Source organism: Bacillus sp. DE0042 (genome assembly GCF_007680225.1).
Classification (GTDB): domain Bacteria; phylum Bacillota; class Bacilli; order Bacillales; family Bacillaceae_G; genus Bacillus_A; species Bacillus_A wiedmannii.
The window spans coordinates 57,672-115,342 of the sequence record NZ_VEJP01000004.1 but is presented as its reverse complement, the minus strand read 5'-3'; the positions used below and the strand labels follow the sequence as shown (position 1 = coordinate 115,342).

General features: G+C 31.6%; 58 protein-coding genes and 12 pseudogenes (2 of these 70 cut by a window edge). 46 read left to right on the top strand and 24 right to left on the bottom strand.

All coding sequences use genetic code 11. The features are described from left to right. Positions 1 to 99: the 3' portion of a hypothetical protein gene (locus FS802_RS31610; protein ID WP_255291789.1), read on the top strand. Its footprint begins 30 nt before the window's first position; the window shows 99 of its 129 coding nt (coding positions 31-129); its start codon lies off the left edge, out of view; its stop codon occupies positions 97 to 99. A 114-nt stretch (positions 100 to 213) separates the two neighbouring features. Beyond that, the gene (locus FS802_RS31140; RefSeq protein ID WP_176542281.1) at positions 214 to 354 is read left to right on the top strand and encodes a hypothetical protein; all 141 of its coding nucleotides are present in this window, start codon (positions 214 to 216) and stop codon (positions 352 to 354) included. A 163-nt stretch (positions 355 to 517) separates the two neighbouring features. Here FS802_RS31140 and FS802_RS16990 read toward each other — a convergent pair whose 3' ends face one another. Both FS802_RS16990 and FS802_RS16985 read right to left on the bottom strand, forming a co-directional pair. After that, on the bottom strand, positions 518 to 1,030 hold the full coding sequence (locus FS802_RS16990) for a DUF6609 family protein (RefSeq protein WP_098654108.1): 513 nt from the start codon (positions 1,028 to 1,030) through the stop codon (positions 518 to 520). 502 nt (positions 1,031 to 1,532) lie between these two features. Beyond that, entirely contained in the window at positions 1,533 to 1,988 is a 456-nt protein-coding gene (locus FS802_RS16985; RefSeq protein WP_098375456.1) for a MarR family winged helix-turn-helix transcriptional regulator, read from the bottom strand. 152 nt (positions 1,989 to 2,140) lie between these two features. Here FS802_RS16985 and FS802_RS31605 point away from each other — a divergent pair. Together FS802_RS31605 and FS802_RS16975 are read left to right on the top strand one after the other, a co-directional pair. Further along, a pseudogene (locus FS802_RS31605) lies at positions 2,141 to 2,386 on the top strand (hypothetical protein); the annotation flags it as partial. 193 nt (positions 2,387 to 2,579) lie between these two features. Continuing rightward, a complete protein-coding gene (locus FS802_RS16975; RefSeq protein WP_016136195.1) occupies positions 2,580 to 2,804 on the top strand; it encodes an XpaF1 protein in 225 nt (74 codons plus the stop codon). 224 nt (positions 2,805 to 3,028) lie between these two features. Here the strand turns inward: FS802_RS16975 and FS802_RS31600 are convergent. The 6 genes and pseudogenes from FS802_RS31600 to FS802_RS16945 form a co-directional block, all read right to left on the bottom strand. Continuing rightward, positions 3,029 to 3,215, bottom strand: a pseudogene (locus tag FS802_RS31600) (hypothetical protein). A 664-nt stretch (positions 3,216 to 3,879) separates the two neighbouring features. Continuing rightward, positions 3,880 to 4,083: pseudogene (locus FS802_RS31885) on the bottom strand (HNH/endonuclease VII fold putative polymorphic toxin). A gap of 593 nt (positions 4,084 to 4,676) precedes the next feature. Next, complete coding sequence (locus FS802_RS16960) at positions 4,677 to 5,168, bottom strand: hypothetical protein (protein ID WP_098654107.1); 492 nt, start codon at positions 5,166 to 5,168, stop codon at positions 4,677 to 4,679. Positions 5,169 to 5,182: 14 nt separating this feature from the next. Next, a pseudogene (locus tag FS802_RS31130) lies at positions 5,183 to 6,744 on the bottom strand (T7SS effector LXG polymorphic toxin). Beyond that, positions 6,741 to 7,103 (bottom strand): DUF3958 family protein, encoded by a 363-nt coding sequence (locus FS802_RS16950; RefSeq protein ID WP_144525229.1) that lies wholly within the window; start codon positions 7,101 to 7,103, stop codon positions 6,741 to 6,743. Before FS802_RS16950 ends, FS802_RS31130 begins: the two are co-directional and overlap by 4 nt. 68 nt (positions 7,104 to 7,171) lie before the next feature. Continuing rightward, on the bottom strand, positions 7,172 to 7,444 hold the full coding sequence (locus FS802_RS16945) for a TIGR04197 family type VII secretion effector (protein WP_144525227.1): 273 nt from the start codon (positions 7,442 to 7,444) through the stop codon (positions 7,172 to 7,174). Between the two features lie 259 nt (positions 7,445 to 7,703). On the opposite strand from FS802_RS16945, the pseudogene FS802_RS16940 reads away from it, so the two are divergent. After that, positions 7,704 to 7,859, top strand: a pseudogene (locus FS802_RS16940) (cell division protein FtsN); the annotation flags it as partial. Between the two features lie 446 nt (positions 7,860 to 8,305). On the opposite strand, the gene FS802_RS16935 reads toward FS802_RS16940, so the two are convergent. After that, on the bottom strand, positions 8,306 to 8,875 hold the full coding sequence (locus tag FS802_RS16935) for a TetR/AcrR family transcriptional regulator (RefSeq protein ID WP_098654105.1): 570 nt from the start codon (positions 8,873 to 8,875) through the stop codon (positions 8,306 to 8,308). Between the two features lie 401 nt (positions 8,876 to 9,276). On the opposite strand from FS802_RS16935, the gene asnB reads away from it, so the two are divergent. From asnB to FS802_RS16910, 6 genes and pseudogenes are all read left to right on the top strand, one after another. After that, entirely contained in the window at positions 9,277 to 11,103 is a 1,827-nt protein-coding gene (asnB, locus tag FS802_RS16930; RefSeq protein WP_098654104.1) for an asparagine synthase (glutamine-hydrolyzing), read from the top strand. A gap of 628 nt (positions 11,104 to 11,731) precedes the next feature. Next, on the top strand, positions 11,732 to 12,292 hold the full coding sequence (satA, locus tag FS802_RS16925) for a streptothricin N-acetyltransferase SatA (protein ID WP_098654155.1): 561 nt from the start codon (positions 11,732 to 11,734) through the stop codon (positions 12,290 to 12,292). A gap of 214 nt (positions 12,293 to 12,506) precedes the next feature. Next, the gene (locus FS802_RS16920; RefSeq protein ID WP_087986071.1) at positions 12,507 to 12,686 is read left to right on the top strand and encodes a DUF4083 family protein; all 180 of its coding nucleotides are present in this window, start codon (positions 12,507 to 12,509) and stop codon (positions 12,684 to 12,686) included. A gap of 336 nt (positions 12,687 to 13,022) precedes the next feature. After that, positions 13,023 to 13,219 (top strand): annotated as a pseudogene (locus tag FS802_RS31590) (helix-turn-helix transcriptional regulator). Position 13,220: 1 nt separating this feature from the next. Beyond that, complete coding sequence (locus FS802_RS16915) at positions 13,221 to 13,691, top strand: DUF6773 family protein (RefSeq protein ID WP_260989072.1); 471 nt, start codon at positions 13,221 to 13,223, stop codon at positions 13,689 to 13,691. A 304-nt stretch (positions 13,692 to 13,995) separates the two neighbouring features. Further along, positions 13,996 to 14,730 carry a DUF874 domain-containing protein gene (locus FS802_RS16910; protein ID WP_098654103.1) on the top strand — a complete coding sequence of 245 codons (735 nt, stop codon included), beginning with the start codon at positions 13,996 to 13,998 and terminating at the stop codon, positions 14,728 to 14,730. Positions 14,731 to 14,809: 79 nt separating this feature from the next. On the opposite strand, the gene FS802_RS16905 is transcribed toward FS802_RS16910, so the two are convergent. Then, the gene (locus FS802_RS16905) at positions 14,810 to 14,902 is read right to left on the bottom strand and encodes a YjcZ family sporulation protein (RefSeq protein WP_080548958.1); all 93 of its coding nucleotides are present in this window, start codon (positions 14,900 to 14,902) and stop codon (positions 14,810 to 14,812) included. Between the two features lie 749 nt (positions 14,903 to 15,651). Here FS802_RS16905 and FS802_RS16900 point away from each other — a divergent pair. Then, positions 15,652 to 16,167: a hypothetical protein gene (locus FS802_RS16900; RefSeq protein ID WP_098654102.1), complete on the top strand. Its 516-nt coding sequence runs from the start codon at positions 15,652 to 15,654 to the stop codon at positions 16,165 to 16,167. A 489-nt stretch (positions 16,168 to 16,656) separates the two neighbouring features. On the opposite strand, the gene FS802_RS16895 is transcribed toward FS802_RS16900, so the two are convergent. Beyond that, on the bottom strand, positions 16,657 to 16,929 hold the full coding sequence (locus tag FS802_RS16895; protein WP_064475131.1) for an HU family DNA-binding protein: 273 nt from the start codon (positions 16,927 to 16,929) through the stop codon (positions 16,657 to 16,659). A gap of 138 nt (positions 16,930 to 17,067) precedes the next feature. After that, entirely contained in the window at positions 17,068 to 17,433 is a 366-nt protein-coding gene (locus FS802_RS16890) for a hypothetical protein (protein WP_064475132.1), read from the bottom strand. A gap of 1,020 nt (positions 17,434 to 18,453) precedes the next feature. Here FS802_RS16890 and FS802_RS16880 point away from each other — a divergent pair. The 10 genes and pseudogenes from FS802_RS16880 (at position 18,454) to FS802_RS16825 (ending at position 30,413) form a co-directional block, all read left to right on the top strand. Beyond that, complete coding sequence (locus tag FS802_RS16880) at positions 18,454 to 18,984, top strand: RNA polymerase sigma factor SigX (protein WP_098506070.1); 531 nt, start codon at positions 18,454 to 18,456, stop codon at positions 18,982 to 18,984. A 3-nt stretch (positions 18,985 to 18,987) separates the two neighbouring features. After that, complete coding sequence (locus FS802_RS16875) at positions 18,988 to 19,935, top strand: DUF4179 domain-containing protein (RefSeq protein ID WP_098646127.1); 948 nt, start codon at positions 18,988 to 18,990, stop codon at positions 19,933 to 19,935. Positions 19,936 to 20,260: 325 nt separating this feature from the next. After that, a pseudogene (locus FS802_RS16865) lies at positions 20,261 to 20,589 on the top strand (IS4 family transposase); the annotation flags it as partial. A 281-nt stretch (positions 20,590 to 20,870) separates the two neighbouring features. Then, positions 20,871 to 22,013, top strand: a complete 1,143-nt coding sequence (locus tag FS802_RS16860) for an acyltransferase family protein (RefSeq protein ID WP_098654101.1) — start codon at positions 20,871 to 20,873, stop codon at positions 22,011 to 22,013. Between the two features lie 125 nt (positions 22,014 to 22,138). Then, complete coding sequence (locus FS802_RS16855) at positions 22,139 to 22,795, top strand: lysozyme family protein (RefSeq protein WP_098654100.1); 657 nt, start codon at positions 22,139 to 22,141, stop codon at positions 22,793 to 22,795. Positions 22,796 to 23,206: 411 nt separating this feature from the next. Next, the gene (locus tag FS802_RS16850) at positions 23,207 to 24,391 is read left to right on the top strand and encodes an FtsW/RodA/SpoVE family cell cycle protein (RefSeq protein WP_016089907.1); all 1,185 of its coding nucleotides are present in this window, start codon (positions 23,207 to 23,209) and stop codon (positions 24,389 to 24,391) included. Between the two features lie 320 nt (positions 24,392 to 24,711). After that, a complete protein-coding gene (locus FS802_RS16845) occupies positions 24,712 to 25,620 on the top strand; it encodes a VanZ family protein (protein WP_016135801.1) in 909 nt (302 codons plus the stop codon). A gap of 464 nt (positions 25,621 to 26,084) precedes the next feature. Then, a pseudogene (locus tag FS802_RS16840) lies at positions 26,085 to 27,509 on the top strand (IS4 family transposase). A gap of 1,487 nt (positions 27,510 to 28,996) precedes the next feature. Further along, positions 28,997 to 29,338, top strand: a complete 342-nt coding sequence (locus tag FS802_RS16830; RefSeq protein WP_016089913.1) for an LCI fold-containing protein — start codon at positions 28,997 to 28,999, stop codon at positions 29,336 to 29,338. Between the two features lie 538 nt (positions 29,339 to 29,876). Next, positions 29,877 to 30,413, top strand: a complete 537-nt coding sequence (locus FS802_RS16825) for a hypothetical protein (protein ID WP_016089915.1) — start codon at positions 29,877 to 29,879, stop codon at positions 30,411 to 30,413. A 61-nt stretch (positions 30,414 to 30,474) separates the two neighbouring features. Here FS802_RS16825 and FS802_RS31950 read toward each other — a convergent pair. Then, a pseudogene (locus FS802_RS31950) lies at positions 30,475 to 30,591 on the bottom strand (IS3 family transposase); the annotation flags it as partial. Then, positions 30,570 to 30,698, bottom strand: a pseudogene (locus FS802_RS31945) (helix-turn-helix domain-containing protein); the annotation flags it as partial. The pseudogenes FS802_RS31950 and FS802_RS31945, both read right to left, overlap by 22 nt. A gap of 841 nt (positions 30,699 to 31,539) precedes the next feature. On the opposite strand from FS802_RS31945, the gene FS802_RS16815 reads away from it, so the two are divergent. Then, complete coding sequence (locus tag FS802_RS16815; protein WP_098720504.1) at positions 31,540 to 33,939, top strand: AAA family ATPase; 2,400 nt, start codon at positions 31,540 to 31,542, stop codon at positions 33,937 to 33,939. Positions 33,940 to 33,953: 14 nt separating this feature from the next. Then, positions 33,954 to 35,273, top strand: a complete 1,320-nt coding sequence (locus FS802_RS16810; protein ID WP_098720503.1) for an McrC family protein — start codon at positions 33,954 to 33,956, stop codon at positions 35,271 to 35,273. Between the two features lie 294 nt (positions 35,274 to 35,567). Here the strand turns inward: FS802_RS16810 and FS802_RS16805 are convergent, their stop codons facing one another. Continuing rightward, positions 35,568 to 36,038: a PDDEXK-like family protein gene (locus tag FS802_RS16805; protein ID WP_088107548.1), complete on the bottom strand. Its 471-nt coding sequence runs from the start codon at positions 36,036 to 36,038 to the stop codon at positions 35,568 to 35,570. A gap of 43 nt (positions 36,039 to 36,081) precedes the next feature. Beyond that, positions 36,082 to 37,779, bottom strand: a complete 1,698-nt coding sequence (locus FS802_RS16800; protein ID WP_144525225.1) for a DUF2075 domain-containing protein — start codon at positions 37,777 to 37,779, stop codon at positions 36,082 to 36,084. Between the two features lie 449 nt (positions 37,780 to 38,228). Between FS802_RS16800 and FS802_RS16795 the strand changes: the two genes are divergently transcribed. From FS802_RS16795 to FS802_RS31585, 5 genes and pseudogenes are all read left to right on the top strand, one after another. Continuing rightward, positions 38,229 to 38,744 (top strand): hypothetical protein, encoded by a 516-nt coding sequence (locus FS802_RS16795; RefSeq protein WP_144525223.1) that lies wholly within the window; start codon positions 38,229 to 38,231, stop codon positions 38,742 to 38,744. A gap of 483 nt (positions 38,745 to 39,227) precedes the next feature. Beyond that, a complete protein-coding gene (locus FS802_RS16790) occupies positions 39,228 to 39,809 on the top strand; it encodes a hypothetical protein (protein ID WP_098092565.1) in 582 nt (193 codons plus the stop codon). Between the two features lie 24 nt (positions 39,810 to 39,833). Next, positions 39,834 to 40,247, top strand: a complete 414-nt coding sequence (locus tag FS802_RS16785; protein WP_144525221.1) for a hypothetical protein — start codon at positions 39,834 to 39,836, stop codon at positions 40,245 to 40,247. A gap of 3 nt (positions 40,248 to 40,250) precedes the next feature. Further along, complete coding sequence (locus FS802_RS16780; RefSeq protein WP_098092561.1) at positions 40,251 to 40,673, top strand: protein-export chaperone SecB; 423 nt, start codon at positions 40,251 to 40,253, stop codon at positions 40,671 to 40,673. A gap of 460 nt (positions 40,674 to 41,133) precedes the next feature. Then, positions 41,134 to 41,241 (top strand): annotated as a pseudogene (locus FS802_RS31585) (N-acetylmuramoyl-L-alanine amidase); the annotation flags it as partial. A gap of 73 nt (positions 41,242 to 41,314) precedes the next feature. Here FS802_RS31585 and FS802_RS16770 read toward each other — a convergent pair. Both FS802_RS16770 and FS802_RS16765 read right to left on the bottom strand, forming a co-directional pair. After that, a complete protein-coding gene (locus FS802_RS16770) occupies positions 41,315 to 42,190 on the bottom strand; it encodes an AbiJ-NTD4 domain-containing protein (RefSeq protein WP_098092558.1) in 876 nt (291 codons plus the stop codon). Positions 42,191 to 42,398: 208 nt separating this feature from the next. Continuing rightward, the gene (locus FS802_RS16765) at positions 42,399 to 42,632 is read right to left on the bottom strand and encodes a helix-turn-helix domain-containing protein (protein ID WP_186367219.1); all 234 of its coding nucleotides are present in this window, start codon (positions 42,630 to 42,632) and stop codon (positions 42,399 to 42,401) included. A gap of 142 nt (positions 42,633 to 42,774) precedes the next feature. On the opposite strand from FS802_RS16765, the gene FS802_RS16760 reads away from it, so the two are divergent. From FS802_RS16760 to FS802_RS16735, 8 genes and pseudogenes are all read left to right on the top strand, one after another. Further along, a complete protein-coding gene (locus FS802_RS16760) occupies positions 42,775 to 43,080 on the top strand; it encodes a hypothetical protein (protein WP_144525219.1) in 306 nt (101 codons plus the stop codon). 13 nt (positions 43,081 to 43,093) lie between these two features. Further along, positions 43,094 to 43,219 (top strand): hypothetical protein, encoded by a 126-nt coding sequence (locus tag FS802_RS31580; protein WP_257143471.1) that lies wholly within the window; start codon positions 43,094 to 43,096, stop codon positions 43,217 to 43,219. Between the two features lie 101 nt (positions 43,220 to 43,320). After that, a complete protein-coding gene (locus tag FS802_RS16755) occupies positions 43,321 to 43,686 on the top strand; it encodes a hypothetical protein (protein WP_144525217.1) in 366 nt (121 codons plus the stop codon). Positions 43,687 to 43,892: 206 nt separating this feature from the next. Next, entirely contained in the window at positions 43,893 to 44,051 is a 159-nt protein-coding gene (locus FS802_RS31125) for a hypothetical protein (protein ID WP_179865879.1), read from the top strand. A 376-nt stretch (positions 44,052 to 44,427) separates the two neighbouring features. Next, the gene (locus tag FS802_RS31575; RefSeq protein WP_260989071.1) at positions 44,428 to 44,553 is read left to right on the top strand and encodes a hypothetical protein; all 126 of its coding nucleotides are present in this window, start codon (positions 44,428 to 44,430) and stop codon (positions 44,551 to 44,553) included. A gap of 561 nt (positions 44,554 to 45,114) precedes the next feature. Continuing rightward, on the top strand, positions 45,115 to 45,420 hold the full coding sequence (locus FS802_RS31570; protein WP_257143470.1) for a hypothetical protein: 306 nt from the start codon (positions 45,115 to 45,117) through the stop codon (positions 45,418 to 45,420). A gap of 552 nt (positions 45,421 to 45,972) precedes the next feature. Next, positions 45,973 to 46,656: a hypothetical protein gene (locus FS802_RS16740; protein ID WP_260989070.1), complete on the top strand. Its 684-nt coding sequence runs from the start codon at positions 45,973 to 45,975 to the stop codon at positions 46,654 to 46,656. A gap of 61 nt (positions 46,657 to 46,717) precedes the next feature. Then, positions 46,718 to 46,885 (top strand): annotated as a pseudogene (locus FS802_RS16735) (DNA-binding protein); the annotation flags it as partial. A 44-nt stretch (positions 46,886 to 46,929) separates the two neighbouring features. On the opposite strand, the gene FS802_RS16730 reads toward FS802_RS16735, so the two are convergent. Continuing rightward, positions 46,930 to 47,130, bottom strand: coding sequence for a hypothetical protein (locus FS802_RS16730; RefSeq protein WP_144525215.1), 201 nt, complete (start codon positions 47,128 to 47,130; stop codon positions 46,930 to 46,932). A 639-nt stretch (positions 47,131 to 47,769) separates the two neighbouring features. On the opposite strand from FS802_RS16730, the gene FS802_RS16725 reads away from it, so the two are divergent. The 4 genes from FS802_RS16725 to FS802_RS16715 all read left to right on the top strand — a co-directional run bounded on the left by FS802_RS16725 (position 47,770) and on the right by FS802_RS16715 (position 50,797). Next, complete coding sequence (locus FS802_RS16725; protein WP_142314312.1) at positions 47,770 to 49,011, top strand: HEPN domain-containing protein; 1,242 nt, start codon at positions 47,770 to 47,772, stop codon at positions 49,009 to 49,011. A gap of 607 nt (positions 49,012 to 49,618) precedes the next feature. Continuing rightward, entirely contained in the window at positions 49,619 to 49,780 is a 162-nt protein-coding gene (locus FS802_RS31120) for a hypothetical protein (RefSeq protein WP_186367218.1), read from the top strand. Between the two features lie 49 nt (positions 49,781 to 49,829). Next, the gene (locus FS802_RS31565) at positions 49,830 to 49,979 is read left to right on the top strand and encodes a hypothetical protein (RefSeq protein ID WP_260989069.1); all 150 of its coding nucleotides are present in this window, start codon (positions 49,830 to 49,832) and stop codon (positions 49,977 to 49,979) included. A 632-nt stretch (positions 49,980 to 50,611) separates the two neighbouring features. Beyond that, a complete protein-coding gene (locus tag FS802_RS16715; protein ID WP_186367226.1) occupies positions 50,612 to 50,797 on the top strand; it encodes a hypothetical protein in 186 nt (61 codons plus the stop codon). On the opposite strand, the gene FS802_RS16710 is transcribed toward FS802_RS16715, so the two are convergent. Beyond that, entirely contained in the window at positions 50,736 to 51,101 is a 366-nt protein-coding gene (locus FS802_RS16710; RefSeq protein WP_260989068.1) for a phage integrase SAM-like domain-containing protein, read from the bottom strand. The genes FS802_RS16715 and FS802_RS16710 overlap by 62 nt on opposite strands. Positions 51,102 to 51,513: 412 nt before the next feature. Between FS802_RS16710 and FS802_RS16705 the strand changes: the two genes are divergently transcribed. Beyond that, on the top strand, positions 51,514 to 52,788 hold the full coding sequence (locus tag FS802_RS16705; protein WP_144525211.1) for a HEPN domain-containing protein: 1,275 nt from the start codon (positions 51,514 to 51,516) through the stop codon (positions 52,786 to 52,788). Positions 52,789 to 52,913: 125 nt separating this feature from the next. Continuing rightward, a complete protein-coding gene (locus FS802_RS16700; protein ID WP_186367217.1) occupies positions 52,914 to 53,921 on the top strand; it encodes a DUF4238 domain-containing protein in 1,008 nt (335 codons plus the stop codon). 127 nt (positions 53,922 to 54,048) lie between these two features. On the opposite strand, the gene FS802_RS16695 is transcribed toward FS802_RS16700, so the two are convergent. From FS802_RS16695 to FS802_RS16685, 3 genes are all read right to left on the bottom strand, one after another. Then, on the bottom strand, positions 54,049 to 54,321 hold the full coding sequence (locus FS802_RS16695; protein WP_144525207.1) for a hypothetical protein: 273 nt from the start codon (positions 54,319 to 54,321) through the stop codon (positions 54,049 to 54,051). Between the two features lie 809 nt (positions 54,322 to 55,130). Further along, positions 55,131 to 55,280 (bottom strand): hypothetical protein, encoded by a 150-nt coding sequence (locus tag FS802_RS31345; RefSeq protein WP_222129165.1) that lies wholly within the window; start codon positions 55,278 to 55,280, stop codon positions 55,131 to 55,133. A gap of 225 nt (positions 55,281 to 55,505) precedes the next feature. Continuing rightward, positions 55,506 to 55,745 carry a hypothetical protein gene (locus tag FS802_RS16685; RefSeq protein ID WP_144525205.1) on the bottom strand — a complete coding sequence of 80 codons (240 nt, stop codon included), beginning with the start codon at positions 55,743 to 55,745 and terminating at the stop codon, positions 55,506 to 55,508. 282 nt (positions 55,746 to 56,027) lie between these two features. On the opposite strand from FS802_RS16685, the gene FS802_RS31115 reads away from it, so the two are divergent. Then, complete coding sequence (locus FS802_RS31115; RefSeq protein WP_179865877.1) at positions 56,028 to 56,198, top strand: hypothetical protein; 171 nt, start codon at positions 56,028 to 56,030, stop codon at positions 56,196 to 56,198. A gap of 473 nt (positions 56,199 to 56,671) precedes the next feature. Here the strand turns inward: FS802_RS31115 and FS802_RS16680 are convergent, their stop codons facing one another. Then, positions 56,672 to 56,995 carry a helix-turn-helix domain-containing protein gene (locus FS802_RS16680; RefSeq protein ID WP_144525203.1) on the bottom strand — a complete coding sequence of 108 codons (324 nt, stop codon included), beginning with the start codon at positions 56,993 to 56,995 and terminating at the stop codon, positions 56,672 to 56,674. 160 nt (positions 56,996 to 57,155) lie between these two features. Here FS802_RS16680 and FS802_RS16675 point away from each other — a divergent pair, with 160 nt between their 5' ends. Both FS802_RS16675 and FS802_RS16670 read left to right on the top strand, forming a co-directional pair. Further along, positions 57,156 to 57,344: a helix-turn-helix transcriptional regulator gene (locus tag FS802_RS16675; RefSeq protein ID WP_144525201.1), complete on the top strand. Its 189-nt coding sequence runs from the start codon at positions 57,156 to 57,158 to the stop codon at positions 57,342 to 57,344. Positions 57,345 to 57,458: 114 nt separating this feature from the next. After that, positions 57,459 to 57,671, top strand: the 5' portion of a protein-coding gene (locus tag FS802_RS16670; RefSeq protein ID WP_144525199.1) for a hypothetical protein. Its footprint extends 198 nt past the window's final position; the window shows 213 of its 411 coding nt (coding positions 1-213); it begins with the start codon at positions 57,459 to 57,461; its stop codon lies off the right edge, out of view.

Below are 57,671 nucleotides of genomic sequence, written 5' to 3'. Positions count from 1 at the left end.
GATTGTAGCTTTACTTATGTTGGAAAGCTTAAAAAGAAGTGGGAAAGTGAGGAGAAATGGAAAGGACCGACTGATATGAGAGAAATAAAAAAATACTAGGATTTCTCCTAGCATTCAATGTAATTAGTTTTTACTATGATTTGAATTTGAAGAGAATGAGTATAAAAAAGATATGTATTTCATAGAAAAACAGCAGGATAACACCCCTTTTAATTGCTTGTAGTTGGTGCAGATGAAAATGTAGTAAAAGAATATTATTTTTATGATTATGGGATAGATATTGATGAAGAAGATTTAGAACTAGAAGAGTTCAGTAAGAGAAGTTTTTTCTTGCAAGAGAATAAATTGGGTTAAGAGTATTCGAGTGATTTTGAAAGAATTAAAGATTTAATAAGTTTTCATGCAGTGTTAAATCTAATTTTGAATGGAAATTTCCTTTTTTCATAAATAAAAGAAGCAGCTAGCAAAAGCTAACTGCTTATCTCCGAGGTTCACTGTGAAACAGAATACTAATTTTTTAAAAATTAGTAGGACTTAGCTTAATAAAGATACCACCAAATAAGATTTTTATTAGTCCATCTATTACAAAAAAGATATCTAGACTTACATAAGTAATAATTAATCCTATGAACGCATTAATTACCAAACTAATTGATAAAAAGATCATTAATTTTCCGTGTACTGGAATAAAAGCTAAAAAATGAACACCTACAGCTAAAAGAATTAATAACCAGCAAATTCTATAGTCATCGGAAAAGAAATGGAAAATAAGAAAAACTAGAATGGCCAATAGAATGATTGAAGAATTAGACCACTTTTTTTGTTCTGGTGTTCCAGGACCAACTGCTAACTTTTTCCTAGTTTTAGAGTTTAATTGCCAAATCATGCCCAATATGTAAACGATGATAAAAGGCCAAACATTTGGATAGCCGTTATATTTTATTAAAAGTAAAAACATTGCTATACCGGCAATTATTAGCCAAATCCCATTAATCTTTTGTCTAGGGTATTTGTAGGTTTGTGTTTCCATGTTGTATTCTCCTTCTACGAACAGTCATTAAATATGTTTTTTTCAGAACCTCTATGTAGTCAAGCGAAATACCTAGAACATCATAACAAATATAGCTGACTGTGTTTGTCAAATTTTGTCGGATACTTTAGAAAAATAGTATTGCAGAGAAAAACAGTATTTCTAATAGAGGAACACAATGATTTTGGAAAGGTTATTATACAGAACTTATTAAGAGAATGTAGGAATTAATAAAACTTAACAAAATAATTATTTCATTGTAAGTAAAAAGAGCACACATATAAGCATGCTCTTCGATAAGAAAGGTAGATCTCTATGAGCGGAGAGACTACATACAATATGGTATGTTGGTTTCATTTAAATGTGAAGAAAAAATCAACAAAATGTCAACGGAAAATCAACAAAAACGCTATTTTAAATAAAAGAACAGCTAGTGAAACCTAACTGCTCAGTTCTTTGAAAAATAAGAATTAGAATTTGTTTTATTAATGTATTACATCAATCAACGAAATTGCTTTATAGAGGTTAATAAAGTTTTATGAATACGCAATAATGTTTGAACATCATCTTCTTGAAGCTGCTGTAATGCTAGGGACATCGCTTTGTAGGAAGTAGAGTTTTCAATAGATTTTTTCGATGCCTCTTGTCCTTTGGGTGTTACTTTTAATTTTATTTCTCTACGATCTTCATCTGATTGTTTTCGTTCGATGAACTCTAGATTAACTAAATCATCTACATTTACACTCACTGTACTTTTAGGAATTGAAAGACGTTCTGAAATCTCTTTAAGAGTGATATTAGGAATTGCATAAATTGTATTTAAAATACCCATTTGTTGTACTGTTAATCCTAAACTCGAGGCGTTTTGATGTGTGAACTTTATAATTTCTTTGTTAATTGTTACAAATGACTGGACAACTTCTCCCGCTTGTTTGAAACTAGGATCTTTTAAGTTCATTATATTCAGTTCCTTTCTTTCTTTTTTAGTTTAGACTAACACAAAATAGTTCATTGTTGAACTATCTATCTTTAAACTAATTCAGAAAAGAAAACAATATATATTATTAATAGAAAACTTAATAAAAATTTTATTTTGTATAAAAAAGGAATGGATATGGAGACTATCCAACACCTTCTTTTAATGTAGGAGATACTCCTGCACCGAAGTTAGAAGCTGATGGGGATCATGGAGGAGCGCCAACTTATACTCATGGACATTTCCCTGCGCCGAAATCAGAATCACATGGGAATACAGGAGGGGCACCGGCTCATAATAAAGGAGATACATGGTCTCCTAGTTATGCACATGGAAATACTGGAGCACCAGCTAATACAGAGCCTGGTGGGGGAATTTAACTAATACTAATATAAAAGTTGTAAGTTTATATATAAGAAAAAGACTTTGTAGTTTACAAGGTCTTTTTTCTTTGTGAAAAAGTTATTCGAAGAGGAAAATAACCAAATTTCTTCCAATGAATTCACCATGAATAGGGTTGTCTCATATCATGTAAGGATTGCTTTATTACGATTATAGAAGGGTGTGAACGTATTGGAAGATGTTTATGCAAAAATTGACAGTTTAAAAGCAGAACAAAAAGAAATTATGCGAGATATTCGTAATTTAGAAACTCGCACAACAATTAATGAGAAAGACATAGCTACAATTAATAAGCAATTAGAAAAGATTAGCATGAATACAACTTGGATTTTACGAATTATTATTAGTGCAATCACTATGTCGGTTTTGGGTTTAATATTAAAAGGGATGATTTAAAATTTAAAAATAAAAGTACTTATGGAGAGGGGGACTTGGTATTTTTCATTTTGTTTTGCTAACTTGATTTTGATGTGACGTAACCTTAAGTATTTAAAAATTAAAAAAGTCCCTCAATAATCTTAAAGTGACCTTGCTCACGCAAATAATCTGTAAATCAATTTATTTTTGATATACAGATCATTTGTATGATAATATTTATAAAGAATTGCTAAATCATGAAATTACATAAATGCTTTTAGAAGTTCTTGAATTAATGGTATTGCTCCACCTATAAATTTTAAAACTGCCATTGCGAGTTCCATATTATTCTCTCCTCTGTTTTTGTATTAAGATGTGTTGAATCTTTATAATCTTATTATAGTAAGCGCTTACATTTATAACAATACATTTTTGTATGCAATATTGCATATTTATACGTTTAGACAAAAATTATCCCTCTATTAGTCATTCTTTAATGGTACCATACGGAGGTGAGAGTCTTTAAGGGTTCGCCCTAATAGGAGGAAATATGGAAAGAGTACAAGTAATTTACAGTAATCTGAAAATTAAGAGTTGGGCTAAACAGGTATTAGCTGTAGGAGGAATAATAGGGTTCTGCTACTTGGTATTATATGTTTTTAGTTTCCTAGTTGTTATGTAAATATTATATAGCTAAACTAGTAGAGTCTTGCCTTGATAGGTAAGGCTCTTTTGTTGTAATCTGTGATGAGCAACACTACATACAAAAACTCTCAAGTTTGTAAGGTACTATGTAGGGTGCCTTATTTCTCTATATTTTAGAACACTAACTCCTATCATTGAATGTAAATAAACTTCTATTTAAAAGTACTCATTTATATTGAAAACACAATTTTATTGATAAAAAATGCGTTTTTATTAGTTACATCTTAAAAAGACAAGAATAAGTTATATTACGTTTTGGTGAAATTTTTTTATCTTTGAAAAGGATTTAAATCTTATAAATAGATTTGATTCCTTTCTGTATACCGTAATTCCTATATTAACATATGAATATAATATACTGAAAATGATTTAAAAGCAAGAATATTAGTGGGGGTCCGCCACATGTCCATCAACTTAAGATTTTAACTCTCTTTTTAAAATAAAAATGTTCCTCCATCCCATCTACCTGTCCCGTTCTTGTATTGTACTCAGGTCTTACATTATGGTGAGGGGGTTAATCTCAAATACCACCTTGTCCGAAGGTATGACCAGCTGAATGATCTTGAATTATAATTTTTTGTTCATCAACTTCATATTTCAATTCCCAGGTCATAATAGGCTTTTTTTATCAATTAGTATTCACTTACTGTTAATAACTATAAATGTAACCTTTTTTTGTTAATTGGATGCTGAGATTTTGGTATATTTAATTCCCTTTTCATTTCCTTTAAGCTTACCGCTCTAGTTTCAGGGAAGTTTTTTCTCTCCATCTTTGTAACTTCAAAGATTTTAGTTGTATTATTGTTTACTCCCTTACTGTTCACTCTACTTACAGCAACAAACAAACCTTTAATTGTAGGTCTTTCATTTTTAAGTGGACTTATACCAGCAAAAGCAAATCAGTCTTTCAAAGGTAATTGACTTGAAAGAGGAGGGATATGCTTTAAAACTTTTGCTAAATTTAGATTAGCCCCTAAGATGACTATCTTCTATTATTAAAATAAATACACGGTTAAAATAAAACTTCTATTACTACCTTTTTTGCAAAGTAAGGGTTGCAAAAAAGCATCCTTTAAGTGGATGCTCTGTTATATGATATATTTTTTTATTGCTTTTTTAATTGTTTTACCCCAGTTACTATACTAATTTATTCAAAAAGTTTGAAAGACCTTTAGCTAATCAAGGATTAAATTTCTAATACTAATTTTAATTTTTTGAAGAGTCAATGGGATTAATGTTGCAATACTCAAAATGAATTTCATAATATTCTTCCTCAGAGAATACTTGTACAATTTGTCCCGTGCTCTTATCAGCAATTGTAAATTCGTTAGTTTCAGAAATGTCCCAAAGTTCCTCAATAAATTTTGTGAAGTTCAATATCCTAACATTTGCCCATACCGGTTCTAAACAATTAGGAACTAATATAAAATATTCTGTTTTATGATTTGAAAAATTTAAAGAAGTTAAAGAACTTTCAATCCATAAAATATCCTTACTTTTAACATTACCAATTGGATTACAAAACTTTGGCTTAGAATCAATCTTACGAAATTTTTTCAATGCTATATCGAATAGTTCTATCCATGCAGAATCAGGATTTTCGAATTCAATAAGTTCTAAATTTGAAAATTGGCCAATGTTTTTTTTAGCACTGATTAACGCTTTTTTCCTACGAATCCTCTCATTTTGATATATCATAATCTGTCCGCCTCTCATTTGTTATAATAAATGTGATGATCGTTATTAGACCCATAAATATTAGAGTATCTTTCCTTCTTAAAATCATAAGTATACGGATTAGCTCCGTCTTTTGGTTTACCTGCATGTGTATGTAATACGCCATCATTAATATGCTCAACAATAACTCGTTTACCTTGAGGTGTATCATATTCATAATAACGCCCATGGTGAGTGTGGTTAGCACTATATTCATAGTTTTTAGATTCATACCCTTTTTTAGATATAACATCTCCCACTTGCCACTGACGTGTAGGTTGTTGCGATCTAGGGACACCCGCTAAGTCTTTGGCTTTATTAAATGCAATTGTTCTATTCTCTACAATTTCAATATTCTTATTAAGATTGAAATTTTTGTTGGTTTTATTATTTAATCCCTTGATTTCTCCATTACTAGCTTTTATGAGAAAATCTTTAGGCGTAAAAGTTTCACCTTTAAGTGGACTTATACCAGCAAAAGCAAATCGGTCTTTCAAAGGTAATTGACTTGAAATAGGAGGGATACTCTCTGAAAATTTTGCTAAATTTACAGAGTCTCCAAGAGAAGTTACTTTTCCAATTGTGCCTACTCCTTTATCCCCAATCCATCCTAAACCAAACTCCATAAAAATATTTGTTCCCCATTGTGTACGACTTTCAGCATCGCCATGCCAAAATTCATTCATAAAAGTATCTGAAAAAGTATTTATCATGGTAAATGCGGTTTCTATAGGATGACCAGCAGCATACTTTAGGTTCTCCTTTGTCACTGTATCATCTAACGAATCGTATGTCTCTACTAAACCGCCAATAAATTTTCCAGAGCTTTCCAAACCCCTTTTATAAACTTTTCTAGTATATTCTTTTCAGAAGAACTACCTAATATTATACCAGATTTGATTAGATTATTTGTATTTATACTATTATCTAACCTAATATCATTGTCTAGGTATTCATGAATAGAATCTGCCCATTCCATATTTATTCTTTGTGTACTAAATGTACCGCTTGCAGGGCTAAAGCCTTTTCCACTTTGAACTTCAGCAAGGCCTGCGGCGATACTAGCCGCTAATTGAATCGCGGTAGCATAATTATTACTAGATGTTTGATTAAATTCATATAGATGTTCTAACTTTTCTTGGATTTTACGGCGCATCTCAATAAAAAGGTTAACCATTGCATCCATATCCGGTAGTGGCATAACTTGTTTCGTAACTTCAATACTTGCTATCATTCGGTCAATTTCTCGGATTTGTTCTAATAGTTCTTGTTCAACTACATCTGTTGAAGCGACTCTTGATTGAAATTCAGCAGGAAAAGCTTCATTTTGACGTAGTAATTCTTCACATAGGTAAATAATTCCCTGTGCTAAAGGAAGAAATGTTTCTGCAAAATACATTTTCGCACTATCATAAGTCTGACCCTGTAGGACAGAATCACCAACAAAACTGTCGATAGACTGGATTACTTGCTCCATACTTTGTATAGTAGCAGTACAAAAAGCATACATAGTGTTTGTTTGGGATTGTACTTCTCCAAGGTACATATTTAAACTCATAAATTGGCCTCCCTAGCAAGTTTTTGTTTTTGATGGGCGAGGTCATTTTCTAGATTGTATAATTTTTGTTTCTCTTGAATTAATGTTTCTTTTTGTTCTTCTAATTTATAAGAAAGGTTTCTTTCAATTTGTTGAGTTTCTAATTGTATATTGGTAAAAAAGCGAGAGAGTTCTTTATCACCATGCCATGTTTCTAAAATACGATGAAAAAAGCGATGGCTGCGCATTCTTAATTCTTGAAAGTCTGCTTCTGCTTGTTCTTGTGTTTGTATTGCGCGTTGATTTTGGTATTGCTCCTCGGATAGATTTATTAGATTCTGACTTAAGACCTTCACTTTTTGTTCTATTTCTTGATTCATTTTTTCCGCCTACCTTTTTGCTTATATATAAGTTTACAGAAGGGATAAAGGACAATTTCTTAAAAAAGCTAAAAATTCTTCTGTAGTTCGTTGTCCATTCGTTCAAACTCTGTTGCTACAGACTGTATATTGTCAATTGATTGCTGAAAGGCAGCAAGAAATTGTCTAGTTAATTCTAATGCTTGCTGATTTGCTTCCTGTGCTTTGGAATTCACAGTTAAAGTTGTACGTGTCGCGTGTGTTATTGATTTGTTTGTTGCATTTTGAATTGCGTTAGAAGCTGACCTCATTTGAGTAACAATTTGTTCAGCTTTTTGAACATTACTTTGAAAGATTGCCATTATAATATAACTCCTTACTTTAATATGTTTTTTTTAATAGTAAAAAGAAAAGGCTATGTATTTTAGTATGTTTAATATTAAATAAGTAGTTTCGTCATATGTTATAAAACATAACCCTATATTAATTGTTTAATCCATAAAATGGAATATCATATTAATTATACCAATAAATCACTAGATTTACTTAGGTGAATTTTAGCCTTAATACAAAATCATTCATATCATAATGCAGCAAATCATATTATACGGTAAAACAAGAGATTTCTTGTGGAATTTGGATAAAAATGAAGTTCCAATTTGGTCTACTACACTATCTGAATTAAAGGTAACTACGCAAAATGGAAGTATTCCTGATCTTGTACAAAAAGGTGTGGTAGACCGAGAAGGAAATGGACTTATTCCTGGTGATGATGATTTCCTTTGTAAAACACATTGTAAAGTATATTTTACAATGTGTTTTGTTGTATGTTGGAAAGTGCGTGAATATTATATATGTAGTCCGAATTGAATTTTTTAATTTCGTAATTTAGTAGAGGCCCTTGAATATACCTGTTAATGGGGATGAGAGGGGCTTTTTTTCCAGTATGTATTACTTATTTCTAGTAAAGCAATGTAAGTAAAATATGACGTATATTGTGTTTTACAGAACTCTGATTCTTAGAAGTGGTGCTGCAATGTTACAAAATAAATTTTTATTACTCTATGGACAATCATACGGATTGGGATTTTATCAGTTATTCCTAAATAAACATTGGATATTTCTTATATTTGTCCAGACTGAAAAGAGCTCATTAAAAACACCATAATTCGTGCTTTTCTTTATATATTTGTACCACAATTATTTTTTGTATGTGGTTAAAACTAGTTTTTAAGAAGCATATGTTTTAGCAACTGCAGAAATTCTTTATCACTTTTATCATCTTTCATATAATCCTGTTCATAGTTAAAAATCATTCGCACTAACATAAAAGCTGTTAGCGGTAATGGTACCTTATGAAAAGTCCCTTGCTGATAACCTTTTTCAAGCAAATTACTTATCATTTTAATTGCTTCTTGTTCAGATTTTTTAAAACAAGCTATAATTTCAGGTGAATGGTACTCTTTATATTCTTGAAAGAGTGTAGAAACAAATGGGTCTTGATGATATTCTAGGCTGATATAATGAAGGATTTTTTGTATTCGAAGTAAAACATCCTTTTCCTCTTTATATAAATCAAATAATTGTGAGCGTTTAAGTTGAATATGACGCATATAGCAGTCACATAATATTTCAGTTTTATCTGTATAGTAATAATAAATAGTACCTTTACCAACTTTAGCTTTCTTTGCAATTTCATCAACCGTCGTGTTACGGACACCACGCGTAGAGAACAGTATTGTGGCAGATTGAATGATTTTCATCTTTTTATTCTCTTTTTCTAATTTGATCATTGTCTACACCCTATCCTTGATATATTTAGCGAAGTTTTCGGTCTTTACATACTGTATCAGTTCATTTGTAATTTTGTAACTCTTAATAGAAATTCCTCTATTTGTTTCTTATAGAATAACATACACCATTCTTATTTCTAGTATATAACTATAATAGAATGCAACTGTATCACTTAGGATAAAAATGAAAGTTTAAGGTAATAATTTTTTAATTGGACGATGAGAATTCAAGTGAAAGGGGACAGTGATGTCTTTTTCGATTGAATTGTTTGATTTTTTATTCAATTCATTTTATTATATAAACATGACTAAAAGATGTTTTTAGTCGGATTTTTTTACGGAAAACCGACTGATATTTGATTTTAGTCGGTTTCTATACTATTTGAGAGAAGGTAGACACTATGTGTGGAATTGCAGGGTGGATAGACTGGTCTAAAGACTTGTCTAATGAACAAGAAACGTTAAAAAAAATGACAGATGCTATCATTCACCGAGGACCTGATGCAGAGGGGCATTGGTTTTCAAAACGAGCGGCATTAGGTCATCGACGTCTCATCGTCATTGATCCTGAAGGTGGCCTTCAACCTATGCTGTATAAAGATGGAAATGATACGATTGGTCTTACGTTCAATGGAGAAATTTATAACTATCAAGAATTACGTAAAGAACTTGAGGAGAAAGGTCATGAATTTCAGACAAAGTCTGATACAGAGGTATTACTACATGCTTATTTAGAATGGCAAGAAGATTGTGTTCAACACTTAAATGGGATTTTTGCTTTTGGTATTTGGGATGAAAGATTTGGGAAATTGATGCTTGGTCGTGATCATCTAGGTGTGAAGCCTTTATTTTTCGCTCAAAGAGGGAGTGCAATTCTCTTTGGCTCAGAGTTAAAAGTTTTACTTTCGCACCCACTTGTAGATGCAGAAGTAGATAAAGAAGGACTTTCTGAGATATTTTGTCTTGGACCAACACGTACCCCAGGTCATGCGATTTTCAAGGATATACACGAAGTGCGTGCTGGCCATTATATGACGTTTACCTTTAATGGCTCGAATACGACACAGTATTGGAAACTTGAAAGTAAAAACCATATAGATGATATTGATATGACAGTGGAGACTATCCGCTCCATTTTACAAGATACGGTTAAACGTCAGCTAATTGCTGATAGACCAGTGGTATCTATGCTTTCCGGAGGTTTGGATTCAAGTGGTCTAACAGGTTTAGCAGGAAACGAATTTGGGAATAAAGGGGAACACCTTCATACATATTCCCTGAATTTCATCAATGATGAAAAAGACTTTGAGCAAGACTTCCTTCGTTTTGATCGAGATGAACCTTGGGTGAAACGTGTGGCTGAATATGTAGGAACAAAGCATCACTCTATAGAGTTGGGATCAGATAGTTTAATAGAGCATTTATTAATTCCAATGCGAGCACGTGATCTACCTGGAGTTGGAGAACTAGAAACATCACTTTATTTGCTATTTAAGGAAATGAAAAAAGAAGCAACAGTTGCACTTTCAGGCGAATCCGCAGATGAAGTGTTCTCAGGATATCCATGGTTCCATCAAGAGAAGTTTTTAGATGCAGAGATATTCCCTTGGGGTGTTAATTTATGGTATAGTACAGAAATTTTATCAGACGATCTTAAAGCGAAGATTAGCCCTGAAAAATATCAAAAACAAAAATTTGAAGATGCGGTTGCTGAGGTTCCTTTTTTAGAGGGTGAAAGTGATCTGCAAATGAAGCAACGTCAAATGTCTTACATGTTTATTACACGTTTCTTGCCATTTATGCTAGAACGAAAAGATCGTACAAGTATGATGAATGGCTTTGAGGTACGGGTTCCATTTTGCGATTACCGGCTTGTAGAATACTTATGGAATGTTCCATTCGAAATGAAAAGCATAGACAATATTGAAAAAGGTATTTTACGTCGAGCTTTTGAAAATGTACTTCCAGAGGATGTACTTTATCGCAAAAAAAGTGCATATCCAAGCACAAAGGATGCTTCATATCTACAAGGTATTAGCGATTGGATGCTACATGTGTTGAACAATCCTGAATCACCTATTTTGCCATTAATTAATGTAGAAAGAGTTCGTGCTATTGCAGAAGGAAAAGACGAAGTAATTTCAGGTAATGATGCACGAGGTATAATAGATTATTTACTTCAAGTTAATAGTTGGCTTCAGGAATATAAGATTAAATTAGTATGGTAGATTTGACATTCCCACCCCTAAAGGGGCAAGCTGACTAACGTCAGTGGGATTCTTGCTACCAAAGGCAAAGTCCATTTCTGGTATCGCTGACGTGCAAGATTGCGGTGTGTCATCACCACTCCCACAACAGACCATATAGGTTCGTGGGCTACGTTACTGTGACCATACCGTACAGGTTGTTGGTTCTCAAATGTTTTAACGTCTTGTTCTTGACGACTTAACACATTTTACGGAGTAGAAGAATTGGCTACTCCAACCTCACATGTATTCTGCTTTCAGAGAACAGTTGTTTTAGAGTCTTTTGCATGACTATAAATGTAGTATATCATGTTTTGCTATGCAAAAACGATACTTTCATCCCATGCCTAAAGGCGGACTAAAGTCCTACATGGGCTTTCCCATATCGCAAAAGCTGTAATTTTCAAATAAAGAGAATAGCTGAAACATCAATGACCTAAGTGAACCGCATCTCCAATGTATTAGATAGTTATCTAATAATTGGAGATGCGGTTTTATTATTTTGATTTGCAATAACGCTAATCAGTTAGTAAATTAGAATTGAATAAGGGACATGGAAAGAACTAGGGGGAATAATATGAATTGGAGGTCCCACGTAAAGGAGAATACGATGAACCTTTTAATTAGAGAATTAGAAGTAGATGATTTAGACAATTTACCGGAGATTGATGATAGTTTTATAGTAAACTCTCGGTTAATTTTTTCTCTTTCAAAAGTAAATAAGCAAATAGAATATACAGTAGAAGACGTTCCAAGTTATGAGAAAAGTTATTTACAAGATCAATATGATGATGAACTAGCATACACTGAATATATAAATAAGACTGAACAAGTAATTTACATAGCAATTTTACATGACCAAATTATAGGAGTAATGGTATTGAAAAAGAATTGGAATCACTATGCTTACATAGAAGATATAAAGGTGGATAAAAAATATCGTTCACTTGGAGTTGGTAGGAGGTTAATTGAGCAAGCAACGCATTGGGCAAAAGAAAGCAATATGCCAGGTATAATGCTTGAAACACAAAATAATAATGTAGCAGCATGTAGGTTCTATGAAAAATGTGGGTTTGTAATAGGTGGATTGGATTTTTTAGTATATAAAGGGATACATGAAGAAAGCGATGAAGTTGCAATGTATTGGTATTTGCATTTTAAACGAAAGTAAACCATAACTCGAATATATAAATTCCTCGCTGTTATATTCGGGACAAGCAAATAATTAAAAGAAAAAGGAGGTTTCTTTCCGAGAGTAGGGGGCATCTTTGATCTTGCTACCGATTATGAGACGTTATACTAGACATGTATAGAGTATACAACCAAATATAAACAACAAATCACTTCTTTTAAATGGTAAAATAAGAGGAAGGAGGTCCTGTATAATGCCTTTAGAAAACTCTATTTATTACATAGGAGTTGCTATTATTTTATTGTTCATCGGTGCACTGCTTGGGGGGATTATACGTATAACTCGTCATACTAGCAATCGTAAAAAACAAGATTCAGTTGAGCAAAAGTTAGATAAAGTTATTCAACTGTTAGAAAAACAAAACAAAGATTGACCCTACTCAAATTAGAAGTAGTTTGCAATAGCTCCCAATAACGAAAATTTTGTAAATGAGCTGTCCATATGGACGGCTCATTTTATTTTTTCTTATCATGGGTGTTCTTTGAAATGCTGAAGGTAATCAAACACTATCAAGCTAACAAAAGAAAATATCCTCAAAAAAAAAGCCATCCTTTCCTAGGATCCTACAGAAAAAATTTATATTTATATTTATATTTATATTTATATTTATATTTGTAGGATAGTTTTAGACAAAAAAATAAAGAAGTTAGTAATATATAGAATGTAAGATTTGTGTTATGAAGTTAACTTTACAAATGAGGTTTATTTAATGTTTGTAAGTAAAGAGAAAATTGCAAGAGTTAAAAGAGTCTAACTCAACAGGAGTTGGCCGATGTTGTAAACGTTACGCGACAAACCAGTAGCCTTATTGAAAGCAATAAGTGTAACCCTTCTTTAAAGCTTTGCATGCATTTAGCTAAAACATTAGATAAGAGTTTAGATAGATTATTTTGGGAGGAACTCTAAAATGGAAAAACTAAAAAATTGGTTTTCACTCAGTACACATTCAGATGAAAGAATTCAACAAATAGAAATGAAAATTTGGGCGCAATCTGGAATTATTGTCCTAATTTTAGCTTTTATAGATGTTGTAATACGGGGAGCATATCTAAACCGCCCATTCCTAGAATGGATTGCTTCATTAGCCATTATAATTTGTTATAGGATATTCTTTTTTATTAAATCTATTCTGACTGGCGTTTATGAAACAGAGATTAATAATAAAGAACAATTAAATGAAAAATTAAAAGAAAAAATGAGTAATACCTTTATTTTTTGTTTTGTCGCAATAGGTGCTACTACATACAAATATTACTTCCCTGAAGATTTCGGTGGATGGTTAGTAGCAATAGCAAAATTCATTATACTTTTCGTTTTCCTATTTGGTATTCAATATCTTATTACAGTAATAGCTTGGAAGAGATCCAATAAAATTTAATAAATATAGACAAAAAAGCTTATCCTTTAGCACTTAATGATAAGCTTTTTTATTATTTTTTTATCGTTTTTTTGTTTTTGTGATAGTTCCTTCTCTTAGGTTGATAACGATGTGGTGGTACTCCATCACTATCAAATTAAAAGAATGATTCCACGTTTTAAGAAGAAATTAATTTGTTTTGATTGAAAATAGATTATAAAGTTAATATTTAAATATAAAGAATTTGAATATTAATATGTTATCATTTGAATGATTCAGATATGGGATACAAAGTTAATATTTGTATCTGAGATCGTTTATACATATGGAAGAGTTAAATTATGAAAAGGTGGAATTTACTATGAAAGCAATTAAATTAGCAGGTTTAACACTTGCTGCAGGTTTATTATTGGTAGCGTGTGGTACTGAAGAAGCGAAAATAGAGCAAGATGCGAAGAAAGAGGAACAAATAGAAAAAGTTAAAGCATTTCAGGTAGAAAAGCAGCAAGAAAATAGGAAAGTAACTGTGGAGCAATCGACGGATAAATCAAAACAGCATGAAAATGTAGAAAAGGAAACAGTTAAAGAAGAAGCAAAAGCAGAGCCAACGCCTGTTGAACAACCGAAAGCTAGTGGGTTAAATGAAGCACAAGCACAAGAAAAAATGGAACAATCAAAGACAGCACAAGGCCAGGGAGCACGTAATAAGGATGTGAAGTTAAGTCAATTAGGAATCCAAACAGCAAAGGATGGAATAAAGGTGGCTGCACAGGCACAAGACGTCCATATTGAAGCAAAAGACAGTCTAACTCGAATTGTTGTTATTGTTCCAGCTGGAACATCGAAAGAACGAGCGCAACAAGTAGGCGACATAGCAGCGCGCCAGGTGGCAAGTTTCGGGACAATGGGATTATATTTAGATTTGAAAACACCATCAAAAGACTATTTAGGGGAATATTGGGAAAATTTCTCTGGTGATATCGGTATCTATGACAGCAACGAAAAACAATTAGTACGTGGATATATTTCCAAGTTAAATCCAACAAAAATTAAATGGTAAGAAAAACAAGGTCCCTACACAATGTGTGGGGATTTTTCCATAAAGAAAAGACACCCAAATGTGCCTTTTCCAATAGTTTTTAGCAGAAACAACTGCATCTGATAATGATTAATAGTATAAAGAGTACAACGAGTAAAGCAAAGCCGCCGCCCCAACTACCACCATATCCCATAATAATGTTTTGAGGGCTGAAATCTGTCCAAATCCAGGCTTACCTCACTGTCGCTTGCCAAAATATGAAAAAAATAGCCCTCCATCTAATCAAAAAAGGGTTAGTGGGGGACTATTTTTTAATTCTATTATTTACTGTTGTTTTCTTTCATTAAAATCAAAAAAGATTTCAGAGTGTCTTTCAGATATTCGCCTTGCAGGAGCAGCAGTTCTAACTACAATTAATAGTAAGAGGGTATAGATATATCCTCTTACTATTGATTAAAGGCATGAAACATAAGAAAAGACACTATATAGTGTTTTTTTTTGTTGATATAGCTCTAAAGAAAATGTATTGATTAATCAAAGATTGTTGAATGCTTCTTGTTTAATCTTAGCATAACATAAATATGAGGTTTTATTAATAAAACTCTATATATTAATATTATATAACTGAGTTTGTCTCAAATACTATTAGGAAAATTATATTTTTCTATATTTAGAACTAAGTTAGTAGGATTGGTAAACCAAAAGACTATTATGTTATACATAATAGTCTTTTTTATAGTTATATATTGAAATCCTAATAATTGTAATAGGTAAATTGATTGTAAAATATATACATTTATAGTTAGTTGTATTAATATTATTATAAATATTGGAAATTGAGGGTGATAAATGTAAATAACTTAGATGAAATTTGAAACTTTCTATAGTAAGTTTATAGTTTTGGGAGAAGAAGAAAAACTAAATTTTGGAGGTTAATTCACTATGTTAAAGAAAATGGTGTTTATGTTAATGGCTCTTACTCTAGTTTTTGTCCCAACTCTCGCTTCAGCTGCAACTATAGAGGATGGGAAAAAATACAACGCAACACACGAGGAATTAGAAGCTCAAGTTAAAGAATTAGAATATATATTTTCGGTATTAATGGTAAAAGATGAAGAAACAGGTAAGTATGTTCTTAATAAAGAAGAGTTAGCGGAATCTTCATATAACAATGAAGAAAAAGCAGCTATTATAGCTGGTGTTTATGTAATGAATGATGAAGAAATTCCATCTAATATGTACTCTAGTAACGTTTGGGAAAGATGTTGGCAGGATGCATTAGGTATTAGTAAATCATATTTTAATCAAATAAAATCGTATCTTAAGAAAGAGGATTACTGGGGAGCATTGGGAATGCTTTCGTTGCTTGGGCTACCATATAAGCCTGCGTTGTTATTTGCTTTTGCAGTAACTTGCGGGCCAGCTCCAGCTTATATTGCACCTAACCCTCATGAATAATAAGCCTGATATCTTATAGGTAAATGAACTAAAATTAGAATCTCTTTTGTGAATCTATTGATGCAAAAGAGATTCTTTTATCTTTTTAAACAAGTATTTCTGTTAAATATGAAAATATTAAGTATATTCTGTTGAAAAAAAGTAGATTTGAAGTAAGTTAAACTTTCATATGATATGCTTATTCTATACTAACTAATTTTCAGGTGAGGAGTTGATCGGTTATTACTAGTATAGAGAATATATATAATGTTTCTGTATTCTTAATGCTTTTATCTACTTTTTGTTTTTATCTGTATTTACGAAAAATAAAAAGAGAAAGAAAGCTCACTGGTTTCGAATTTACAATGTATATCATAACACAAGTTAGTTACATTCTTTGGGGAATCTATATTATTTATATAAACTTTGGATGATATTTTTTGTTTTATGAAAAAAAGGCTATTAAAAAAGGGTTTGAGATAAATATCAAACCCTTTTGACTATATATAATTATTTCACTGCCTCTTTTAATTCTTTTCCAGCTTTAAAAGCAGGTGCCTTTGAAGCGGCGATTTGCATTTCTTCACCTGTTTGTGGGTTACGTCCTGTACGTGCAGATCTTTCACGTACTTCAAATGTACCAAAACCAAGAATCTGTACTTTCTCCTCATTTGCTAACGCATTTGTTATTGTATCTAATAACGCTTGTGTTGCTGCAGCAGCATCTTTTTGTGTAAGTTCAGCTTTTTCTGCTACTATTTTTGTTAATTCTGTTTTATTCATTTTCTGCACCTCTTGATATGTAATTAGGTGACTATTATAACGTGTGTGTATTCATGACGCAATTATACTGTACTTAGAAAAAGCCATAGCAAGAGCAAGAGGACAATGTCTGTGTAAAAGGCATAAGAAGGATATTAATTATCGCTTTAAACTCTGTTCATATTTCTTTACATCTTCCATGGTTTTAAATATTAACACATCAAAAACTCCTTTTTCATTCCCACATACGATAACAAAACCATCTGTTGCTTCCAGAACTCTACCGACGCCACCATCTGTAAGTGTAATACTGGTGAGATGTTTTACGTTCAGTTTTTCTTCTTTTTGAATGTAAGTAGTTATGGGTGTTCCTACAGGAAATGCGTCTGTGATTTCTTTTGTTGTATATGTCCCATCATCAATTGACTGAGTTTTAGCTGTAATAGAATCAGTTTGAGTGGCACATCCTGTTGAACATATTAAAAGAATCCCAGTAATCATACTTACACATGCTGTTTTTACCATTCACAAAATCCTCCTATAACTGTTCGTATTGTCAACCCATTTAGGGTAACAAATTATATATACGAAGTTTGTTGGATTATATGAGTCGTAATTCAACAAAGATACAGGTATTTTGGCAGAATGTGTTTCAAACAAAAGAAAAGACACCCTAAGGTGCCTTCCTGCGACTTGAACCATCGTAATATGGTATTGGATGCCAATCCAATTATTATTTTACCACGTTAATTAATTTTGGTTGTTGAGAAATATAATTTAAATCTATATGTTGTTTATTTTTGCTTCGTAAGCTTTTTTGTAGTGGATTCTTCAATCTATTCAGATTTACTTTTAATTTCAGGGGTTATTGCTATCTTGCTACCCGGGTGCACACAATAACAGTATTACTTGCACCAGAATCAACTAAATTAATTAAATGTGAAAAAAGTTAAAAACTAAATGTGCTATTATTATATTGAGAATTATAAATTAAAAGTGGCTTCTGGAAGGTAATAGTTATAACTGAAAACAATAAAGGGCAAGTTATTTTTTAGCATTGATATTATAGGTTGTATTCTTTGCATTATAATTCTTGTTAGTTTTAGAACATGGATACACCCTTTATTATTCCTTATCTTCGGACTAATTTTTCTTATTAATATAGTAAATACTCTTAAGGGAAATGGGCCTAATTCAAATTAAAATGAATTTGAATCCCTTTAAGGGGTCACCATATCAAAAAAAGAAATTGTACGTTTAGACACAAATGAACCAGTTCCCTGTACGTTAAGGAACTGGATACTTCTTTATTACTTTTTGATATAATTTTTGTCTCTTAATGGTCTTAGATTATTATAATTTGTTTTTTGGTTTAAACTACACAAATAATCCAAGAAACCAAAATGATTTTAATTTTTACATTCATCTGATTGAAAGATGAATGTTTTTTTGTACATATAAAAAAATAAAAATTTTTGTCACAAAAATCGCTATTCCGGGTTCTTTATAATACAGGCATCAAATGAGAGTGAGGTTTTAACCGACATGTTTAAGATAAAAAGGGAAGAAAGGCCTGTTTCAGATGTGACATTTGAAGATTTATTTAAACAAAACTATGTGTACGTTGTGAAACAGATTGTTTGGATTGTCAAAAACCAGACGATTGCTGAAGAATTGGCACAAGAAGTATTTTTACAGTTATACCGCAACAATTGGAAGGGGATTGAGAACTTATCTGGATGGCTAATAAAATCTTCTACTTTTGTAGCTTATAAGTATTTAAGATCCGAAAAACGGCATCAGGCGAGAGTAGATAAAACCATACAATATCATGAAGTACAGCACATTTCATCCCTAGATGATGATTGGATTAGAAAAGAAGAAATTACACAAGTGCAAATGGCGCTTAGTGAAATGAATGAGAAAGATCGAACCATTTTATTAATGAAATTTTCTGGTTTTCAATATAAAGAAATTGGAGAGGTTCTACAAATCGACATATCATCTATTGGAACATTATTAGTACGAGCCAAGCAAAAGTTTCGTAAAATCTATCAACAATTAGAGGAGGCGTAATAAATGAATTGTTATGATATGGGATTTATTCAAGCATATATAGACGGTGAATTATCTGATGGGACAAGAAAAGAATTCACAAAACACATAGATACTTGTAACGCATGCCAAGATTTATTACTCGAAATCACCAAATTAAATCAATGGGAAAATGTCAAGTTAGAGGAAGCAACAGTACATTCATCAAAAGAAATTGAGATTGATGTTGACCAAGCGTGGAAAGTATTTGAAAGTCACACAAAATTAGAAAATGTTTCTTATATCAATGAAAAAACTGAACCGAAGAAGGGATTGTTTACAAATATGAATAAAAAATCAAAACGTCTCATGTATACTGCAGTAGCGGTAGCAGGGCTCTTTGCAACAGCCATGATTCCACAAGTTCGAGTTGCAGCTACAGATGTTGCCTCTTATTTTTCCAATGCAATTTCAAATGATACGATTATTGATGAAGGAAGAGACGTTACAAAAGGTCAATTTATTCCTATTGATGAAAAGATTACAGATCAAGGTGTTACAGTACATCTGAAAGAATTATATATAGCGGATGCACGTATATCCGTTCATTACAAAATTGAAAAAGAAGATGGAAATGTAGTACCGTTTGAATTTGATACAACAGGGTTAGAACTTGAAGATGACGGCAAAGTAAATGGTCATCAAGAAAAAAACCCAGAGTATAAGAAAAATGGGTACTTCGGACAATTAGCATTTATTGACGGAGCAAATGATGGGCCATTCGAACTAAAGGCATCAGGTGTAGCATTAAAGGAAATTGGTATTCGTTTTAAGGATAGACCTGAAGGCGTCATCACATTTATCGAAGGTCTTAAAGGAAAAGATTCTTTCAAACAACCGCTCACGTTAGATGTACACATAAACAGAATTGGAAAAGTATCTGGGTCTTGGAAAACACAACTTCAAATTGACCCTACCAAATTAAAAAAATAAAGCAAGTTCAAATGAAAAAAAGAATAGAACGATGTGTTTCCAATACCATGCTTATATTCTTGCTTGTGTTACTTACATTTATTTCATACATGATTTCTACTCTATCTTTGTTAATTTCATAATCATAAGAAGGTAGTAAATTAAGTAGCCGGTTCCGTAACGTACAGGGAACCGGCTGAAATGCGTCCAAATGGTGTCCAAACGTACAGTTTGCTTAAAATGATATGGTGCCCCCATGCCCATCAACTTAAGAATCTTTACTATCCCCAATTGTAAAAAACGTTATTCTTTCTAAAAAGCTAAATAGAAAGGATGACGTTTTTTTATGAATCTTTCAATTAAAGATGAATTACAACTATTTTCTGAAGAATTAAAGCAATATATTACACCTGTATTTTTAGCAGAACTTGCAAGAGAAATCGGATTTATAAAGCGAAAACGTAAGTTTTCTGCCTTAGACTTAGCTACGATTTGTATTTGGATCAGTCAACGAGTAGCAAATGCTCCCTTAGTACAATTATGTAGTAAACTTCATGCAGCCACTTATACCTTACTCAGCCTTGATGGCTTAAATAAACGCTTAAATACAAAGGCGGTTTTATTTTTACAACATATTTTTCTTTATTGTTACAACAAAAACGCTGTGAACAAACACAGACTTTAGCATTTAAAATACATAAATATGTTTATGTATTTTAATAAATTGGAATATCATCTAAAAAATATCTAAATTTTTAAAAAACTTTAGATAAATTTTTAAAAAAACTTTAGATAAACTTTAAAAAAAACTTTAGATAAATTTTATATTTTCTTTGTATAATTTATGCATGAATATGAAAACTCTCTTTAAAAGATACACAACTTTTTTTGTAGTATCAAGGGTTGAAATGAACTTTATTAACAGCAAAAACTACAATATACAAGGAGAACACTTTATGAGTAAGAGAATAAACGAATTAGACTCAATACGAGGACTAGCGGCTATTACAGTTGTATTTGGACATTTTTGTTTAATGCTACCATCGTTGCCTAATTCTATTAAATTTTCCCCGCTTAGGTTTTTATGGGCTGGTGGGGAAGCTGTAATCGTTTTTTATGTACTCAGTGGTTTTGTGCTATCTATGGCAATCTATCATTCAAAAACAAATTATTGGGGATATTTAATTAAGCGATTTGTACGAATCTATATCCCTTATTATTTCTGGATATTCATCACCTTTGCTTTATTTGTTTTGTTTTCACCATATGAAGTTACGGGACTACGAGATTGGTTCTATGATAAGTGGCAAGGGCCAATAACAAACTTAGATATTATGAATCACTTTGTACTTCTGAATAACTTTTTTACGGATAATTATAATCCGGTTATCTGGTCATTAGCTCAAGAAATGCGTATATCTATTGTGTTTCCGTTGTTATTCCTTCTGTTTTATAAACAGAGTTGGAAGAAAACGATACTGTTTGCTATGAGCTTTTCTTTAATTGGTATTTTCCTTAATATGTTGCATATTGGGAAAGCTGAGGGGTTTTATAATGGTTATGCCGATACACTGCATTTCACATCTATGTTTATGGTAGGAATGCTACTTTTTAAACATCAGGAAGAACTTACTCAATTATATAGAAGTATGAAAAACTTAAACAGAAAACTTCTTATCGCATTAGGGGTCTTTCTATATCTATATTCCATTATGATTTATGGGCTTTCTAGTAATGATACTACTTTCTTATTAAAAGATTGGGGTGTCGTAATTGGTGTTAGTATAATAATCATTATGGCAATGAATAACCTAAAGGTAAAAGCTATTTTAAATAAGGGTGTATTTGTTTATTTAGGGGAAATTTCATATAGTATCTATTTATGTCATTTTCCAATCACTATGGTACTCTTTAAACTTTTGTATGCAAAGATACCCACCCTTTTCCTTCTTATCTTATGTATTACAACGACAATACTTTGCTCTATATTATCGTATTATTTAATTGAAAAGAAATGTATCAATTGGGCAAAACAAAGAACAGCAAAGTTCAAAAAAAGTGTGACATTTGTAGGGGTACGGAAACGATTCAAAGAATAACCCCCTTTGAAAAATCCTCCAATTCAGGCGGTTGTTTTTCTTTAAATTTCTATATTAAACTTTGCACCTAAAAGAAATAATTTTGAGTCCGAAAAGGTACGAATTTTTAATACGAGGAGGAGTATATGAAGGATACGATTAAAACACGATTTATTATATTATTCTATATTAGTATTTTAGGTTTAGGAACCATGATTGGAATATTTTATGTTAAGCATAAAACCAATATTCAAAGAAATAAAGTGATTGCTGCCGAAAAACGTTTATTGCAATATGAGCCCACCTTGAAAAGAGAATTAGAAAAATATAATTTAGGAGAGAAAACAGCAGTTTTATTAGGAATTATGTACCAGGAGAGTAGAGGTGAGGGTAACGATCCTATGCAGTCTTCTGAATCACTTGGATTAACGCCAAATGAAATTCAAGAGACAAGCTCGAGCATTAAACAAGGGGTAAAACACTTTGCTCAAATGTACAAATATGGAACGGAAAAAGATGTTAGCATGGATACAATTATTCAAAGCTATAATATGGGACCAGGGTATATTGATTTTATTGCTAGTCAAGAAGTTAAACAACACTCGGAAGATTCGGCCAAAAATTTTTCTAAGATGAAAGTTGATCAAAATCCAGAGATGTACACTTGTGGTGGAAATAAAAAAAATTTTAGGTATCCATATTGTTATGGTGATTTCACATATGCAACAAAGGTGAATGAAAAAGCAAAACTTATTGAAGAACTTCTCCGAAAAAATTCAAAATATATTTCAGAAAATTTTTAATGTAAGAACTTTAAGATTCATGTGAGAGATCTATTAAATCAGGTCATAGTGATACCCGTATTCTAAAAATAGTCTGACTACATGTCTGTTTCTGATAAGTTTGGAGTGACTCATGCAAAGTAGGCAGGATTTAAAAAGCACTCCACCAAGTTACGAGAATTTAGGTTTTACCGTAGGTACCATTTCACATTCTACAAAATAATATTAGGTTGATAATGTCTCTATTTAAATAAACTTTCCTTACCAAACTAATCATACACCTTTTTAAAGTAGTCTAATCAGTATGGATAATTTTGAGAATGTTCAATGTATCCTTATTATTGTAAAATTATATTAATAAATGTTAATGTACACATAAAAAACAGGATAGCTCCTATAAAAAGTATATACCACAATGGCTAGGGGGTTGAAATGGTGGAAAAAATAGTTTTTTTAAAAAAATTAGATAAGAAACTAATATTCATTTTATTCATATTATGTGTCACCAGTATTGTTGCAATATACAGTAGTCAGCAAACCGGGCAATATGGTAACCAAAATTTTGCTATGAAACAAATGGTAAATTACGCCATCGGATTTGTTTTATTATTAATTGTTGCCAATCTCGATTTAGATCAATTACAAAAATTAGCTTGGCCGATTTATATTGTGGGGTTCATCTCAATTATCATCTTAAAGATATTACCAGTATCAAGTTTTACACCTGAAATATCAGGTGCAAAAAGATGGTTTAGATTTCCAATTATCGGTGCTACTCAACCAGCTGAATTTTTTAAGCTTGCCTTACTTCTTCTGGTCGCAAGTTTAGTTGTAAAACATAATGCACAGTATATGGCACGGACATTTCAAACTGATTTACTTTTGATTGGTAAAATATTTTTGATATCTATTCCACCAGCGTTATTTGTTTATAGTCAACCCGATACGGGAATGGTGTTCCTATATATAGCAGCCATTGCATGTATTATATTTATGTCAGGAATTCAAAAAAAGTTAATCGTACTATGTGCAGGAATTCCGATGACTGTATTGTCTGCTTTAATATTTATATACGTAAAATATCCAGATATTTTCTTCAATAAGTTAGTTACTTTATTAAAGCCTCACCAACAATCGCGAATTTTAGGCTGGTTAGATCCATTTCAGCATACAGATCAGGGATATCAAACTCAACAATCAATTTTAGCTGTTGGTAGTGGAGGGATAGAAGGAAAAGGCTTCGGTTCTGGAAATGTTTATATTCCAGAAAAACATACTGATTTCATTTTTGCCACAATTGCCGAAGAAGGCGGTTTTATAGTTGCCACTTTTATAATATGCATATTCTTCTTACTGCTTTCCCGAATACTTATAATTGGTAATTCCGCAAATAATTTATTCGGCACCTTACTATGCGCAGGAATTGTAGGCGTTCTAATGTTACAATTTTTTCAAAATATCGGTATGATTGTGGGATTAATGCCTGTCAAAGGTATTGCACTTCCATTTTTATCATATGGCGGAAGCTCTTTATTTTCGAACATGCTAATGATGGGGCTTATTCTATCCACACGAAAAACATACAAAGAATATATGTTTTCAGTGAACCAGAACTAAATATCAAATAAAAAGTGCTTATACCTTAAACTATTCGTAGAATAACACGAGATGAATAAAAAAGGTTACAGAGCTATAATCAAGTATTGTTAATAGACAGAGGTAGGAGAAAAATAAATCTACAAATTATGGTCAGGAGAGGTTTTGCTCTTTGTAAGGATGAAAGGAGAAAAGAACAACAAAGTTTCAAAAAAAAGTGTAATACATGGCGGAATCTTATTTCTTTAGTAAATATAAGAATCCCAAGTTGTTAGAAAAGCAATACCAGGATATGCAAGGTTTATCAATGGATTAGGCGGAATTTTTAAAGTAGGTGTAAAATGAATTTTATTAATGAACTAGAAAAGAAATTTACAAAACGACAAGTTATATTATTTATATCAATAATAGGATATTATTCTCTTTTAATAATGGCTACCACATTTGGTCGTTCAGCTGGGAATATCTTTGTAAGAACAATTGATTTCGATGTACTAAGCCAGTATCAACAAGCATGGAATCAATTTTCATTTAATTCTTTTTTTCATATCATTGTTAATATAGGTATGCTGTTGCCGTTAGGGATTTTATTACCTTTATTTAGTGAAGTTTTTTTAAAAGCAAAATGGATGTTAATCAGTTCAATTACAACATCTTTATTTATTGAAACTCTTCAATTTATAACACTTCGTGGAAGTGCGGAACTAGACGATTTACTTCATAATACTATAGGAATGATGCTTGGGTATTGTATATTAAATATAATTCTTATTTTTATTAAAAAAAAGGAATCACACACACAAATAGTCAAATATTTAATCTTACCTACTGCAGTAAGCTTCGTCGCACTTGGAATAATTATTTCGTATCAAATGAAGGAATTTGGTAATATGCCATTTGATCCTTACAGAAAAACAGATATGTCTCATGTCACTATAAAAACATCACTAGAGTTAAGTAATGAAGGTAAAAAAATGCCTGTTTACGATTCTAAAGGTGAAATAGTGCGAGACGTCGAAATTATTTCTCCAAAAGAAGCATTTCAAAAGCTGAAACAAGGAGACATTTATCCTATGGGAACTTTCGAAGCGGGTGAAGAATTTGAAGGTGAGACATTAGTCATTACAGAGTATAATTTGGAGCACGTCACTGATACAAAAGGTTTTTCTCAACCGGTATATATTTTTCGCGTACAGTTAAAAAATCATGACATAGTTATTACGGTTCCACCTATTTCCGCGAGAAAATAATGCGAATTTTCTTATTTTATATATGATCAATAGGGTGGTTCTGTTGCAAAGTTTGAAAAAAACATAAACAGGTTGATAAATGTGAACTGCGCCTCCGATTGTTAGACTGTGTCTAACAATCGGAGGTGCAGTTTTTTTATGACTAAATTTATTGCAGAAGACAAAATGAATGCAGTTATACATTATTAAAATGGAAATGAAAGTATAGAAGACATCGCGAAATCACTAGGAGCGAATCACGAAATGGTCCGCATGTGGATAAAAAAATTTGAATATCATGGAATCCAATGGTAGATACAGGATACGGACAAGGTCAAGGTCAAGTATTAATGACGCTTCTTCATTTAGCATTACCTATGCGGGGGCACCCATGCCCATCAACTGAAGGATTTTTACTACCCCCAAGTACAAAAAAACGTTATTCTTTCTTACATAATATAAATGAGAAAGGGTGACGTTTTTTTATGAACCTCTCGATTCAAGAGAAGTTACAACCATTTGCGGAAGAATTACAGCGCTATATCACACCCGAATTTTTGGAAGAACTAGCAAGAGAGATGAAGTTTGTAAAGAGAAAACGCAAATTTTCGGGATCAGATTTAGCTACCATTTGTATTTGGATTAGTCAAAGGGTGGCCAGTGATCCTTTAGTACGATTATGTAGTAGACTTCACGCAGTTACAGATACTGTACTTAGCCCGGAGGGCTTAAATAAACGATTTAACGAAAAATCAGTGTTATTTTTAAAACATATCTTTTCTTTGTTGTTACAACAAAAAATCTGTGAACAAACTCACATTTCTAGCCAACTTTTTGCGCATTTTAAACGTATTCGCATCATGGATGCCACTATGTTTCAAGTACCCCATACTTTGGAACATATATATCCTGGTTCAGGTGGCTGTGCGCAAACAGCTGGGATCAAAATTCAATTAGAATATGATTTGCATAGTGGACAATTTCTTAATTTTCAAGTGGGACCTGGAAAAAATAATGATAAAACATTCGGAACAGAATGTTTAGATACGTTACGGCCAGGCGATTTATGTATTCGTGATTTAGGATATTTTTCATTAGAGGATTTAGATCAAATGGATCAACGAGGTACATATTATATTTCGCGGTTAAAGTTAAATACAAACGTATATGTAAAAAATCCAGATCCGGAATATTTTAAAAATGGTTCCATTAAAAAACAATCAGAATACATACAAATCAATGTCATACAGATTTTGAATTAACTCCAACCAGGGGAAACGATAGAATATCAGCAAGCCTATATTGGAGATAAACAGCAGTTATTTTCACGTCTCGTTTTTCATCGTTTAACAGCGGCACAATTACAAAAACGCCTAGAGAAAATTGCAGAAAAAGAAAAGTCAAAACACAGAATCTATTTAGAGAAAAGTAAATTAGTAGCGGGATTAAATGTATATGTGACAAATGCACCTTGGGAGTGGGTTCCGATGGAACAAGTACATGAATTGTATACATTACGCTGGCAGATAGAAATTGTTTTTAAAACGTGGAAATCATTATTTGATATAGATCATTGTCGCACTGTCAAACAAGAAAGAATAGAGTGCCATTTATACGGAAAACTGATCGCTATTTTCTTATGTTCTTCTACCATGTTTAAAATGCGTCAACTTTTATTACAGAAGAAGCAAAAAGAATTAAGTGAATATAAAGCAATTGGAATGATTCAAGACCATCTATTTCTCCTCTATCAATCCATACAAAACACCCAAGAGATAACAAAGCTTCTAACCCGCCTGTTTCACCTTCTACAACAAAACGGACGTAGATACGAAAAAAAGACTGTTTTTGATATTATGGGTGTTATCTATGAGTATAGTGGATGCAGCAAGCAAAAGAAAGCTGCATAGTGAAAAAATGAAACCCGTTAGGGTTTATTTTGCGTGCTTATTTTTAATAAATCCCCCCATTTGGAGAGATTTCAGTTCAAATGAACAAAATTTTGTTTTGTATCCATCCTTAAGTTGATGGGCATGGGGTGTCTTAAAATCTTAGCTTGATGGGCATGGGGCACCGCCAGCATTTCGGAAAAAAGCCACGCTAAGCCCAAAAATGAATCCTTCGAAAAAGGAATTCATAAAAAACAGGTATCTTTGTACATATATTTTTTTTACGAAAGATAAATATTATAAACTGGAGGGTATTAAATGCAACTTTCAAAGCGTTTATTCTCTCTTCTTTTACTAGCGTGTTTATTTTTAAATCTATTTTGTTTAACGGAAACATTAGCTAGTAGATCATAGACTGTTACAATAGATAATGTTAGTACTTTTCCCTATAGTATTAAAGAAGGTTGGTTATCCCTTCCTAAAACAGATGGAACTTTAACTGTTAGTATTACAGCTGAAAATGCTAAAAGGATTAAATTTTATTTAATTCCAACAGGAACAGCAACTTATAATCAAAGAAAATTAATTGGGAGTTCTGAGGGGGAAAATGGTGGGTTTGTATTTAAGTATAGCTTTAAAGGAAAGCAAGATATTTTTCATCATTTCGCAGTGGAAGCGATAAATTCAAAAAATCAAATAGCTGCTAAAGGTGTATTATTCAATATTATAGCACTTTATGGTAAAGAAAAGACACCATAAGGTGCCTTCCTCCGACTTGAACTACATTCATTTAGTATAAACTTATCCGTATTATCCCTTTGTTATACATGTAAACACATCCTATAAAACAGAATCGTCTATATACACCAGATTGTTAGTTCACAAAGTACAAGAAATTTGAGATCAGTAATAGATTGATGGCACATCTTTTATAATGGTCGATATGTTACGTCTTTCAAAAGAATCTGCTTTATAGAACGTGTCCACAATTTATATTTTACTACATGTAATATTAATTTAGTGTGATTTTTACAGATATGTATAATTACATAAAGTTTATGAGAAATAGAGAGTATACTTTGGTATTGTGTAATAAAGATAAGGCCCACCTACGGAAATAGGTGGGCTTTTTTTATTGGATATTACTATCTTATTGCACAAAAGGGAATTTGTATTTGAATAATAGCATATTCCTAAAGTTTTTATATTGAGAAATAAAGAAAAGACAACCTAAGGTGTCTTCCCTTGTTGTGGTAAATAAGAAGTAAGGTTTCTATTTTAACTGAAAAAAAATAGAACAGTTGCTTAGATTTTATCACAATTTTTTTCTGAATGAACATGCATTATTACAAATCATAATAAATCCCTCTATTTTCCATTTGATAAAATGAATTACCAATATTAATAAGATTCAAATAAATATTTCTACAAATTCAAAATATTTACAAAAAATACAAAAGTGATACATTTAAGTTGTAAGTTATAAAAAATATTAAGGGGGATTTATTATGTTCAAGAAATTGTTAGTTGGGGTTTTAGCAACAGGTATTGCATTGACTGGAGGAATTAGCGCCGCATCAGCGAGTACGGAAAGTGCAAGTGTGGATAATACTAATAATTATGCACCAATCAAAGCACTAAACGAAGAATTTTATGATTATATATACAAATTTCCCTATGAATATGTCACTGAAAGAGGGATATATAGAACTTATAAATTTTATAGTGAATCAGGTAAGTTTGCTAACTATTTTGAGAGTGACGGAATTAAATGGTATTTTAAAGGGGTTGCTCTAGAATTCGTAAATGGCGGTGCATATGGTCATTATGAAGGTGTTAGATCAAACTAATTTTCTACTTAAAAAGCCCTGAAATATTAGGGCTTTTTCTTTATATAGAATTGATTTCAAAAAAAGGCACTCTAAGGTGCCTTCTCCGACTTGATAACTATGCATTATGATACTACAGGAATCTAATAGTATAGGCGAATAGATATGGTATTTTTTATTTTAATAAATGTCCAGTGAAATTGATAACCCTTGTTATTTTTTTATATTATTATATACGAGCATTGAAAAACTTGTAATTACGATTAGTATAAGCATAGTTCTTTCAACAATAGAATTATAATTGGTTAAATAATCTATCAGTAAATATAACGGGAAAAGTAAAATGAAAAATATAATTTGTTTTTTTGTAAACATTTTAAAAATACCCCCTGTTAAATTATATAATTTTATTTTATACAAAAATTATTATATATAACATAATTATACCTTAAAATCTATAAAAAAGAAAAAATATATATAATATACAATATTGTAAAAAATTTCTATTATATGTTAATATTAACTATGTAGTTATCAATCTATGGATGGGGGAAAACTAATGTTAAAAGGTAAAAAAACAATTATTACAATGCTATGCGCAACTATGTTAGGTACAACATCTTTAATAGCTACACCAGCGAAAGCGGAGACTGACACAAAGTTGGAAAATTCAATTACTGATTTTGGTATGAAAGATCTTGAACTAAACGATTACCAATTAAATGAGTTAAAAACTAATAGACCTATAACGATTTCTACTGCTGCTGCTGAAATTAGAATAGAGCCACAAAGAGCAGGTGCAAAGGTATTTAATATTAAAACTTACTTGAAAAACAGTTATTGTAAGGATGTATTGAAAAATTACAATGCTTGGAACTCTACTAATAAATGGGCGAAAACTGTGAAGTATATAGTAAGCCTTGCTCCTGCTGCAGGATTATCAATGTTTATGTATGACTTAGGAGCAGATAGAATTATAACACCGATTAAATCTGCAGTTAAACAAGGTAAAGGTGTTGAAATGTCTTATAAATATACAATACCTGTTGGAACCAATATAGGAGAAATAACTAATTCAAAAGTTACTGTTAAATAAAAATAGGACAACCCTATAATGAAGTGACCCCTTTCAAGTAGACAGTATTCAAAAAACACAACTAAGCAACCTGAGTTTTATATTTATAGGGACTCAGGTTATTTAGTTTCTTTTGGAACCGTTGGTGATTATAAAAGTGTATATATTTGCGCACAGCAAACTTAACCTCATCAATCTTTGTATACGTTTGTGATTAAAGTGAAGGTTATAAGTGGCTTTCAGCCAAATTTGTACTCTCCTGTATCCATAAATACCCTTAAGTTTTTTATGACACTCCAGTATCATAAAGATTTTCTTAGTCAGTGATTTTTTGTACAAAGAGTATTTGTATTTCTTTATAGAAAAAACTGCCTCCCAATCGTTAGAAATGTCTAACAGTTGGGAGGCAGTTTTTTTGTGCTCACTATAGTAGAGCATATAAAATTTGATCACCATTCTTTTCATTTATATCATTACGAAGGTGAATGGGTAAGAACTTCGCTAAATATGTCCCTGTTCTTTTAATTTGTATAATTACGGAGGTGAAACAGAAAAGAACTCCGCTGAATTTTATCTTTATCGGTTTTTTATTATAAATCATTAAGTAAGCAAAACGCAATAATTTTACTTAACTTAACAACAATTAAATCGTAACATAAAGAATGTTAATATGAAAATAAATTAATATTTACTTTTGATTTTCAACATTATTGGTTTGATTATTATAGGACTCGTTGCAGTATTTATTGGAGCTAGTATGGCACTGTTTTTGGATTATGTGGGAAATAGAAATGGGAAAATCAAGTAAAATATTGCTTGATATTTCATCATTATCTTCCTCCTATTTATTATTATTCCTTTTTAACTATATAATTCAAACTAACGATTTATATCTTGTATAAATAAAAAAGAAATAGAAATGTATTGTGGGGGAAGGGACATCAACTACTGTGGTCTGCGTTTGTCATCTGAAACCGAATTGTAAATAATTCATGGGTTATTAACAAAAAATCAATTTAATATATTTCATAAGAGTAGTATAAATAAATGATACAATAATGGAATAAGAAAGAAAATTCATTTGTAATTACTTTTAAGATAAAGGAAATATGATACTCATTTTAGTTAGAATGGAGTCAAAATTTTTATGGCACAAAAATTTGCTGTTTTTTCAAATACAATTGGGGAATATGAAATCTTTGTAAAATCCCAAACAATTTATTGGCCTAAATCACTTACTAAACTTACAAGGTCTCAAAGTGATAGCGGAAATGTAAAAGAGGAAGTGGTTGGGGATAGAGTTTACCTAGTAACAGGAGCTTCTATTCGTGATAATATATTCGAAGATTTAAAGGATAAAGTTACATCTTCGCCAATGATTACACATATGGGAAGTGTAAAAGAAATTATAGAAAATCCAATTATTTGTTACAGATATAAACATAGCAATAAAAACAGAAAAAGGGACACTGTTATGTTACCGTTTCAAATGTTTGAAATACTTAAGGGATTTAAGAGATATCTAGATGAAGATTTTACAAGTGAGAACTTGGCTGAGATAGACCGTATTTTAAAAGTTGGAGTAATTATTGAAGAATTAAAGATGGAAGGTAAAATAACGTTTGAGCGTGCCTATGAAATAGGAGATATTTATTATATTGGTGATAAAAAAGGCAATTTGTTTATTTTAGATGAAGATTTCACACCTGTTTCACGACAAAGTGCAAACGTTGAGAGAGCGAAAAAAGTACAGATGATGCCGGATAAGAGCTCCTTAATAGCCATTCGAGAGGCATGTAATGCAGCTGGATTAAAAGGTGAAGAAGTGATTCAACATTTAGGTACATGGCAAGGGGAACAGTACATGAAGATTGATATTACCGATAGTTTGTTTTTACCCGTTGATAATGATAAGGGGCTTTCGCAAGGGATTTCAACGAGATTGTTGACAGAGGGAGCTGGTGAACGATTAGTATCTCAATTGTACAATACGGTAACTAAACAGCAAGAAACAAATCCTTCACAAAAGGGGAGTAATGACGTGGAATTTGCAAAGAATCAAATTTTGTATGGACCACCTGGAACAGGTAAAACGTATAATACGGTTTTATACGCAGTTGCCATTTGTGATAAAAAAAGTATTGAGTCATTAAAGGAAATGCCTTATAAAGAAGTACTAGATCGTTATGAAATGTTAATGAAAGAAGGAAGAGTTGCTTTTACAACATTTCATCAATCGTACGGATATGAAGAATTTATTGAAGGAATAAAACCGGTAATTAATCAACAAGATGAAGACTCCATATCAGATTTAAAATATGAATATACTTCTGGGGTATTTAAAAAGTTTTGTGAAGAGGCCAAAAAGGTTAGAGTAAAAGCACCTTCCTTAAAGATACGAAAGCACCCTGTCGTGTGGAACGTCCTTCTTGAAGGGACGGGGCAAACTAAACTCAAAGAAGAATGTTTTCAGAATGATTATATTAAGATTGGATGGGCTAAGAAGGATAAACTCATCACTGAACAAACCGATAATTTAAATGATAAAGTACGTAGAATTCTGCTGAATTTCCAGGAGGAAATGCAAAAAGAAGATATTGTATTTATTCAAGGTAGCAACACTACCATTGATGCAATTGGAATTATTGACGGCCCTTATGAATTTGATGAGTCCGATAAAAAATATCCAAGGAAAAGAAAAGTGAAGTGGATTGCTACTAATATTATTGAAGAAGTATATGCCTTAAATAAGAATACAAAGTTGGATAGGAAGACTGTGTATCCACTAAGAAAGATGGATATTGAAGGGGTAATTAATTTAATTGAAAAGTATACGAGTACTAACGAGATTAATGTGGAAAAAAATATTGACCCCTATGTGTTTATAATAGATGAAATTAATAGAGGTAACATTTCGAAAATCTTTGGTGAATTAATTACACTGATTGAGCCAACAAAGAGAATTGGAGCATCAGAACAGACTACTGCACTTTTACCGTACACAGGGGAGGAGTTTGGGGTCCCTAATAACGTACATATTCTTGGGACAATGAACACAGCAGATAGATCTATTTCATTAATGGATACAGCATTAAGGAGAAGATTTAAATTCATTGAGATGATGCCCGACATTGAAATACTTAAAGAACTAGGTATTCTCGAAATAGAAGGAATTGATGTTCCAGCTATCTTAAAAGCGATGAATGAAAGAATAGAATTCTTGTATGATAGAGAGCATACAATTGGACATGCCTTTTTTACTCCTTTGGTTGGAGCAGAAAAGCAATCTATACAGAATTTAGCACAAATATTTTTAAATGATATTATACCATTATTACAAGAGTATTTTTATGAAGACTATAGCAAGATCCAGCTAGTACTTGGAGATAATGCCAAAACAGATAATATAAATAAATTTGTTTTAGATACAGAAGTTAAACTGAAGAATATATTTAAAGGAAATCCAGATATTGATTTACCAGAAAAGAAATATGAAATTCAGACAGAAGCTTTTTATAGGGCAGATAGCTATAAACAAATCTATTAAAGCATGGTGAAGAAATGAATAAGTTATTAGAGGTTTGTGAATTCGATTCAATAACCTGCAATAAGGATTATGAAAATAATGACTCTTATAAGTATTTAAATGAGGAGACTTTTCAAGAGTTAGAAAAATTTATATTGACCTTAAATGTGAACGAAGAAACAAGTTCAGCAAATTTTCTAAGAATAAGTATGCGGAGAAATGTTGGGAAAATAATTCAAGCAAGGAATTATGTTGGATTAATTCAGATGAAGAATGGTTTTCAGGTTCAAATTCTTCCCAAGATTACAAATAGTGGGCTTGAGGATACAAAGAAAACATTTCTAAGAATGATCCGAAGTATGAAAGACTTTCCAAGTAAGATTTTTAATGATGCTAATCTAAACGTAGATAAAATGAACCTGTATGAGCTTTTTATTAATATGTATATCCAGGAAGTAAGAGAATTAATAAAAAAAGGTCTTCGCTCATCGTACTTTCCTGTAGTAGATAATGTAAATTATTTTAAAGGGAAGTTAATAATTCGGGAACAAATCAAGAAAAATCAAATACATAAAGAACGATTCTATGTAGAGTATGACGAGTATGGAATGAACCGACCAGAAAATCGATTAATCAAGTCAACATTATTAAAATTACAAAAGCTGTCTAAGAGTGCAGCCAATATAAAAGGAATTAGGCAGTTGCTCCCTAATTTTGAAAAGGTAAAACCCTCAATTAATTATAACAAGGATTTTTCAAAAATAGTTATTGATAGGAACACAAAAGATTATAAAACGCTAATGCAGTGGTCTAAAGTTTTCTTGATGAATCAGAGCTTTACGACCTTTTCTGGAGAGACAAATGCTAGAGCGCTATTGTTTCCGATGGAAAAAGTTTTTGAAGTATATGTTGCTAGAAACCTAAAAAAAGTATTAAGTGATTTGATGTGGGAAGTATCACTTCAGGATAAGGGGCACTATTTGTTTAATATTCCAAAAAAGTTTGCATTACGACCGGATATTGTTATTACGCGTGAAGATGGTAGTAGGGTAATATTAGATACGAAGTGGAAAATGCTAATTGATAACCAAAAAAGAAATTATGGTATATCACAAGCTGATATGTATCAAATGTATGCTTACTCAAAGAAATATGAGGCATCAGAAATATGGCTATTATACCCGGTAAATGAGGAAATGAAGGATATTGATATTAATTTTAAATCGTATAAAGACGAGGTACTAGAATTAAAAGTAAAAGTTTTCTTAGTTGATTTAACCGATATTCAAGAAAGTCTTATTGTGCTGAAAAAGCATTTAATAAATGGTAGAAATGAAGTACGGTGTCTGAAGTAACAAGGAAAAGTTAAAAATAGCATTGAAATATATTGTTTTCTAGGAAATAGTTAAAGTTCAAAGTGTGATTTAGGTAGTTTTTGAACACGTGTTATGCTGGCCACGGCCATGTCTTTTAATTTATTAAAAAGGCAACTAATTCTTTTAAGGGAATTAGTTGCCTTTTTCTATTCCTTGAAATGAGAGGGAAATAGTTAAACCTGAATGAGGCGTTTTTATTTTAAAATCGTTATGAGTTACTTGAATTTATAATAAAAATTCTAGAGAGTAAACAGTTTAATTATGATATTAATTTTAAATTTTTTTCCATTGGTCTTGGAATGGAGAAAGGTCTGTACTAGCAAGTTTTGTACCTTCTTTATTTAAGTTAAACGTAAAGTTTCCGCTAGATGTTCCCTTGTTCGAAAAGATACTTCTAATTTCATGATTAGAAAAAATATAGTACTTCAAATTATTAAACCCGTTATCATTAGTAAAGTTGCTGATGATTAATACTAGGTTATCAAATAAATCCAGTTCAGCTTGTGAACGTTTTAATATGAATGAGTCATTAGAAGTGGATTCACTAGTTTGAATATGTTTTACTTCAATTTTTTTATCGGTATCTAAAATAATTAAATCGTATCCTTCTTGGTTAGTAGTATCAGCAAATTTTACAGTGTAGCCTAAAGAAACTAATTTGGCTAATACTAGGCATTCCCCCATAAAGCCACTTCTATTTCTATCTAAAGGTTTCTTACTCTTTTCTCTACTTAAGAGTTCCATACTAACTACCTCCGTTGATTAACCTTTTGTTGAGTTACTTGTATTATAAAGTAGTTTTTTGAATTTCTAATAACTTTGTTCTTAGTTTTTCATCATGTGCATATAAATAAAGACCTTTTATGCCTCGTTTTAGCAAGATATTAAGCGCATTTAAAATGATTTCATCTTTTATTTTTGCAGCATTAGGGTGATTTCCTAATCCTTTAAATGCTTCGGTATCTTTATAACTATCACTTAATATTACTAGCTTATTATTTTTTTCATCATAAGAGATAGATGGTCCCAATATTACACCCACATAGTTTAAGTCAAATCCTTGTACAGTATAAATTGAACCTACCTCATCAATTGAACTTCCATGTGGAGAAGTTTTCTCTCGTTGTGCCCATGTTGTAGAAGAATCAGTAAGGTTCCATGGTAGATCTAAGCCGCCAGTTGTAACATGATACTTTCCACCATCTTTTTTATGTTCAAAATCAAATGTGGAAACAACTCTAGAAAGTCCCCATTTCGTATTTTGTTGTTGTATTTTTTTATGCATATCAGAAGCATGTTCAAAGATGTCAAAATCATAAGTCTTAGGGACATTTGGCATAGGCGTAATTTTCTTTTGAACTAAATTATCTAACCATGAAACTAATTCATCGCCAGCATGCATTCGCATTTGAGTAGAAAGTTTGTATCTTTTAGGCTTATATTTTGATAGGACGGTGTTTAAAGTTTTAGCATCCCAATATGCCTTATTGCGGGTTACTTGCTTAGAATCAAAGATAATAATAGTCACCTTAGCTCTTTTAATAATATCTTCTAGATGGTTTTGACCGTGATATGAATTATAAGAATCTGAACTCGAGAGTAGTAGATGGGCTTCATCTACAAATACAATATCAGCTGGTGTACTCTCTTTATCTAACGGCATTTGATTAATAAAAGAAGTAGGTTTTAATATTTTATTCTTCTGCATAATTTTCACGTTAGAAGCTATGCTATGGAACGTTTTTAATGCTTCATTATGGTTAATCAAAATATAACTGGAAGTATGATATAAATGTGAGTTTTTATCTTTAGACATCTCTAACGTTTTATAATAAAGAGAACTTAAAACAACGCTTTTACCAACCCCAGCACTACCTTCAATGAAAAGCACTTTATGTTCTGTTTTGTTTTGAGTATTCATTTTAAAGAATTGCTCTTCTAATTCATATACAACATCTTGGTATAATTCGAACTGTTCAGATGTAAGTTGCTTAAACGGAGATAGTTTGAAAATATCATTATTCTCAATTAAAAATAGATCCTTATTAACAATCTGTTCAGTATCTTTCAAGGTTTTCCAGATTGCTTCAAAAACTTCATCATTATAAAAGCTTTTTTCATAGTAGTTATGCACAACTGAAGATACAGTTTGACTAACATTTCTTAACGTGTAACGTTCATCACCTAAGAAATAATTAATTAACTTTGTTTCCAAATTATATGTAGCAGATTGATTAAATTTTTCATGTTTAATCAGTGTTACGTGCTTAAAATCATGTCTGTTTTTAGCATTAGAAGTATTATTCCTATTTAGTCTATGGTTGTGTAATCTATTAAAAGCATTTACTGTTTCACCAATATAAGCTTCTTTCTCCTTATGTAGGATATATATAATAGGGTAGTCATTAAAAACATTATAATCCGTTTTAATTTTATCAATTTCTTCTTTTGTGAAAGGGATAGTTTTAATCGTTAATCCTTCCATGAATATACCTCCTATTTTTAAAGACCAATGTCTTAGATTCAAAGTGGAAAACTTTACTGCTAAATCTTGCTTAAATAATATGGCTTTGAAATACTTAGAAAAAGCTTTTAAAGGCTTTAAAATTGTAGAATTTCACATTAATTGTATAATTTAAAAAATAAATATACAACTTATGTATTATTTATTGGTACAATATAAAATGATATCTATATGACATAATCTATATCTATGGATATTATATTGATAAAGAGAATATAACTTTTTAATTGAAAATAAATGGATTAAACCTTAATTGAGCTGAAGAAAAATTCTAATTCAGATTCTAATTATGGGGGTTAATTACCATATAAAATTCCAAATTATGTATTAATTTGTAAAAAAAATATCTATTTTAGATTGAAGGTTTAGTATAATAATACTAATGTTTTTTATTTGGGGGTTTGTACAAATTGTTTATTGAAGGAATGGTTGAATATCGGCCAGGTATTGATGCAGAGCGTTACGTTTGGAAAAAAGTAAAATCAGCATTCATCGAACGTGAAAGTTTTGAGAAGGAATCAGAACTTTTAGTGATGATAGAACATGGGATGGATGCAATACGAAAAATATTAAATTCAGATACAAGCAAATTTATTTCAAAGAAAAATCAATTATATACATTATTTTCTGTGTTTTTTGATATGCTGGAAAATGATACTCCTCTTTGCGAGGATATTCTAAAGAGATTTACATTATTTGTGAAAGTATATTATTTATTTAAAAATGATGCTCAAATTGGTGATATAGGAGAAGCGAATCGAGAGACATTTGATATGATAAATAAATATAAGCTAGCTTCTTCAGAGGGTGTTAACAAATTTTCTAATCGTATGATTAGATTTGAAGTAATAAAGAAAATATGTGTAAATGAAAATACAGAAGTAAATTTAGTAACTTTAATAAAGTTACTTTCTCATGAGTTCTAAATTAGAATTATTTATAAAGTTTTTATTTAGAATAAAAGTGGTTAAAGAGTAAATTATTTTTGAAAACTCCTATCATGAGTTTTCAAAAATAATTGGCTTAAGAAATCAAAAAAGTATATGTTGATGGAAGAGTTCTTATCAAAAAAATATTTATATAACAAGATTTAAAATTTTCCTATTCTTAAGTAAACCAATTATTTTTAATCGATATATGTAAATGTTTTTTGTTTATAAGGTTTATTTTGTATGTATACAATAAATGATTAAGATGATATTTTTACATTTCAATTGCTGTATCATGATATTAATATTAATGTTTTTAATTTGTAAATTTATTTATATGGAATTATTCAAATTGGATTGTATGGTGAATAAAGATTTTTGTGGTATTATTTGTTAAAAATTAGTGGTTAAGAATGTGCATTTTTATCTTATTAGTGTATACTGAAAGTAACATATAGACATAATGGTGGTGATTTATCATTGAATTATAATGTAAGATATAATTGTTTTCACGGTTCTACCCATGAAGCAGTGAATTTAATTCTAGAAACTAAAAGATTTGATTTTGAAAAAAGGTCTAATCATTGGTTAGGAAACGGTGCTTATTTTTTTATAGATGATCAAGGAAAAGCGGAATGGTGGGCAAGACAGGCAGTTAAAAAGGCTAAAAAGTATGTGCCTCAAAAAAAGTATGATCCAGGTGTAATATACATAGAAGCTAATATACCAAAACAAGAATTAATAAATCTAAATATAGAGTCAGACCAAAAAATTCTTCATGATTTTTTGGATTATATACAGAATAATGGTTTTGAATTTAAGTATCCTGATAATGAAGAATTAGATAAAGAGGGTTTAGTGCATTATGCTTTATGTCAAACTATGGACTTGTTATCAAAGACCCAGGGATATAAAGCAAGTTGTTATCAATTTTCAAATAAGGAGAGACCAGAGTTATTTAAGAGATTAGGCCAATGTGGTATCGAGAATAACAAAGGTAATCAACTCTGTGTTTATGATCAATCCATTCTTGATTTTGAAACATCTTCAAAAATAGGTTAAAATAAATAAATAGAGGTGTTGAAAATGTTTGACATAAATAAAATAATGGCTGCGGCTAATGACCTAGGTATTGAATTTAAAACAAATTCTTCTAATCCAGGATTTCATTTTGTTTCAGCAGATAATAAAGAGCGGATTGTAACTTTTGATAACCTTAAATGTGCGGTAAGAGAAAAATTTAATCATAATCATTCTGATATTCCTTATACTACAATTAATAAAACTAAGGTTACTAATAAGATTACTTGTAATGTCAATATGGTTAATTGTGATATCAATTTAAATAAAAATAGTTTGGAGTCTAGAAATTTGTCGAAAATTAATAAGATATTTGTGAATGATACTGCTGCAGATACTTTTAATAATGTGGATATATCCAATCTTTTTTTAGGAAATACAGATTTGTATAAGGTTTTTGAGAATAAAAAGGCGGCGTGATATATGGCAGGGTTAATATTTGAAGACTATATAGTTAAAGAACTTTTTTTTAAAAAAAATATAGATTTTAATCAGACCGATTCAGTAAATTTAAGTACGAATTTCCAGTGTCGTATTAGTATTCAAGAAGTTTATGCGACAGTAGAGCTTACTTGTACTCTTGGAGAGCTTGAGGATAAAGCATCACCTTTTGCTATTAAGGTAGTTTTGGAAGGGAAATTTGAATTTAACGATAGAGAAAGTGAAGACGTAAGTTTTGAAAGTTATTTATTAAATAATGCTATTGCTATTCTCTTTCCATATTTAAGAATGTTAATATCGGATTTATTATCTAGATCAAACGAGTTTCCAACACTTAATTTACCTGTAATTAATGTGGCGAAAATGTTGCAAGAGAATAATTCAATAAAAATATCCTATGATTAATAATCTTAGTCTAAGAAAGACTCTTATCAAAGTAAATTGTTTTACGTTCTGATAAGAGTCTTTTGGTGTATTTAAATCATAAAAGAGATATTAAAGTTATATATTAGAGTTAATCAAAAGAACCATCATACACCTACACGCCTTCTGTTTACGGACTATGAAATGATTACACGAGACAGGAATAGGGGTGATTATGTAAACTATTGATGAATAGAATCTTATATAAAAAGTGAGCGATTCCAATCGGATTGTTGAATGCCGGGGGCTCTCTCGTCGGAAACTTGGGGCCCAGGCGCAGAAAACATGAGTATAGTATTTTTAAAACACGGGGCTTGAAATCACCAGTATACTCGTTGTGTTTTTACGTAATAGCTTTTTCTTATGTATTTATACTACTTCGCATGTACATACTCAATTTCGCGGATAATTCTCTAGTAAAAAAGACCTTAAAGCGTAAGGTATCGACGCTAAAGTCGACGTAAATGGTTTGCCTCAATACCGCGTGCACAATTCGAAAGGGCGTACGTATTACATCACGGCTAGTCCGACTTATGTAACTATACGCTAGTAACCGTACGTTAGTAGCGGTAGAAAAGACCGCCTATTATGGGCGGTCGATTTTTTATTTAATAAAGTTTTATTTAAGAAATATCAATTCCAGCCTTATTTGCTTTTTCAGTTAGGTAATTACAAAATGCGGAACAAGTTATAAGCATGAATTGAGCATCTTCATAAGAAACATTTGGTACATCTTTATGAGCGTGGCGAATACCATCGTTATCACTTGTATACCAATATATTCTTTTGAATCCTTCTTTTAATGCATCCTGAATGACTATTCCTCTTTGTTCTAACCTATTTAAAGCTTGCCCTAGGGTTCCTTTTTCGTCTTCTATAATAACCTTACATATGGATTCAACGGCGCTTATTGATTCTTTAATAGAATTAATGTAGTCAGGATTATTTCGATCAGCCATTAAACGTAAGGCTTGTTCTATGTGCATACTTACAAAAGCCTTAGTACCTTTAGAGTTAATTGCTTTTTCTATAGATTCAATCTCTTGTTCAGTAGTAATTTGAGTAAGTGTGTTATTTGTAAATCTATAGGCTGATTTTTCTTTTTCTAAAATCCGATTACATTCTTTTTTAAATGATTCAAATTCATCAAGAAAAGGGAAACTTTGGGCGATATATTCGATGAAATCGTATGCTTGGTACCATTCGGCAGCGAAATATTGATTTTCTACATATTTAAAAAAATTATCCAGATTAGAAGGTATTTTACTAAGAGGTAATTTGAAAAAGTCATACCATAAGGCGCCAGCTATTGTATTTAAGTTCTTTAAACCTTCTTTTCCTGACACACTAGACCTAGAGCTTTTGTGTTTTTTATACTCTATTCGCCAAATAAAAGTATAAAAAGAATTCCATAAACCGTTTCTTAATGGTTCGTTCATGGAATCGATTTGTATTAATTGATTTACAGGAACAAATCCCATTCGTTCAGAAAATTTCATTAAAATAACCCTCCAAATAATACGTTTTTTAATTACATTATATCAATGATAAGATTAATTAACTATTTGTTTAGCTAATTTCTAACTAAAGAAAGCGATTTATGAGTTTGAAACTTAATCTTAGTTCTCAAAAAAGCATCATTATAATCATAAGTCCTCTTCATAGTTTCTAACGTTGGGAAGTTTCTTCTAAATAAAAAGAACACCATTATTGGGCATTCTCCTCATCTTCGACAATTAATAGTAATTCATTCATATCGGTAATATTTAATTTATCTGCGATCTTCTCTAGCGCTTCTTTCGGATATCTTTTCATTTTTCCGCTCGCTAGTTCACTTATTGTTCGTGTAGATAATCCGTTATCTTTATCGATTAAATCCTTCTGATCCATACCATGAGATTTTAATATGTCACACAGCTTAACTTCTATTCTTTTTGCCACTATGTATCACCTCTTGTCTATATTATATAGTCTGAATAGAATTGCATAAAATGTAATTTCAGGGTTGATAATTTAGTTGAACGTAATTCGTAGTGTAGATATCGGTTACGTTAAACGTGATTTAGGGAGGGGAAATGAAAAAATGAATATACAAAATATTAAAGAAGTAGATGTAAATATCACGGTGGAGTACGGAGATGGTTCGAAGGTAACGTTCACTGGGAAGGCTTATAAAATCATGGATATACACGTACTAACGGTATATGAAGACGGTATTTCAATCGAAGAGTTCACATACGGTAACAATGACGAAGTTATTATCAGAGCAACGGTATTAAATTTACAAGGGGATTTAGACGAAAGCTTGGTCGACATTACTCAAATTGGAAATATGACGGCATTGGATTTTCTAGTTGCACTTGCGGCGATTAAAAAGGACTTACACTGAGGAGGCGTTGAGAATGTTTGCAAAACTAAATAATTACTTCGGGCTTGAAACGTTATCCAATCGTATCTACTATTATGGTGTTTTCGACGTAGGCGGTACGTTATTTTTAATTGATATGGCCATTGCGTATATTTTATAAAAATTGAAAAGGTGAAGCGTGAGGTTCATACGTCGGTTGGCAGGTCGCGTTATGAGCAAGCGCTCTTGAATGATGACAAGGTGGTATGGAGCTGTTTGTAGTTGACACCTCTTACGATTGTGTACCATTTTGGCACAAGCTCATCGGCCTACTTAGTTATTGAAGAAAAGAGAATGGAATTAAAAGCAGACGATGTATTTTGTATGGAAAGACGATTTCCAATTGATGATCATTACGAAACTTGTATGTTAGAAGGCATGATGCTAAACGATGAACTATTTTTAACGGCAGACGAGTATCATATAGGCGTATATGACTTTCAAACATTTTTAGATACGAAGGATTTGAGCGATAACTTTCTTGAAATCCACGTTTATAGTAAGCGACCGCTATCTATTAAGGACATTAGTCAGTTTAAAAACAAAAGTATAATCGATTTAATTTTATATTACGTAAATAAAAAATAGTTAACGTGAAAGAACACCGAACGGCAACGGTGTTCTTTTTTTGCGTTTATTTAAGTAAATTATGTTCGAAAAGGACATCTCACATGACTTAATTTGTGTAATTAAAATTTTATCTCACTTTTGTGTGTGGCGAGAGGCTCACTCGCGTCATACAAGGTGTAAGGGGTAAACGTAACAAAAAAATTTACGGAAAAGGGGGGATATTTTTGAAAGGAGCGGCTAATTTGGATAGAAACGCAGCGAAACAACTAAGGGAAGAAATCCAAAAAGAAACAAGACGCGAAAAGATGGAAGGTCAACTAAAGGAAGCGATCGTAAAGTATACAGAGGGAGAGCAAACGATTGATGAAGCGATGTATTCGTAATCACATCAATCAAGTCAAATAGGAGCAAGGTTGCGGCAGAAGTCAAAGAAATTCATATGCGAAAATTTTGATATACAGGCACGATACGAAGTTGGCGACATGTATAGTCTGTTAACCGAAGAACTATGGAAATTCGGTGCAGAAAGTCCAAAGTGCTTCGAGGAAATAATGAGCTATTTGGCTATACTTGTTTATCGTTGTGATATACGGCTTTTACAATTTAAACGGGGATTCCTAGCAAATAAACGAAAGGGAGAGTGACTTACTTATCCGAAAAAAGAGGACGTTCTAGATTATGTAGAATTACAGGCAATTTCAAACAGAAATTATACCGTCAGTACTTTTAGAAGTGGTAATAAGGACGACGAGGAGGAAGATGAAGAAACCAAATCGTCGCAAATATCTTGTAACTGGTTATGAAGAAACATTCGAGAATCATGCGCTAGTAAATCAAATGTTAGACGCGCAAGGGCTTAGTGAGGAAGGTCGCCGATTAATATAGTATTTATACCGTAGCCCAGACGCATTGCTATCTGAAATAGCGGGAGATTGCGGTTATACAAGTAAAAAGGCGGTCAGTCTTGCAATTCAACGAATCGCGCACCATCTTATACGTTATTAACTATGTATTACTGCGGTTTATTACGGATTAGGGACGGTGGTTAGGTATTATTTCCGTTCTTATATTCCTTAAGTATTTATAGGTTACAGAAAGTAGTGAAATCGTGCGGGTAAAAAGGAAAAAATATAAAATTATTAGGTAACACAGCGGAGAGGTATCGATGGAAGTAGCTGAGGAATACGGCGTCGACCGTCGCAACTACAAGCTTCCTGTACGTAGGAAGCGAACGAGAAAAGAAACGTGGCAAATCGATAAGGAAGCGAAGTCTAGGAACGAAGAGAGACGGAAAGTATATCGGGAGTTTACGGGGGTAAAGGTGGTTAAAAGGTACGTGTTAGCCGATGAAGTAGGAAGATAATATGGTTTGAAGTAGATTTTTGTCGAAACCTTAAGCTAGGAAAAAATTTCTATATATTAGATAATTTTGTTAGAAGGGAGAGATTGTACATGGCTAATAACAAACAATTAGAAGCTGAATTCACTGAAGATAATATGCTTGTACTTATCGAAAGCCGTACAATGCGAGATCAATATGTTTACCGTGAAGAAGTATTAGAAAAAGTAAAAGAAGTGGCGTTTTTAACAGACAATTTTGAAATAACCATCCAAACAGCTGCTGATTATTATGAAGTTCCTTTTGAAACAATTAAGTCTGTAATCAAGCGTAACCGAGATGAATTTAACGAGTATGGCGAGCTAAGAGTACTGAAAGGCAAGTTGTTAAGAGATTTCAAGGGTCCGGTTTAACTTGAATCTAACCTTCAAACAGCTCCGTCGTATAGAAGAGGCTTGTTGCGAATTGGTATGCTCCTTACAAAATCAGAAGTTGCAAAAGCGGTACGAAACTAGCTGCTTAATATTGAAGAAGTAAGGATGAAGAACAAAAAAAGTGGGCAATCGAACGAGAGATAAGTAAGCGAGATAGAAGACAACTTACCGATGCAATACAGGAGTTTTATGTCGGTGCAATGAAAAATGGGATTCAGTATGCTGCATTTACTAATTTAGTTTAAGATACGTTATTTGATATGACTGCTGTTGAACTAAGAAGAATGTATGAGCTTGAAAAAAATGAAGCATTAAGAGATTCTTTTACTACTGAGGATTTAAGAAAGGTAGTTAAAGTTTAAAAGACAATATCAGTTCTACTTCTTTTAGGAAAGATTTACGAAGAAATAAAATTTGAACTATCTCAGAATAAAGCAAAGTATCAGTAAACTTTAGTCTCTAAGTAGTATTGTAAGCGCCCTTTCGAGGGTGTTTTTATTAAAAGTATATCTATAAATGGAGGGATTTACAGTGGAAAAGTTTTACGCGTTTAGAAAGATGGTCGTATTGGAATTGGCTAAGATTAAGCTATGGAACGTAGGTAGATATGCTACTGAAATGGAAAATACAAATACTTTTAAGTTAGAAGAATTATCAAGAGATGTGGATGAAGCAGAAAAAAGTTTAACTGAAGAAGAGAAGGAAATGTATTGGGAATATAAAATAGAGGAGTTTGAAGAAGTTGAAAAGATATTCCCAAGTTTTTTGAGATATTCAGTAGTAGTATTGATTTATTCTATAATAGAAGAAGCATTATTAGGAATCGTTAAACCTCATATTGTTAATTCACTAGGAGATAAAAAAGAATCGGAGCTAAATCGTTTGGCTAAAAATAAGGTGCTGAAGTATAAAGGTGATAATTTTTTGGATAAATTAGGTAATTATATGGAGCAGGAAATGGGCATTGAGTTTCCTTTTGATAGTAAAGAGTGGATATTTGTTATGGATTTAAATACAATTCGTAACAATATTGTGCATTGTAACGGAAAAGTAAAGGATGACAAAGACCCTGAAAATATCCAGAACGTATTAGATTCATACAATGCAATAACAGTTAGTTCACATGGTGAAATGATTCTTGCGCGAGAATTTATTACATATATGATTGAACAAATACAAGCTTTATTCTCTGAACTAATAAAAACGAATAAATAAACCATTGTATTAGACCGTATTATTACGGTCTTTAACCCAATTTATTTTCTTAAATCCCTTTACACGTGCGCGTATGAGTCAGTTAATTAAACAGGGGAAGATAACGCCTGTGAAAAAGTTGGATAAGGTTAGTTTGTTTTTACGTGCAGATGTCGAGGAGAAACGTAAGGAGTTAGTGGCATTACGGGAGAAATACCAACCGTATAATTCTGCGAATGAAGACGAGTAGAGACCGCCTTAATCAGTGGTCTCACTCGTCTTTATTTATAAAATTTAATTTTCGGGGTATATTTTGCTACAAACCATTCGAGATAATGGAGTGGATAGTTTAGCTGCGACACCTGCCATTACTCGGCTGATACCTACTCCAGCAGTCACTCCTACAACCACACCAACAGGACCCGCTGCTGCACCTGTTAATGCGCTAGATGCAACGTAGTAATTATCACATGCTTTAATAGATTCTCCCACCACAGAACAACAATCCTCGTAATTACCATTGTCTCCTTTTTCATTTACATAAGAGTTTGCACAGGCTTCGGAAACACTTTTTATTTTAATCATATCGTTTGGATCTGTAACAGACTAGCCTAATAAACCCTTAAAACTTGCTAAAGAAGGATCTACGGGACTAATATCATATGTCCCAAGATATTTACATAATCTTCTTGTACGGATATGAAAAGGATTTCGTATAAGATTTACCCCCCATCACAATAATTTCTTTTTAGTTTGAGTCACTGATATTAAACAATGCTTTCTAATTTAAGAAAAACTAATTACACTTACTACTAATTTTTACTCTGTTAGTTACCTATACATTATAGAGGAATGCATTAAGGAAACAAATAAGACGAGTAAGAAAAAACTACCGTCCTTCTGTCGTATTTATAACTAAAAGGAGTCGATTAAATGGCGGATGTTAAATCACGCGAATTAAACGCACGAAACAGTTTTCAAATTAACGTACTATAAAAATTATTAGGATTGTAGAAAATGGTAGGAGAGAAAGAATATCGTTTCTGGAAACTATTTGTAATAAGATATTGGCATCTAGGAAAATGTTACTATATAATTTATTTTATATATGAAAAGCAAAAGGAGAAATTTAGAATGGCTAAGGAAGAGTTAAAAGTAGAATACTTAATTACTGTTAAAGCAAACAGTGATTTTTGTGCTGATATAAAAGGATTTAATAGTCTTCTTGAATCAAATAAAAATATAAGTATAAATGCTGGTAAGATAGCTTATAAGGACATAGAGGTAAAATACGAAATACATACAGATCATTTAGAAAAAGAAAATCAGCGTTTTTTCTATACTAAATTTCAATTTGGGGATATAAACAGGCTTAAGGATTTTGAAAATCTATTAAGTAACATTAGAGAAATTATCTTTAAGACTGGAAATGCACCTCAAATCCTGTGGGATGATATCAGCTTCTATTATTCTAAAGAAGCATACCCTTTAATTTTTGAAGTAGAGAACTTGATGAGAAAATTAATCACTAAGTTCATGTTAACAAATGTAGGAATGGGATGGGCGAAAGAAAATATTCCTGCTGAAGTTAAAGATTCGGTCAAAGGTTCTAAAGATGAAACCCCAGATTTTCTTTATAAAACTGATTTTATACAACTTGAAAAGTTTCTATTTAAAAAATATTCTTCAAAACCTGTAGATAAGCTTTTTGAGAATATTAAAAAAGCAAATAATGAAAGTGATTTAAAATTAGACGAGCTAATGCAGTTTGTTCCGCGTTCAAATTGGGAAAAATATTTTTCTGACTTAGTAGATTGTGATGGAGAATATTTAAGTAAAAGATGGGAAAAACTTTATGATTTAAGAAATAAAGTGGCGCATAATAGAGGATTGATTCGTAAAGATTATGAGGAAATTGTAACTTTTTCGGAGGATATCAGAGGAACTTTATACAAAGCAATAGAAAGTCTAGATAAGATAACGTTAACTGAATCACAAAGAGAAGAAATTGCAGAGAGTACAAGTGATTTCGGTGTTTTCGGTAGTTTTATAACTAATTACGAATTATTAATGAAAGCGTTGAGTGATTATGTAGAACTTTTTGATGAGTCGACTTATAAGTTTGACAGTATAGAAAATAGAATGTTTACTGTGGATAGAATGACATATAAAGGTTATTTATCAAGAGAAGATCATATAATCATTTGTAAAGCCTTAGAAATAAAAGAAGAAATGCTAAATGGTAGGGTGTATGTGACGGATAGCCTTGAGATGATAGAGCTGAATAAAGAATTAGAGATTGTCACTGATCGAATAGATACCCTTTTTATGGATAAAATTTTTTTAGATCCGTCCACTACAGTTGTAAATAACTAATCTTTATAAAAAAATTTTTTAAAGTGGATATAATTTTTCCTCTGTTAGTTACCTATAAGTAATAGGGAAACGAACGAGATGGGTAAGCTCCGTCCACTCTTCGTATTTACCTATTTATTAACACTTTGCTGTTTTATTTATATATCCTGGGTAGTATAGTTAATTTCAACTACCTTGGCAAATAGTAAAATGTTTTTATAAAGATTACTATTCTTAATCCCTTTAGTTCCCTATATCTTACAGGAAGACATTTTTATCGAATACTACTGTATTTTGCTCTTTTAGTCGCCTATACCATATGGAAGTGTATTTTTATCAAGTACTATTGCTTTTTCTCTCGTTGGTTATCTATACGTAGTAGAGGGAAAATACTAATTTTTGGTGCATTTTGTATCCCATTATATGAGAAATTCCAATCAAATTTTGAGGTAGTATCAACTTTGATTAATCAGGGTTGTTATTATATAAATTAATTATTCTAGTTTCTATCGCATTTTTTTAGCCAACGTTCATGGGACGCTTCTTAATGAAGCGTCTTTTTCTTTTTACTCTCAATGTGAAGTTTTGGGATAAGAAAATAAATATTTATAAAAAGGGGCTGATTTAATTGGAAATCGACGGCAAGTTGGTTCGTTTAATTCGTTTTGATGAGAGGTTGACCCAAGAAGCCTTCACGAAAACATTAGGCGTAGGTTTAACAACGATAGCTAATGCTGAAACGGATTACCGTCCTGTTTCTAATCAATTAAAATCCGTACGTTTAACCTAACGGACGCTAAATTGGAAGAATTAAAAGCGATAGAAAAGGTGGTTTTTGCATGAAATCAGATGCGATAATAATCGATTTTACAGCTTTACGTATTCAAAACGTAGCAAACATTGTAGGGGTAGCAATGGACTTCTTTCACATTGATGAAGAAGAAAATTGTAATTATATACCCCGTATAAGATCGCCAGCCTTTATATAGACGATATGCAAGTAGATTCGGTAAGCGGATGTATCAAGGATGCACTAAAACGGTTAATCAAGGAAGTGTCGGAAGGTGTTAACCGTGTAGTGATACGAAGCGACTTAAAACAACTAATGCAAAATAGACTTTATTGAAGAGAAATTGACGGAATGATTGGCGCGGAGATTCGCATCAAGTACTTCCATAGATTGGGCAAAATACGAAATCAAATTCAAATTTTATCCAACGATGCAATATTTCGCAAATCAAGCATAATAGGAGTGGTCGAATGAAACAAACGAAAGAAGCCATCCTGTAGCTGGATTAACGGCAAATTGACGCGTAATTAACAAAAGTACTGGCGAAGTTATCCATAATGATACGTTTTCTCGGTTTAATTTCGAAATCATCAGTACGATGCATGACGTAATGCAGGATATTATCGGAGTGTGTAACGAAGCTGATTTACGCTTAGTAGATATCCAATTGAAACGGGGTTAGGCAATGTAGAGAAAGTAGAAGTTTATAAATAGTCGTGTAATGTATATATAGGAAATCAATTATCGGGAGAAAGAGAGACCATCGTTTATTACAGCGACGGGTCTTTTTAATTATAAATCCAAACGAACAAACAAGAAACGAGGAGGAAAATGAGAATGAATAACTACAAAGGGTATAAGGATGTTTACTTATTAGAAGGTCAAACTATTGATGGGAATTATTCGCAAGCGGCTACGATTGACACAGTGACTGAAGAACAGGCGCGAGAGTTAATTAAAGCAGGTAAGGCAAAGGATTTTCGTCTAGTATTCGTTTCTCATATAAATACCGGCTAAATGCTCGTAAAGTTTTCAGTCTAGTATTAACGGTAGATTCCGATAAACCAATTGTCATATGTTTCTCTTTCTTAAAACGATGGCCCTCGAATTTAACTTTTTCATTTCGCATGTATAGGACATAGTTTCGGATTATGTCTGTATCAAAAGCGGATAAATTATGCGCTATATCTTTTTCGTTTAAATACCCTATAAAATAATGAAAGTTTTTACGGTATTGACGTAAGGTACCAGGCGTCGTCCTTAGGCTTCTTTTACGTGAGTAAATGTTGTAAATAGAACGTGTAAATCGTCTAAGGTACAACGAGTAGCACGCGTTTGTTTTAAACGATTAGAAGACAAATCCCCCCCTATTCCGTTTTATAACGAAATAGGAGGTTTCCATACCGACATACAGTTTGGCGGTGTACCGTAAACCTGTCGGCTAAATCAACGAGTAAATCATCGCATAAAAATAGCGCCCTACCCCTGGATATAACGCCATTTTATCATATTATATGACCCAGGAGAGGCTCGAACTCACGACCCCCACCCTGTCAAGGTTTGGAAGTGAATATGGGGCATCATTATATGTATAATTGTTGATAAATCAACTTTTCCGATAACTCTATTAACACAATTATACATATTTGATTGATACCCTACAAGGAATTTTAACAACAATATTTAAAATGATATAATTGAATAAAAACAGGATAATTTAGGGGGTAAGCTTATTGAAAGCAGTTCGTCAGGTTGTAGAAATATCATATAAAGATGAAAGTTTCATTGGTTACCTGAACTTTGATGAAGACGAGAAATACCTAGAATTTTTAGTTGATACAGTGGAAAATCAAATAGAACTATTGCAATTTTATTCGCCTAAAACATTTAATTGTACATTACATAATGGCAAAGTAATTAGTTGTTTTAATTGTAAAATAATTAGAGTGAAAAATGATAACCTTGTACGTTATGGTATAGATATTTATGTGGAAAATGATATTAAAAGATATGAAGAACTTCAATTTAATAATATTACTGCTATATTTCCAAAAGTAGATTTCTGGTTTGTGGGAAGTGGTTTTAGTTATAAGTCAAATTTTGATTATAAAGGACAAAAACTTGATTTAATTATATCTGAAGGAGAAACTAAACAACGTGGTTTAAATACTGTGATTTCGGAAACCTTTTTAAGGGTTCAATTAAAAAGTGAATCCTTAATGAACTTAGAATTGGTTAATGAAATATATTTTAAAATGTCTGCCATTCTTTCTTTTTTGATAGATGAATTTGTTTCATACACTCATTATAATGTAAATCATGAAGGGCAATATTTATATAAAATTTATCAGCGTAATCAAAATCGGATAAATGAAGTGAAAATGAATAAAATGAATTATCGAATAGACAAAGAGCTAAGTGATACTGATTTTTATAATATTTTTGTTGTGCCACTAACTTTAAAAAACTTTGATGTTTGGTTTAATTATATTGGTGTATTAAGAACTAAGCCATTATTAGAAGAACGATATCTAACTTATGCACGATGTCTAGAAATGATTTCTAGAGAAAATGTCAATACAGATATATATGGAAATGCAGAAAGACGTGCAAAAAGTAAAATTTATAGAGAATTAATTGAAGGTATGGATTTAGATGGAGATTATAAAGAAAACTTAATAGAGGCCTTTAAATTTAGTAACAGGAAAGGTTTTAAAGTGCTATTACTTCAATTAATTCAAAATTCATCTTTTAAAGAACAACTTGAAATGTTAGCAGAAAAAGTAGATGTAGAAAAACTGGTTTCAAATATCGTAAACATCAGAAACCATCTTACACATGGTTCGCCTTTTGAAAAAATAGATAAATCATCTTTATCTTTTTATACGGAATTAATTAAAAGGATCGTAACATATTTTATACTTCAAAAGCACATGGTGGATATACCTTTAAATATTGATTATTTAAATCGTAACTCTAGTGAATTACCAGACCCTTTTATTAAATGAATTTAATTACTTAGAAGACATTGAATAATATATTCAATGTCTTTTTTATAAATTTCACATTAATGAAGCTAATTGCATTACGGTGGAATTTTAAATTGGTATAATAAAATTACGAAATCATCTTATTGGCTGAAAAAATCATTGGAGGTTTTTGGATGGGAAGAGTCAAAAATGAACATTATGTTCCACAATCATATTTAAGAGCATTTGCAAATAAGAAAGAGCAGCTTTTTGTTTATGACAAAGTAAAGAAAACGTATTATATAAGCAAAGTGGATAAAGTTGCTGCCGAAGGAAAATATTTTGACCTGCCTTTGCCAGAAGGTGTTAGTATTCCAGAAGTTGAAAAGATGAATGAAGAGCAGTTGATAGAAAAACATTTTGCAGAAAAGATTGAAGGGCCTTATAAAAGATATTTAAATCAAATTCGTACAAGATATGTTATGACTGTTAAGCCAGAAGGGAAAACAGCAATAACAGGAGAAGAAAAAGGTCATTTATCTTATTTAATTGCTGTTCAGATGTTAAGGACAAAGCAATATCGAGAAAATATGGGGGCACTAGAAAATAAACTCGCTCAGTTGTTAGCAGATGATATTATGAAAAAGAACTTTTCTGATTATGAAGATGGTAAGGTTCAAGTTAAAGCACCAGAAATAAACAAAAGGATTATGCAAGTTTCAATGCTATTTGATAAAGAAAAGGTTGAACCAATAGCTAAGCATCTACACAAGCACTGTTGGTTTGTATGTATAAATAATACAGAACAACCGTTTTATACATCGGATAATCCAGTAGTAAGACATGCTCATAAAGAAGATAAGCTTATGAGTTATGGTGGAATTGCTTCAGAAGGTATAGAGATTGTGCTGCCTTTATCATCTAATTTAATTTTGGTAATGGTAGAAAGAAGTTTCCACTCAGATCTCATAGCTGTAGAAAATCAGTTTGTAACATTGCCCACAATAGAAAGTGTTGATTTTTATAATTTTTTACAAGTTTCTCAGTCGAATAGACAAATCTTTTGTCTGGCAGAGAAATTTGATTTAATTGAAAAAATGAAAGAAGAACAACCAGAATTATTAGAAGTACGAGATAATGTGGAAATTCGTCATAATGGAAAAGTGTATTAACTTCAAAGTGTATAATAGTTTTCGAACGATAAAAAGCAGGTTTAGATTTAGTTATAATTCATAATAAAAAGAACAGTGCACATTTTTGTGCACTGTTCTTTTACTTTTTGATTGAGAAAATATGTACTTATTTTGCTGTCATTTTTGATTTCAAGTTATTCCATGTAACTTTGATTGTACTAATAAAGTTCTCGTCTTGACAATTGCGACAAAGAAGGTGAATTCTTGATAAACCTTCCATGTCCTCAAAATCTTTAACTTCGACTTCTTCACCAAAAAACCCATCTGTTACTTTAGACAAGTCCGTATTTAACTGGTCCCAATTTTGATGGTCCTTTACATCATCAATACTACTAATTGTGCTACTACAGTGATTACATTTTACGATAAATCCAACCATTGTTAGGCACCTCCATGTTTTTTTTATTACATTATCAATCTACCTTATTATAGTGAAAAAAAGCAATATTCCTGGTGGGAATTTTTTTTATTTTTTTATTTTTCTTTCATTTTCATTTATATAAAGCTACTTTGCTAGTTTTGGTTGTCGTGAGCACGACGTACCCAACCTAGTAATTTGGTTACTAGGTTGGGTAGGTTATCTAGTTGAATAAATATACAGGAGGTAAAGTGTTTACCGCCTTGAGGTAGTAACTGCATTACTACCTTGTATCATTAATGTTGATACCAACCTGGGCGTCTGAAACCTAGGTTGAAATGTGAATATAATGTACATTTGGTAATCTGGTTGTAAAAAAATACAATTGAACTTGGGCATTTTGTCACATTTGAAATTCAGCTGTGAATTTTTTTCACAGTTAAAAGGGAGTCGTGAAACACGACCTCCTTAAAGGTTGTCTCAATTTGAGGCCTCCTTTGAAACAATAAAGGGTACTCACAATATGAGTACCCTTTTCAACTGTAAATTTCCTTTACAGTAAAAGGGTGTAAAGAATGTTTAGCCCCTTGAAGGATACATGTAATATATGTACCCTTGAAATAATAAAAGGAGGCTCATAATGTGAGCCCCCTTTAACGGTGGTCACAATGTGACTATCCTTGAAGGTTCGGAATATTGTTCCGAACCTCCATATAATAATGTATATACATTTGAAATAACAAAAGGGTATATACAGTATATATAGCCTTTCACTTCATATTTTTAATAAATTCTTCTCGTTGTTGCCGTCAAGCTTCACGTTCTTGTTCCTACCTTATCGTTTCATCATCATTATGAAACAAATCGTCCCACACTGTATGAATGAACCAAGCCATCATTATTATCACTGACACGAATAACAATATCGTTTTTACACGTTCAATATCTACTGGTTTTTTCGCCATTGGTATATCTTTCATTCGGATACTTGTCTAAAGCCCGATCCAACTTTTCATCATGCAAAAACATATAACATTGGTATTTGGGATGCTTCCTGTTTTGTGTCGAGTATAGAAATTTACAATCGTTTTTCACCAAGTATTGAAATAAATTATATTTATACACAACCTTTATAGGTTCTTTTGTCTTCATTTGTATTTCCCCTTCTCATTGGTATTTTCATAGTGCAAACTTTGCACCTTGGATTAAGCAACTCTCAAGATATTTTCGATTCGTTCCGCTGCCAAATCATCAAATAACCTTATTACATTAATTAGGTCGCAACTTTGTATTTGTTCAAATATTTCCGCTAGTAAATTCGTGTCATTCAATAGTCCCATTTCTACATAATGCTCCATAGTTGTCATACTAAGGTATGTATCTTGATGCACGTAAAACAGTGTCGTCAGTGCTCCAATTGCACTATGAACATTTTGTCTTTTCATTCGCGCCACCAACTCCCATATATTGGTAATATTTAATTTCATTATATGACTCTAACAAACTACTGACAAGAAGAAATAATCCTGTATGCAAAATACCTTATATAAATGAAAAGGAAAAAAATCCCAACAAAATGACCGAGCTTGCTTTACATCGGCAAACTTTTAAATACAATAGTGGTGCATTCGAAAAACATTTTCGTCACATGCAAGTTATGTATATATACACTAGAAGGTTACGGATCGTAACTTCTATTAACATTAAAATCAAAAGGGGCGATTAACATGAATAGAGATAAAATTATTTTCACTAAGTGGGTAGCGGAAGAATTAGCAAAAAGAGGTCATGTATACGAGACCGAAACAAACAAGAGGTTACCACGATACAAAGTATTTATATTTGAAAACACATTCAAATTCGAAAGAGATTTAATTGAAATAACACAAAAGCGCTAAAGTACCTCTAACTCATTTTTTTACCAGTAGGCCCATTCGGAAATGAAGTTTGTTGTAATGTCGGTCATATAAAATGTTTGAGCATTTTGTGCTTCATGAAATGCTTTAATACTATTAAACATAAGAAGGAATTGATTCAATGATTTGGGGCGTAAATTCTGTTTTACTTTGCTATCAACAAATCTTTCGAATACACGTTCAACAGAATCTTCTTTTGAAATTTTGCTAGTTTTTCGTTTGTGGGGTTGTCGTTTTTTTACAATTTTTTTCAGTGAAGTATGTTAAAGACATAAAAAAACCTCCTTTAGTCTCATTTAGAGTTAAAGGAGGAGTTTCAATCAAAACTTGAGCGGTACTCACCGTTAGTTTTGGTCAAAATATGAAATTATCAACAGTTGATACAAAAGTAATGACCCCGGAGAGGCTCGAACTCACGACCTCCACCCTGCCAAGGTGGGAGTCTTTTAGATAATCTAGTCTTTTCTTTGTATTATAAACTCCCAAAATTTTTTTAATTCCTCACGTTTTTGAGGAGTTGCATTTTTTATATCTTTAAACCATTGATAAAGCTCAGGATCTTGTATGTCTGTAACTCGTCTTATTTCAGTTGTACCGAGGAGGTAATCAATTGATACTTCAAAGAAAGTGGCTAATTTTATCAATGTATTATAATCAGGTTCTCGATTTCCTTGTTCATACATTGCATATGTAGTTCGAGCAATCCCTAGTTGCTTTGCCATGTCTTCTTGACGCAGTTTGCGTTCTTTACGAAGATTGTGCAGTCTACTGCCAAACATATGCTACCTCCTTTTATGTGTTTTCTATATCAATTATAACGTCACAATATGTAACATTTAATAAAGTACACGAAATGTGTAAAAAGTATTGAATTCATATTTATTTTCGTGTAATGTTATTGATAGATACACATTTTGTGACAATATAAGGAGAGGAATAATGAGGTTGTGGTTATTGGAAAAACGTAAACATAGAGAGAAAACACAGAAGTATATTGCATGTAAAGCTAGAATATCAAGAAGTATGTATGCAATGATTGAAAGTGGTGAAAGAAATCCAAGTGTTCCTGTTGCAAAGAATATAGCTAAGGTACTAAATTTTGATTGGACTCTTTTTTTTGAAGAGTAATGTCACGAATTGTGTAATTTTATAGGTAAGAAGTTCATTTCTTTATTGTTTTCCTAAAACAATAAAATTTATTAGGTATTTTTAACAAAATATTAAATAAGGGAAGTGTTTAATATGAATATGAAAACATTTGAAATGCGTGAAAAACGATTAGCAGAACTATTAGGTGCAAAAGTACTATGGGAGTTTATAAGTGCTGTAACAGAGGAAATTGAAAAGCAGGAATTAGAGTCTACACCAGGTTTATTAGAAGATTTATTCATACATGTGAAAGAAACCATTCAAATACAAAATATGAATCAACACATAACAAAAGCCCCTGTAAAA

Bases quoted from the DNA above. Each gene is read 5' to 3' on its own strand.
- FS802_RS16990 (WP_098654108.1), bottom strand. From the start codon at position 1,030: ATGGAAACACAAACCTACAAATACCCTAGACAAAAGATTAATGGGATT.
- FS802_RS16985 (WP_098375456.1), bottom strand. From the start codon at position 1,988: ATGAACTTAAAAGATCCTAGTTTCAAACAAGCGGGAGAAGTTGTCCAG.
- FS802_RS16960 (WP_098654107.1), bottom strand. From the start codon at position 5,168: ATGATATATCAAAATGAGAGGATTCGTAGGAAAAAAGCGTTAATCAGT.
- FS802_RS16950 (WP_144525229.1), bottom strand. From the start codon at position 7,103: ATGAATCAAGAAATAGAACAAAAAGTGAAGGTCTTAAGTCAGAATCTA.
- FS802_RS16945 (WP_144525227.1), bottom strand. From the start codon at position 7,444: ATGGCAATCTTTCAAAGTAATGTTCAAAAAGCTGAACAAATTGTTACT.
- FS802_RS16935 (WP_098654105.1), bottom strand. From the start codon at position 8,875: ATGATCAAATTAGAAAAAGAGAATAAAAAGATGAAAATCATTCAATCT.
- asnB (WP_098654104.1), top strand. From the start codon at position 9,277: ATGTGTGGAATTGCAGGGTGGATAGACTGGTCTAAAGACTTGTCTAAT.
- satA (WP_098654155.1), top strand. From the start codon at position 11,732: ATGAACCTTTTAATTAGAGAATTAGAAGTAGATGATTTAGACAATTTA.
- FS802_RS16920 (WP_087986071.1), top strand. From the start codon at position 12,507: ATGCCTTTAGAAAACTCTATTTATTACATAGGAGTTGCTATTATTTTA.
- FS802_RS16915 (WP_260989072.1), top strand. From the start codon at position 13,221: ATGGAAAAACTAAAAAATTGGTTTTCACTCAGTACACATTCAGATGAA.
- FS802_RS16910 (WP_098654103.1), top strand. From the start codon at position 13,996: ATGGAAGAGTTAAATTATGAAAAGGTGGAATTTACTATGAAAGCAATT.
- FS802_RS16905 (WP_080548958.1), bottom strand. From the start codon at position 14,902: ATGGGATATGGTGGTAGTTGGGGCGGCGGCTTTGCTTTACTCGTTGTA.
- FS802_RS16900 (WP_098654102.1), top strand. From the start codon at position 15,652: ATGTTAAAGAAAATGGTGTTTATGTTAATGGCTCTTACTCTAGTTTTT.
- FS802_RS16895 (WP_064475131.1), bottom strand. From the start codon at position 16,929: ATGAATAAAACAGAATTAACAAAAATAGTAGCAGAAAAAGCTGAACTT.
- FS802_RS16890 (WP_064475132.1), bottom strand. From the start codon at position 17,433: ATGGTAAAAACAGCATGTGTAAGTATGATTACTGGGATTCTTTTAATA.
- FS802_RS16880 (WP_098506070.1), top strand. From the start codon at position 18,454: ATGTTTAAGATAAAAAGGGAAGAAAGGCCTGTTTCAGATGTGACATTT.
- FS802_RS16875 (WP_098646127.1), top strand. From the start codon at position 18,988: ATGAATTGTTATGATATGGGATTTATTCAAGCATATATAGACGGTGAA.
- FS802_RS16860 (WP_098654101.1), top strand. From the start codon at position 20,871: ATGAGTAAGAGAATAAACGAATTAGACTCAATACGAGGACTAGCGGCT.
- FS802_RS16855 (WP_098654100.1), top strand. From the start codon at position 22,139: ATGAAGGATACGATTAAAACACGATTTATTATATTATTCTATATTAGT.
- FS802_RS16850 (WP_016089907.1), top strand. From the start codon at position 23,207: ATGGTGGAAAAAATAGTTTTTTTAAAAAAATTAGATAAGAAACTAATA.
- FS802_RS16845 (WP_016135801.1), top strand. From the start codon at position 24,712: ATGAATTTTATTAATGAACTAGAAAAGAAATTTACAAAACGACAAGTT.
- FS802_RS16830 (WP_016089913.1), top strand. From the start codon at position 28,997: ATGTTCAAGAAATTGTTAGTTGGGGTTTTAGCAACAGGTATTGCATTG.
- FS802_RS16825 (WP_016089915.1), top strand. From the start codon at position 29,877: ATGTTAAAAGGTAAAAAAACAATTATTACAATGCTATGCGCAACTATG.
- FS802_RS16815 (WP_098720504.1), top strand. From the start codon at position 31,540: ATGGCACAAAAATTTGCTGTTTTTTCAAATACAATTGGGGAATATGAA.
- FS802_RS16810 (WP_098720503.1), top strand. From the start codon at position 33,954: ATGAATAAGTTATTAGAGGTTTGTGAATTCGATTCAATAACCTGCAAT.
- FS802_RS16805 (WP_088107548.1), bottom strand. From the start codon at position 36,038: ATGGAACTCTTAAGTAGAGAAAAGAGTAAGAAACCTTTAGATAGAAAT.
- FS802_RS16800 (WP_144525225.1), bottom strand. From the start codon at position 37,779: ATGGAAGGATTAACGATTAAAACTATCCCTTTCACAAAAGAAGAAATT.
- FS802_RS16785 (WP_144525221.1), top strand. From the start codon at position 39,834: ATGTTTGACATAAATAAAATAATGGCTGCGGCTAATGACCTAGGTATT.
- FS802_RS16780 (WP_098092561.1), top strand. From the start codon at position 40,251: ATGGCAGGGTTAATATTTGAAGACTATATAGTTAAAGAACTTTTTTTT.
- FS802_RS16770 (WP_098092558.1), bottom strand. From the start codon at position 42,190: ATGAAATTTTCTGAACGAATGGGATTTGTTCCTGTAAATCAATTAATA.
- FS802_RS16760 (WP_144525219.1), top strand. From the start codon at position 42,775: ATGAATATACAAAATATTAAAGAAGTAGATGTAAATATCACGGTGGAG.
- FS802_RS31580 (WP_257143471.1), top strand. From the start codon at position 43,094: ATGTTTGCAAAACTAAATAATTACTTCGGGCTTGAAACGTTATCCAAT.
- FS802_RS31575 (WP_260989071.1), top strand. From the start codon at position 44,428: ATGAAGAAACCAAATCGTCGCAAATATCTTGTAACTGGTTATGAAGAA.
- FS802_RS16725 (WP_142314312.1), top strand. From the start codon at position 47,770: ATGGCTAAGGAAGAGTTAAAAGTAGAATACTTAATTACTGTTAAAGCA.
- FS802_RS31565 (WP_260989069.1), top strand. From the start codon at position 49,830: ATGAAATCAGATGCGATAATAATCGATTTTACAGCTTTACGTATTCAA.
- FS802_RS16715 (WP_186367226.1), top strand. From the start codon at position 50,612: ATGAGAATGAATAACTACAAAGGGTATAAGGATGTTTACTTATTAGAA.
- FS802_RS16695 (WP_144525207.1), bottom strand. From the start codon at position 54,321: ATGGTTGGATTTATCGTAAAATGTAATCACTGTAGTAGCACAATTAGT.
- FS802_RS31345 (WP_222129165.1), bottom strand. From the start codon at position 55,280: ATGAAAGATATACCAATGGCGAAAAAACCAGTAGATATTGAACGTGTA.
- FS802_RS16685 (WP_144525205.1), bottom strand. From the start codon at position 55,745: ATGAAAAGACAAAATGTTCATAGTGCAATTGGAGCACTGACGACACTG.
- FS802_RS31115 (WP_179865877.1), top strand. From the start codon at position 56,028: ATGAATAGAGATAAAATTATTTTCACTAAGTGGGTAGCGGAAGAATTA.
- FS802_RS16680 (WP_144525203.1), bottom strand. From the start codon at position 56,995: ATGTTTGGCAGTAGACTGCACAATCTTCGTAAAGAACGCAAACTGCGT.
- FS802_RS16675 (WP_144525201.1), top strand. From the start codon at position 57,156: ATGAGGTTGTGGTTATTGGAAAAACGTAAACATAGAGAGAAAACACAG.